Genomic DNA, 57,671 nt, shown 5'->3' on the forward strand with positions numbered 1-57,671 from the left:
CAGTCGAACACGCCTGGGTCGACCATCGGCAGACCCGGCCGTACGAGCGGTATGTGCTCGGGCCTGAATCGCACGACCTCGGGCAGGAAGTAGGCGAAGTTGAAGTCGACGAAGCCTTTCGACTCCGCCTGATACCAGAGCCCGTAGGCGTGATAGGTCCAGAGATTGTGGACGATATCGCTCTCGGGCGCGTAGATGAGGGAAAGCGCGCGCTGCCCCGGCTCAGCGGCGGCCAGCAGCGTCTCGAAGGGCGCATTCTCGACGGCAAACCTGTGCTCGCGCTGCGCGAGCACGCCAAAGTAGACCCAGCAAAAGAGCATGAGCAGCACTTCGATCAACCCGATGCGCGCCGCCTGAGTGGGCCGGCGCTGGGCGGCTTCCGGGGCGCGGAACAGCAGGACATACGCAGGCAGCAGGAAGATGGCGAAGCGTTGGTAAAGCAGATCGATGCCAAGCCCGTACGCCGGCGCGAGAAACCAGACGGCGAGAATCGCCAGCATGGGTAGCCACGCGCTCGGATCGCGGCGATTGAGCTTCGCACCCATGAGCCACGGCGCGGCTAGCAGGAATAGCGCGCCGAGCAGAAAGTACCAATCCCGCATCTCCGTCGCGAGTGTATAAAGCACGAAGTTATACACGCGATGCCAGCCGTAGGACCCCGACCAGTCCCAGACCAGCGCCTTCTCCGCGGGGCCTGAGCCTCCTGGCATCACGAGCGCGTTACGCTTGACGAACCACAGGTATCCCACGATCAGCAAACCGAGAAGCACATACGGCAACGCACTTCGCGCGATCGCGCCGGCCCGGCGCGTGAAGCACGGAATGAACGCTGCACCGACTGCGCATGCGAACAGAAACACGAGCCCGTGCGCAAAGAACAGCACCACGCCAGCGGTGAAGATGCCGAGCGCGCCGCGCGCCGTGGGCGCCGTCGCATAGCGGCGCGCGAAAATCAGAAACAGCAGACCGAGCGGCACGGCCACGATATACGTGTAAAAACCGTATTGCCACGCGAATCCAAAGAAGCCGGGCACGAAGAGCCAGTCGAGCCGCTCGTCTGCCTCGAATGTCGTGCGCAACGCTACGCCCGCCGCCACTGAGCTGAAGTACGCGAACATCATGATCAGCTTGATCGCGACCAGCACCGGCATCACAAACGAAAGCGTGAACGCGAGCCCATAAGGCAGCAGGTAAGGCGTGAAAGCGTTGATCCACACGATATCCGCCCACGGCGAAGTGCCGACAACGAGTTCGTGGAGCAGCGAGATCTGTGCGGCATGTTGCGCGAGATCCCCCATCGGAGGACGCGGAGCGATCCAGAACAGCGCGCCGCAAAGAAGTGTCGTCGCGACGAGCAGAATCAGCCTCAAGCGCGCGGCTGCGCTGGCCGCACGGTTCGCGCCAAGTGGGGGATTGAGCATGATATTCATGAGGGATCAGCCTCCGGGCCGGCAGGTCATTTCGAACGATCGAACGGCTCAGCCACGGGTCATGTTGGGCGAGTAAAGCAGGAACATCGCCACGATCAGGAAAGCAGCTCCCGTCATCGAGCGGCCAGTTGCCATTTCGTTGTTTAGGATGCCGAACGCGAAGATTTCGAGAATCGTGATGCCAACCATCAATGGGTAGGCGATGCTGAGTTCGATCTTCTTGAGTGAGATGGCGTAGCAAACGAAACCGACGCCGTATGCGCAGATCGCGCCGAGACGAAACAGCATCGGGCGGTCGAAGAGCGCATTCGTCAGATGAGTGAAGTTCTCGGGCGAGCGCCCGGCCATACGCAGCAGGATGCTGGCGATCGCGCTAAACGTCCCACTTAGTAGGAGAAAGATGATGTACATGTTGGCTCAGCGTTGGGAACGTAATTATTGATAGGCAACGTTACGTCCAGTGAAAGCTAAAGCGCATAGAACTGGAAGTATGTTCGGCGGCCCACGCTGCTGGAGACGCTCGTGTATGCCGTAATGTGCGGTAATCGAAGCGGCCCTTCGCAAACGTTTGTTGCGCGCGCAGTCAACCGGAACGCTTGCGCGCGAAACGATCCGATACAGAAAAGTCAGAGGAAAGACGGCTGCGCGCACATGAATTTATGCGGCTGGATGCGGCGGGGTTTGGGTTTGGGAGCGGCCGGGCGTGGACTGACTAGACCCAGTGGTCGCAAGTATTGTGCTGTGTGACTTCCCGGAAACCGTTCGCACTGGTTCGCAGGCACTCGTCCTTCCGAGACGACTACGTCTTCGCGCAGACGCCCGCCGAACGCGAAGAACGCTGAAGCACCTGTGAGGACGTTGCGCACCAATTCGTCCCGACGGCGCGGAAGGACGCCGGAGCTCATCCCTAGGACGGCAGTAAGGTCGCCCTCGAGCGCCCCCCCGAGGATAGCGTTGCCGGACCGCGAGTACACCAGTCACACGATGGCATAATAGCCCTTCGATCAAAGGATACGGATGTCGCGGGCAAGCTCATGCAGAGTGAAAAAAGGAACGTCGAACCAGTCCGTGGTTTTATAAATAAAAGCCTTCGCGTTCCTCATCCCGAAATTATTCAGGACGAGGTCGAGAATCTCTCCTTTTATAAGAAGATTTCGCTTCTGAAGAAGCAACTGCATAAATGGTCGATACTTTCATTTAACCGCCAACTCGGCCTGTACACAGAAGCCGCGGACTTGCGCGCTGGCGCCCGGATTCTATTGATGTATAGCGGCGTCAACAACATCGGCGACGCGTTGATGGATCTTTCCGGCCGGGCGTTGATTGGCGGCACCTCGTACACGCTGGATGTACTGCTCGATCCGTCCCTGGCGGAGCTCTTTCGGCATGACCGATTCTTTTCGAAAATCTACACAGATTTTCGTGAGATCGATTTCGGCGAATACGATTTCGTCATACTGAACAAGCTTGGAATTCGCGTAATAAAAGAGAAAGTCGGGCATGCGCGTCAATCCAGATTTACGAGCCTGATCGGATGGTACGCAGGGCGTAACTACAATCACATACAGTTCAGCTACTACTCGTTCAACAAGATCCTGAAATGCGGGATCGACGATGTGGATCTGTATAAAAATTCGCGCCTGGTTCTCGACGCGCCGAAGTGTGATGATTTTCCATCGGAAGGCTATGCCGGTAGAGTCGCCATTTCTGTCGGCGGCAGGGAATCCCACCGAATCTACGGTAAGTGGGCAGACGTTCTTGCTCAGCTTGACGACGATGAGGGGTTATCGCGTTATGAGTATGTCCTGCTCGGATCAGATAATGGACTCAAGGAAGCAAACGATCTGACCGGTATGAAATTCAGGAATTTGAAGCTGACCTCGTTGGTTGGCAAACTGAAGATTCATGAATGCTTTTCCCTGTTAGGGCAAAGCAGATTGTTTGTAGGAGCGGACGGCGGGCTTCTGCATATTGCGCACGCGGCCGGCACGCCGACCATCGCTTTGTTTAGCGATGACATTGATCCAAGAACCCGATACGTCGAGAACGATTTTTTCAAATGCTCTCCACTGACGGGGGCTAGTGATGTGACGAGCATCGAGCCCAAAGATGTGGTGAATGTCATGAGAGATGTTCTGCCAGGGTGAATTGTGCGATTCGCAGACATCGTTTCACTTACTTGACGGCCGTCTCCTTGGCGCGTCGATCTACACGCTGTCCACCGCCTCCGCGAGCGATGTGATTTCGCCCGGTTCCGCAACACGATCGGCAGGCGTCTTGCCACCGAGTGAGCCGCGTGGCCGTTGCCAATTGTCGTCGAACTGCCACTCTCCGATTCGCAGGCCGATTGCCTGCTCAGCCGGAGCACGGCGGAGCCAGAACACGTTCAGATCGGTAAGCGGTGACCATTAAACCTTGCCGTCGATGTGCGGCGAGCGCGATGGAATTGAGCGAAGTACGCGCCACCGCGCACGAAGTCATACATCTGAGACGAGAGCCTGTATAACGTCCACCGTGCGCGCCGTCGCGCCGCGGTGGCGCGACGCGAACGCAGCCGCAGCCGCGCCCATGGCGACCCGGCGCGGTTTATCGTTGAAGAGTTCGCGCAAGGCGCGCGCGAGATCGGCGGGGTCCTGAACCTGCAGGGCCGCGCCTGCGGCCGTAGCGTCGGCGGTGGCCTGCGTGAAGTTGAACACGTGCGGGCCGATCAGCACCGGCACGCCCACAGCGCACGCTTCGATCAGGTTCTGCCCCCCGAGCGGCAAGAGACTGCCGCCGATAAACGCGAGGTCGGCGGCAGCGTAGTAAGCGCCCATTTCCCCCATCGAATCGCCGAGCAGAACGCTCACGTCCTGCGGCAACACTCGCACGCCCTCATGCGCGGAAGCCGCAGCAGCCGCGGCCGGCGCCCAGCGCGAGCGCCGCTCGAGCTTGAAGTTCTTGCGCTCCACGAGCGCGGCCACTTCATCGAAGCGCTGAGGGTGACGCGGCACGAGGATCAACAGCGCATCCGGCACATTCAAGGCAGCGAAGGCCTGCAGCACGAGTTCCTCTTCGCCTTCACGCGTGCTCGCCGCGACCCACACCGGTCGCTCGCCGATCGCGCGCCGCCAGTCGCGCCCACGTGCGATCAGCGCCGGCGGGCTCGCCATGTCGAACTTGAGGTTGCCGAGCACTGCCACGTTGCGCGCGCCGAGCGCGGTGAGGCGCTCCGCGTCGGAGGGGCTTTGGGCGAGCACGCGCGTGAAGCCGCCGAACACCTCGCGCGCGCCCGCACCGAACTTCGCCGCACGCTTGAACGAGCGCGCCGACATGCGCGCGTTGGTGAGCACGAGCGGCACGTCGGCGTGCTTGCATTCGTCGATGAGCGTGGGCCAGACCTCGGTTTCCATCACGAGACCGAGTGACGGCCGCCATGCGCGCAGGAAGCGCCGCACCGCGTGCGGCATGTCGTACGGCACGTAGCAGCGCAGCACGCGATCGCCGAAGAGCTGCTCGCCGGTGGCGCGTCCGCCCGGCGTCATATGCGTGAGCAGCACGCGCGCGTCGGGGCGCGCCGCCAGTAACGCGTCGACGAGCGGCTGCGCCGCGCGGGTCTCGCCCACCGAGACGGCATGCACCCAGATGAGCGGCGCGTCGTCCTCGGGCAAGCGGCCCGCCGAATAGCCGAAACGTTCGCCGATATGCTCGCGATAGCCACGCTCGCGGCGCGATCGGATGAATAGCCGCAGCACCGCAAGCGGTGCAATGAGCCACCAGGCCGCGCGATAGATCGCTCTTAGCATCGTGCCTCCGCGACGGCCAGGGTCATACGAAACGCCGCGGCCGCGCGGCAGGAGGTGTCGGTCGGCGCGTTGATCGGCAGGCTCATCTCGCGTGGGTTCAAACCAGTTCCTTGCCCTTGAGGCGTTCGAGGATGCCGAGCGGCGCCCAGTCGGGATGGACCATGTCCTTCACCGGCAGGAAAAAAGTCTGCTCCATCATGAACTGACCGGACATCACCGCATGCGAGGTGTGATCGGAGAAGCACACCCACACGCTGCCCGGCGGAAAGCCGATGGTCTCCTGCGGGCACGCCTTCTGATAGTCGAGATCGGCTTTCATGCCGTCGTGGAGGTTGAGCATCAGATGGTCGTACTCGCTGCGCGGCGACTTCGTGATATGCAGCAGGTTCTGCAGCCAAGCCGAACCCGGAAACTGCGGCTTGATGTTCGGCAGGAAGCGCTTGGCCATATTCTCGAACGGCTCGCCCACGCGCCACACGCGCGCCACGCCGTTCGGGTTGACGTTGGTGAACACGCGCAGAATGCGCTCACCGTAGTTCGGACGCGAGGGAAACGCATCGACGTGCAGGCGCGAATCGTCCTTGCGCCACGAGGTCTCACGCGTTTCCACCTGATGCAGACGCAGGCTCGTGGGCGCCACACGCAGCTTGTCGGTGTACTCGGGAAAGAGGCCGTCCACGAGCGTGCGAGCGCACGTCTGGTAACGCGCGATCAACGCGCGCACAGCCGACTGCGTGACAGTGTCGCCAAGCACGCCGTGCAGCGCGCCGCCGTTCGGGTCGAGGCTGATGTTCTTGCGGTTGGGATCGGCGATCGCGGGGTCGAGCAGTGCCCGCTCGCCACCTTCGATCGCAAAGGCCAGGTTCGGAAAATACAGCACCTTGCCCTGCTCGACGGCGTCGAGCAGCGTCTCGCGCGGTTGCGAGAGCTGCTGGCCGCGCCAATCGCCGGACGTGATTTCGATGATCTGGGATTCGTTCATGGTCGCCCCTGGAAGCGATGGATCTGATTGCCCGCCGATGTGGCGCGGTGGGAGCGTGGCGTGGCTTGTTGCCCGCTTTTTTTGCCCGCCTCTTTCGCGCGGCTCATGCCGGCCAAGCCCTGACGCTCGCTTGTGCACGTCCGTGCACCCTCGTGCGCGCCGATTCTTATACCCGCAGCCTGCGGGGCGCGCCTTGACGCGCCGCAGCCCGTTCGGCGCCGGCCCTGCGGCGGCGCGCCGCTACAGCAACCCGAAGCCCGCCAGCGCGCTCTTCACCTGCGCAAGCGTTGGCGGCTGGCCTGCCGTGCCCAGATTGACGACGTTCGGCGACCAGTAGCCGCCTGTGCGCCAGGCGGTCGCGAAATTGTACAACTCGACGGTTGGGCGCTTCAGCGCCGCCGCGATATGCACGAGACCCGTGTCCACGCCCACCGTGGCCGCCGCGCCGTCGATCAGGCCGACCACGGCAGGCAGCGAGAGCTTGGGCGGCACGATCGCCGCTTCGCCGAATTCGCGCGCAAGGCGCTCGCTGGTGGCGCGCTCGGCCTCGCTGCCCCAGGGCAGCACGAGCGACGCGCCGCGCCGCACGAGCGCCTGACCCAGCTCAATCCAGTGCTGGTCCGGCCACTGCTTGTCGGCGCGCGACGTGGCGTGCACGAACACGACGTAGGGCACCGGCAGGTTCAGCCCCACGCCCGCGAGCGCCTGGGCGGCGCGGTAGGTATCGAGGCCGAAGTCGATGTCGTCGGTGACCAAAGGCGGTGCGAGATCGAGCGCGCCCGCAACCAGTTGGCGCGTGCGCTCGACCACATGGGTGCGCGGCTCGATGCGGATCGAGCGGTCGTAGAAGAAGCGCACGGGCCATTCGTAGCCCGCGCCATCGGTGCGGTTGCCGAGACCGACGAGCGGCCCGCGCGCCCAACTCCCCACCCACGCCGTCTTGATGAGCCCCTGGCAGTCGATCACGAGGTCGTACTTCTCGGCCGCGAGCGCGCGCCGGAACGCGCCGATCTCGCGCCAGTTGGCGCTCGAGAAGAGGCCCTTGCGCCAGCGGCGCAGCGAAAACGGAATCGCCCGGCGCACGCCCTCCACCAGCTCGACGAGCGACTGGAAGCTCTCTTCGACGAGCCAGTCGATCTGCGCGTCGGGGTACCGCCGACGGATATCGGCAATGACGGGCATGTTATGGACGACGTCGCCAAGCGACGACACGCGCACGATGAGGATCTTTTGCACGCTCAAGGCTCTTGGGCCAGACAGATTAAAAAGGTGGGCAATTTTAGCGCGCCGCACGCAAATGCGAAGAAAAACCGGGGAAATGCGCGGAAAGGAATGCAAACGGCGCCGCGCCGTGGCTGGCGCGGCGCCGTTGGGCGCGTCATGTGGCCGCAAGGGGCACAAGGCCCCCGGGGCTTAGAACGGCAGCTTCGCGTCCGGCTTCTCAGCGAGAATCACGCGCTTGAAGTCGGCCTGGATGCGCGCGAGCGCAGCATCGTTGTCGGCTTCGAAGCGCATCACGACCACGGGCGTAGTGTTCGACGAGCGCGCGAGGCCAAAGCCGTCCGGATACTCCACGCGCAGGCCGTCGATGGTGATGACCTCGTCGGCGCCCGTGAACTTCGCATTCTTCTGCAGCTTCGCGATCAGCTCGAAGTTCTCGCCTTCCTCGAGCTTCAGTTGCAGCTCGGGCGTGGCGTGCGAGTTCGGCAGGTCGTTGAGCAGCTTGCTCGGATCGGCCACGCGCGAGAGGATCTCGAGCAAACGCGCGCCCGTGTACAGGCCGTCGTCGAAGCCGTACCAGCGATCCTTGAAGAACACGTGGCCGCTCATTTCACCCGCGAGGGGCGCGCCGGTTTCGCGCAGCTTCGCCTTCACGAGCGAGTGGCCCGTCTTCCACATGAGCGGCTCGCCGCCCTTGGCCTTCACCCACTTCGCGAGATTGCGCGTGCACTTCACGTCGTAGATGATCTGCTTGCCCGGATTGCGCGAGAGCACTTCCTCGGCGAACAGCATGAGCTGGCGATCGGGGTAGATGATCTCACCGTCCTTGGTCACGACGCCCAGACGGTCGCCGTCGCCGTCGAACGCGAAGCCGATCTCCGCATCCGTTTCCTTGAGCGCGCGAATCACGTCCTGCAGATTCTCGGGGTGCGCCGGGTCCGGATGGTGGTTCGGGAACGTGCCGTCGATTTGCGTGAACAGCTCGACCAGCTCGCAGCCCATTGCCTTGAACAGACGTGGCGCGAGTTCCCCTGCCACGCCGTTGCCGGTATCGACGACGATCTTGAGCGGGCGCGCGAGCTTGACGTCGCTCACGATGCGCGCCACATATTCGTCAGCGATGTCGTACTTCGTATAGCTGCCCTCGCCCGCATCGAAACGGTCCGCAACGATACGCTCGTAGAGGCCGAGGATCTGGTCGCCGTAAATCGCCTTGCCGCGCAGGACCATCTTGAAGCCGTTGTAGTCGGGCGGATTGTGGCTGCCCGTCACGACGATGCAGGAGTCCACGTTGCGCTCGCCGCCCACCAGCTGGAGTGGCACGTTCGCGGCGAAGTAGCCCACGGGCGTGGGCACCATGCCGACGTCGACCACGTCAACGCCCGCTTCGCACAGGCCGTCGGCCAGCGCACGCGAGAGATCGGGACCTGAGAGCCGGCCATCGCGCGCGATCACCACGGAGTCGCCGCCCTGTGCACGCACTTCGCTGCCGAAGGCGCGGCCGATGGCGCGCGCGGTGTCGGTGTCGAGGGTCTTGCCGATCACGCCGCGAATGTCATATGCCTTGAAAATCGATTTCGAAATCATGTTGGGCTCACGTCCAGATGGGAATTCGGGTCTATTCGTAACACGGACAGCCAGTTGAAAGCCTCTGGCGTTACGAAAAGTGGGATCCGTTACAAACTATAATTGCCGTTTTTCGGCAGTGGTATGCACCCATTTTAATGCTTCGCCGTTTCCTTTTATCGCCAAAATATTCGTCAAAAATGGCGGAGAGATTGCGCATGCCGCGTGCCTGCCCCTTTTTTAACGCGTGCCGCCGTGGCGAGGCGCGATGCTGAGCCTCAAGCGATTTGGGAACCCCGACGTCGCACGCGCGTTTGCAAACATCGTGTGGCTTGGCCTCGAGCGCGTCACGCAGATCGCGGTCGCCATCGTCATCAGCGGCGTGCTCGCGCGCTATTTCGGCCCCGACGTATTCGGCAAGTGGCAGTACGCCAATACGCTTTTGCTCGTGCTCGCGCCCATCACGTGGGTCTGTGGCGCCGAGATTCTCGTGCCCACCATCGTCAACCGGCCGCCGGAGCAGCTCGGCACTGTGCTCGGGAGCGCGTTCGCGCTGCGCATTGGCGTGTCGGCGGCGGCGCTGTTCCTCACGTGGGCCGGCATTGCGCTCGGCGTGACCGATCCGCTCGTCGGCGCGATGCTCGCCGGGCTCGCCGTGACGATGCTGTTTCGCGAGCCGTTCGTGGGCGTGATCAACGCGTGGCTGCAGAGCATGACGTATAGCAAGCCGCAGTTGCTCGCGAGCATGACGACGGCCGTGATCAAGGCGCTGCTCGTGTACCTGCTCGCGCGCGCGGCGTTCGCGCCCGCTACCTTCGGCTGGCTCTGGGCGCTCGAATCGGCGGCGATTGGTGCTGCGCTCGTGCTTTACTTCCGGCGCCGCCACGGCGGCAAGCTCGGCTGGCACGTGGATCGCTCGCTCTTCAAGCATTTCGCGAGCGCGGGCACGGTGTTCTGGCTCGGCCTCATCTGCATGTATCTGTTCCTGAAACTCGACCGCTTGATGCTCGAGCGCACGATCTCGTTCGCCGACCTTGGCCGCTATTCCGCCGCGCAGCAGCTCAACGAGAACTGGATCACACTCGCGCTCATGCTCTCGCAAACCATCGCGCCCGCCTTCGTCTACCGCGTCCAGCAGACCGCGCAACTGCGCCGCAATCTCGTGCGCCTCTTCGCCATGACCGCCTTGCTGATGGTGGCAGGCGCACTCGTGCTCGACGCGCTCGCGGGCTTTATCATCGGCCGCGTGTTCGGGCCTGACTATGAAGGCGCGATCGGCATTTTCCGCTGGGCTGTCTGGCTTTCGGTGCCGGCGGGGCTCGAAGCCATTGGCAACCTCGTCGTGCTCAAATATCAGGCGAAGTTCGTGCTGCTCGCGAAATGGCTGCTCGCGCTCGCCGTGGCGTTCGCCGTGAATCTCGTGGCGATTTCGCGACTTGGTTCGTACGGAGCGTTGTGCGGCCTCGCGGCTGGCTATCTCGCGGCTGCCTGCGTGAATCTCTACTACATCCGCTTCAAGCTAGTTTCATGATGAATTCCGCCGCGCTCCCTGCGAGCGACGCACGCGAGGGCGCGCTTGCCGACGTCGCCGTGCTCATGCCCGCGTACAACGGCCAGGACGACGTTGCGCGCACGCTCGCTTCGTTCGATGAAGATGCAACGATTTACGCACTCGTGGTCGATGACGGCAGCACGCCGCCTATCGTCGCGCCTGATGTACCTGGCATGCGCGTGGAAGTCTTGCGCATGCCGAAGAACGGCGGCATTGAGCGAGCGTTGCAGGCGGGTGTCGAGGCGCTCGCGGCCCGCGGTTTTCGCTACGCGGCGCGAATCGACGCGGGCGATCTCGCCGCGCCCCAGCGCCTCGCGAAGCAACGCGCGCGCATGCAAGCCGAGCCCGCGATCGCGGCGCTTGGCACGTGGACCCAGGTGATCAATCGCGCGGGTGAACCGCTTTTCATGCTGCGCCCGAGCGCCGATGCACGCACGCTGCGCCGCACTCGCCTGTTGCGCTCGCCGCTCGTGCATCCGTCGGTCATGCTGCGTATCGATGCCGTGCTTGCTGTGGGCAACTATCGCGTGCAATATCCGGCCGCTGAGGACCTCGACCTGTTCCTGCGACTGATGGAGCGCTATGAGTGCGCGAATTTGCCGGAGCTTGGTCTGTACTATGAGCTGAACGAAGGCGGTATTAGTGCGACAAAGCGGCGGCGGCAGATCGTCTCCACGCTACGTCTTCAACTGCACTATCTGAACGTGCTGAACTGGCGCGACTGGGCGGGCGTTGCGAAGAGCATGCTGCACTTCGTAACGCCATATCGCACCTTGCAGAAGATGAAACGGGCACTGTTCGCGAACAGCTCAACCTAAATCCAACGCAGCAGCACGGGCAACAGCACCGGCACAACGAAGGCGGTAAACACACCGTTCAGGCCCATGCCGAGCCCCGAAAATGCGCCCATCTCCTCGCTCACCTGAAACGCGCGCGCAGTACCGATGCCGTGTGACGCGACGCCGATCGCAAACCCACGCACCTCTACCTCGCGCACACGAATGAGGTTGAGAATCCAGCGTGCGGTCACCGCGCCAAACACACCCGTCGATATCACGAGCACAGCAGTGAGCGACGGAATGCCACCGATCTTGTCCGCAACGGCCATGGCGATCGGTGTGGTGACAGACTTCGGCGCGAGCGACGCAATGGTCTGATGCGAAGCGCCGAATAGCTTCGCGACGCCGACCGCAGACACAATCGCTGTGAGCGAGCCCGCAACAAGGCCGCCGAGCAATGGCAGCGCGCCGCGCTTGAGCTTGTCCCACTGACGATAGAGCGGTAGTGCGAGCGCGACCGTGGCGGGGCCGAGCAGGAAGTGCACGAATTGGGCGCCTTCGAAATACGTGCGATACGGCGTATCCGTGATCTTGAGCGCCGTGACGACGAGCGCCACGGCGATGAGCACCGGATTCGCGAGCGGATTGTGCTTCGCGCGCGCGTAGATATTGATGGCGATGAGATAGGCGACGAGCGTGACCGTTAAGCCGAGGAGCGGCGTGGCGGCGAGGTAGACCCAGATCGCATCGAGCTTGGTGATGGGCAGGTGGCTGTTCACGATGCGCCCTCCCCGGCCGACGTGTTTCGCCGCTGGCGACGCAACAATGCGCGCGTGACAAGCGCAGTCACGGCGATGCCAAGCGTCGTGCTCACGACGAGGCTCGCGATCACGGCGAGCGCCTCGCCGCGCACAGCCTGCGCGGACACCATGATGCCCACGCCTGCCGGAATGAAGAGCAGCGAAAGATGGCGCAGCAATTCGAGCGCGGTCGGCTCGATGGCCTCGGCGGCGGCGGGCCGCATCAGCGCGAAGGCGAACAAGAGCAACATGCCGATCACGGGACCGGGCACGGGCAGCGAGAACACGTAGGACACGCTCTCGCCGAGACACTGGAAGATCAGGAGGGCGGCAAGGGAACGAAGCATGGCTGAGGATCGGGCGAGACTGGAAACGTGCGCGGCGCGCGCAGTGTAGCCGAACGGTGCGCGAGGCGCAGCGAATCGTCATACCAGTGGGCGGCGCGCGCCCTGTGCTCTTACGCAACGGCCTCGCGTGCGCCTGCAACCTACACAGGTTCCGTTTGCTCCCGATTTTCACCGAGTCCGTGGCAATCACCAACGTAGTGCACAGATTTTTAGGCGCGGTCTCGAGCGAGGAAAATGTATGCGTACAATAGCGCGTTTCTCGTCATGCTTCGCACCCACAAAGCTGCGTAGTGAGGACGTAACACGGGGATGCAGTGCAAACCAACCCGCCCTTGCAGACAACAGCAGTGTAGCGATGCCGACAGCAGTTACGATTGATTCCCGACGCTCCGTGCCCGGCGACTGGCTGACCGCGGCCTTCTTGCTCGCCTTTCCCTCTATCGCCATGCTCGTGCAGGGCGCTGCGAGCGCCGTATCGATTGGCGCGGGTGTTGTTTCACTGGCGGCCCTGTGCTGGCGGCCGGCAGGCGCGTCATATGGCTATGCGCCGCCCGGGCGCCAAGGACTGGCGTTCTGCATCGCGCTATGTGGCCCCGTTGCCGCGGTGGCGCTCAGCACGCTCTCGCATGGGCATCCTTTGTTCCGGACCTGGGACTCGCCGTCGCGGTTCCTGCTCGCGATCCCGATCTTCCTCGCCCTGCGGCGCGCGCCGCTGCGGATCTTCGTCTGGGCGGACCTTTCCTTTACGCTGGGAGCCGTGTCCGCGCTCGCCCTGGCCCTTTTCATGCCGCGCGATTGGGGCGACGGCCGCATCGGCAGCGCGTTCCTGAACCCAATCCATTTTGGTGATCTCGCGCTCGCGCTCGGCGTTCTGTCGGCGATCGCGCTGAACTGGTGGCGCAAGGATTCGGCGCTCTGGCGCGCGCTGAAGATTGCGGGACTGCTCGCAGGCCTCGCTGCTTCGCTGTTGTCTGGCGCGCGCGGCGGCTGGGCGGCGATTCCGCTCGTTGCCGTGCTAATCGTGTGGGAACTCGGCCGCAACAAGCCTTTTCACTGGAGGGTGCTGATGCCGGTGACGGTTGCGATACTGCTCGGGCTCGTGTACGGGCTCTCGGGGACGGTGCGCGACCGCGTCGACCAAGTGTCGTCCGACCTGACGCAATACACACTTGGTCACCGCGATACGTCGGTCGGCATCCGTCTCCAGCTCTATGAGGCAGCTTCCACGTTGATTGCCGAACATCCGGTGCTGGGCCTTGGTGGCGACGGATTTCGCGACAAGATGACCTCGATGGCGAAGCAAGGTGCGATCACTCCTACTGCGGCGTCGTTCGGCGAGGGCGAAGTGCACAACCAGCTGCTCGCCTACATGGCCAACTACGGCCTTGTGGGCGGTCTCGCGCTGCTCGCGATCTACATCGTGCCTGCGGTCTTTTTCGCAGCGAAACTGAAGTCCACATCCAGGACGGCACGGCGTACGGCGCTCATGGGCCTGTCCTTCGTCCTGATGTTTTTCGTCTTCGGGCTGACGGTCGAGACTTTCGATCTGAAGAGCACTGTGTCTTTCTACGCGACCATGCTGGCCGTGCTGGCGGCGATTGCACAGCGCACCGATATCAAATCCGAGCCTTTCTAGCGCGGCTTCATGGATCGCTGACGGCTGGGCGCGTCTCTACGCCCGTCGGCTAAAATGTGCGCCCCGGCCCCTGCCGCCATTGCCTCCCAACGACGCCCCGCTTTCGTGAACCCCTCGCCTGCCCCGACCGCTGCCGCCGCGAGCGCGCCCCAGTCCGCCGCGCGCCGGCATCCACTGCATGTCGCCCTTGTCTGCAACACGGCCTGGGCGATCTATACGTATCGGCGCGGCCTTTTGCGTGCGCTCGCTGAGGCGGGCGCGCAAGTCACCGTGATCGCGCCGCGCGACCGCACCTTCGAACCGCTCGTCGCCATGGGCTGCCGCTGCGTCGAACTGCCGGTGGCCTCGAAGGGAACGAACCCGCTCGACGACCTGCGTACGCTCCTCGCGCTCTATCGCCACTATCGCGCGCTCAAGCCGGACGTCGTGTTCCACTACACGATCAAGCCGAATATCTACGGATCGATTGCCGCCTGGCTCGCACGCACGCCCTCGGTGGCGGTCACCACAGGCCTTGGGTACGTTTTCATCCAGAAGAGCCGCGCTGCGCAGGTCGCCAAGCGTTTGTATCGCTTTGCGTTCCGCTTCCCGCGCGAAGTGTGGTTCCTCAATCGCGACGATGAAGCCGCTTTCAAAGATGGCAATCTCCTCGCGCATCCCGAACGCGCGAGGCTGTTGCACGGTGAAGGCGTCGATCTCGAAGATTTCCCTCTCACGCCGCTGCCCGAGCTCGCGGAGTTTGCCTTCGTTCTGATTGGCCGGCTGCTCTGGGACAAAGGCGTGGGCGAGTACGTCGAGGCCGCGCGCACGCTGCGCGCGCGCTATCCTCACGCGCGCTTCAGGTTGCTTGGCCCGGTGGGCGTGGACAATCCGAGCGCGATCTCGCGCGAAGAAGTGGCGATGTGGGAGCGCGAAGGCGTGATCGAATATCTGGGCGAAACGGCCGATGTGCGCCCGTTTATTGCCGATGCGGACTGCGTCGTGCTGCCCTCGTACCGTGAAGGCGTGCCGCGCACGCTGATGGAAGCGAGCGCGATGGGCCGCCCGATCGTGGCCACTAACGTGCCCGGCTGCCGCGAAGTGGTTGCCGACGGCGTGAACGGCCTGCTGTGCGAAGCGCGCGACGCCGCCTCGCTAGCCGCTGGCCTCGCGCGCATGCTGGATCTCGACGGGCCGGCGCGCGCCGCCATGGCGGCACGCGGCCGGAAAAAAATCGAGAAAGAATTCGATGAGCGCGTTGTGGTACAACGCTACCGGGAACTGATCCGGGAAATTACCGGGTCGACTTTTTGATCGAGTCTGGATTTCACGGGAACGAACACGCATGACTGCGACGAACTCAAAGGGCACCATCCTCGTCACTGGCGGCGCCGGCTACATTGGCTCGCATACCTGCGTCGAGTTGCTCAATGGCGGCTATGACGTGGTCGCCGTCGACAATCTCGTGAACAGCAGCAGCGAATCGCTCAAGCAAGTCGAGCAGATCACAGGCAAGCCCGTGGCGTTTTACGAAACCGACGTGCGCGACGCCGCTGCCCTCTCGCGCGTTTTCGAAGCGCACCGCATCACCGGAGTGATCCATTTCGCGGCGCTCAAGGCCGTGGGCGAATCGGTGGCGAAGCCCATCGAGTATTACCGCAACAATGTTGACGGGCTGCTAGTGGTGCTCGACGTGATGCGCCAGCACGATGTGAAGCAGTTCGTGTTCAGCTCTTCGGCTACGGTGTACGGCATGCCCGAACGCTCGCCGATCGACGAATCGTTTCCGCTCTCGGCTACGAATCCCTACGGGCAGTCGAAGCTCATCGCTGAGCAGATCCTGCGCGACGTCACGATCTCGGACCCGGAGTGGCGCATTGCCGTGCTGCGCTATTTCAATCCGGTGGGCGCGCATGAAAGCGGGCTGATCGGCGAGGATCCGGCGGGCATTCCAAACAACCTCATGCCTTATGTCGCGCAAGTGGCGGTGGGCAAACTCGAAAAGCTACGCGTGTTCGGTGGTGATTACCCGACCCCGGACGGCACGGGTGTGCGCGACTACATTCACGTGGTCGATCTCGCGAAAGGCCACCTCAAGGCGCTCGATGCGCTTGCTTCGCGTGGTGAAGGCTTTGTCGTGAATCTCGGTACCGGCCGCGGCTACAGCGTGCTGGAAGTCGTGAAGGCGTTCGAACAGGCGTCAGGCAAGCCGGTGCCCTATGAGATCGTGGCGCGGCGGCCGGGCGACATAGCCGAATGCTATGCGAATCCGGTTGCAGCGGAAACGCTCATCGGCTGGAAGGCGGAGTTTGGGATCGAGCGCATGTGCGTGGATCACTGGCGCTGGCAGGAGAAGAATCCGCGGGGTTTTAAGTAAGAGGGGGCGTGGTTCCTCAAGGCGGCGTCCTCTCTTCGCAGCAGGTAACGGCCCACCATCGCCAGCGTCCCGCATCGTGCACGCAAGAAAATGAGAGTCGGCGCGCCACGATTGACCCGCTGTTGAGTAGTAAACATCGGCCAGCGGTGAATGCGCTCAACGTGGGTGCACACTGCATGCGGGCCTACAGTTCCATCCCGGCGAGAGCTTCTGCGTAAGCAAATTGTGCATCTGGATGACCAGCCGGTTGACTCTCGCGTCGGGTGTCCCCGTCTTAGACGGCCAGTGTTGACTCTAGCGCGGGCATAAGGCCTTCCGTAACGGGCGCCGTTCGCCCCGAAAATAGTGGAATCGGCGGCAGTATGGACCTCGCCGAAGCTCGGCACGCCGCACATTCTGCTCACCTGGTTTTGCAAATAGAGAAATCGCCCGAGGACGGTTAGTAGCCGCGCCACGCTCTCAGTCACCGCGCATTCGGGAACGGGAAGTTACGGTGTCTAACTATTTCTTTCCTGGCTGTTAGAATCGTCGCCTCGGCATCAACCTATCAACGGGGACGCAGGAGCGAAGATGGAACGCAATATCCGCATTGCCGGCAGAAATTGGCCAATTAATGGCGACGACAAGTATGCAGAGGGCATGAGCGACGAATTCGAACCGGATCTAATCTCACTGCTTGCGGTGATGTGCGATGGCGGTGCGCAGGCACTGGATATTGGCGCCAACATCGGCTGCACGGCACTCGCGTTGTCGCAGATCGTAGGCGATGGCAAGGTGGTAGCCGTCGAGCCTGTGCCACGCACCTTTGCACTTCTCACAAAGAATGTTGGTGCCGTCGCGAATATCACGCGTCAGAATTTTGCATTTGGCAGTCAGGCGGGAACACTCCCCATGCAAGGCAGCGAGACGAACCTCTCTGGTGCCTTCATCGCGAACGAGTTTCATACAGGGCGTGCGGGGCACTTTACGGTCGATGTCGCCGTGCGAACGGTTGACGAGGCCTTTTCTTCCTTGGGGCTCGAAAAGGTCGATTTCATGAAAATCGACGTTGAAGGTTTCGAGCTCGACGTACTCGAAGGGGCGACCGAGACGCTTCGTAAATGCAAACCTCGCGTCGTACTGGAGATGAATCATTTTTGTTTGAACCAGTTCAGACGCATAACGCTGCCGGAGTTTCGCGAGCGCCTGCTGAAAATCTTCCCGTACGCATACGCGATCGACGGATCCGAATACCTGGATTTTACCGACGAAAATGAAGCGTACGGCGTGACCTACGAGCATCTCACGAGCATGAGATTTGCCAATATCGTCGCGGGTTTCGATAAATCAGATCTGCTCACCCGGCTAAGCAGTCTCAATCGAACGCGCCATCTTCTTCGCACGGCAGACGTTGACGCGCAGTACTTAGCCAATCTCACGCGGGAGAAGGAAGACCTGCAACGGCAAGTCGATATGCTGCGCGAACAACTTGCGCAAGGCAGCGAGCGTCTTACGGCTGTAGAAAGTCACAATCGGGCTATTCTTGATTCATCAAGTTGGCGCATTACAAGGCCGATACGGGCGATCAAGAGGATGCTCTCGTAGCCCGCGCGCGCTCTTGACGGCAGATGCCGCGTCCTCATAAGTCGCCGATGGCGGGAAAATGTTTCCCGCCATTTTTTCGAAGCCCCCAACAATACGCAGGCTGCAGCGAGATCGATGTGACGTCGGTCGGCTCCACGACCAGGTCGGGTGCATGTCGATGCGGATCAACCCATCCGTGCTGTCGCTCTGTCGCCCCCTGACGTGCCATCTTCCGTAGTGGCATCGCCCCTGTTTGTCTCTGCAATTCAGATGCGATCACCGTCTGACAACAACCACTGCAGCGTTTCGTCGAGAGTCGGCGCGTCGAACTGACCAATGGCGCTCATCAGCTTCCTGTTATCCCCGCATTGCGATTTCACCTCGTGCGGACGCACAAAGTTGGGATTGGTCCGTGCCTCGATATCGTGGCCGGTGATCGTGGACATCGTCTGCAGCACGTGCGTGAGCGTGACCGCATGGCCCGAGCACACGTTGAATACTTCGCCGACTGGCGCCTTTTCTAGCAGACGGCAATATACGTCGGCCACCCAGCGCACGTCGGAGAAGTCGCGAGCCACATCGCGATTGCCCAGTTCGATGACCGGCGCGCGCCGACGGAAATGATCCGCCATTTTCGCAACAAGAAAACTCAGCGATTGGCCAACGCCGATGTAGTTGAACGGCCGCACCGTGATGATCGGCAAGCGGTCTGTCCAGAGCTGCGCCATGTACTCAAGCGCGACCTTGCTTACAGCGTAGTCATTCGCGGGATGATACGGCGCCGTTTCGGGAATCGGCAGGCCTAGCGGGCCCGCGCCGTAAATGTTCGCACTGCTTGCGAGCAGCACCGCCGTGGGCTTCTTTTCGCCCGCTGCGAGCGCCTCGAGCAGATTTCGAGATCCCGCGACGTTGGTTGCGTAAATTTCGCCCGGATTCCCATGCCCGACGAACGAGATGGCGGCCAGATGCACAACCCAGTCGGCTCGCGCACGCGCCACCACCTCCGCGAGCCCTGCACGGTCCTGCAAGTCACACGCGTATACGTCGGGGGCGGGCACATCACAGCGTCGCACGAGACTCGAAACCTCATGGCCGCGAGCCCGCAATGCTTCAGCAACATAACGCCCCGTGAAGCCCTCGGCTCCTGTAATCAGCACTGAAGCCATTAGACCGACGTCTCCTTCTTGTTGCGCGCAACGTCCGCTTCGATCATCATCCGGCATAGTGTTTCAAGTGACGTTTTCGGCGCCCAGCCGAGCTCTTCGCGGGCCTTCTGTGCATCCCCGATGAGCAGATCGACCTCGGCCGGACGGTAGAACCTGGGATTCACGCGTACGATCGTCTTGCCACTTCTGGAATCACGCCCGATTTCGTTCTCTGCGCTGCCTTGCCATTCGATGTCGATGCCAAGACACTTTGCCGCCGCGTTGGCAAAATTACGCACGGTCTCCGTGCGGTTCGTTGCAAGCACATAGGTATCGGGGCGCTCGGCCTGCAACATGCGCCACATGCCGTCCACGTATTCCTTCGCGTAACCCCAGTCCCGCTGCGCGTCGAGGTTTCCGAGCTCGAGCACGTCGAGCTGGCCCAGGCTGATCTTCGCAAGCGAGTCAGTAATCTTGCGCGTGACGAATTCGCGGCCGCGCAGCGGCGACTCGTGATTGAAGAGAACGCCGCTGGACGCAAACATGTCGTAGCTTTCGCGATAGTTCACCGTGATCCAGTGCGCGTAGAGCTTGGCGACACCGTACGGGCTGCGCGGATAGAACGGCGTGGACTCCTTCTGAGGGATAGCCTGCACCTTGCCGAACATCTCTGAAGTGCTGGCTTGATAGAAGCGCGCCTTCGGATTGATAATACGCAGCGCCTCGAGGAGATTCAGAGCGCCGACGCCGGTCACCTGCGCGGTAAGCGCCGGCTGCTCGAAAGACACGCCCACAAAGCTCTGGGCGGCGAGGTTGTAGACCTCGTCGGGCTGAGCACGCTCCATCAAGCGAATACAGCTGCCCGCATCCAGCAGGTCGTGCTCGACGAGACGCAAATTCTGGTGGCCGGCGACGCCGAGCTCTTCCAGGCGCCAAAAGTTTACGGAACTCGTCCGGCGGTAGGTGCCGTAGACGATATAGCCTTTTTCAAGGAGCTGCTGCGCAAGGTATGCGCCGTCCTGACCGGTAATGCCAGTAATGATTGCCGATTTCACAATGTTCTTCCCCTCAAGAATATGAATGATGCCATGGGGAGACTTTTCGCGAGCCGTATCGAAACATTCACTGGTTTGAGATACCGATTACGGTCGCACAACTTGGCTGTGCCTTTCACGCGCTCGGCGCACGCCGGGTGTCTTTTTGGTCCAAGGCCGAAACTTGCCGATACGAAGGGACTTCGTATTTGCTGCATTAGAGCCTGCGCGCGCCATCGCGATCCTTGGGTTGCTCGCCGACGCGGACGGGCAGATCCTGGAGCGCAAGCATGGCTATGTCAAGGTGAGCGATACATTGGTCCGAACGGTAATTCAGGAGGTCCGGTTATGGAAACTGCCGGCCATCCGGAAGTTCGCGAACCTCCCACGCTCAAACGACACCGTCCACGATCAGCCGCAATAATCGAATCGACCCCGTTTCTTCAAGCGCGCCGACCCATGACTGCCCGGTCCAGGTCTTCATGCACGGGGATTGTTGCTGCCAGCGGATGATCGGCCCGGGAGCGAGTCTAATTTCTCCGCAAGTTTCGAGCGCGAAAACAGGTATGCGTACAATGGAGGATTTCCCGTCATGCTTCACACCCGTCATGCTGCGGAGTGAGGACATACTGAGCAACCTCCCTAATTGAAAAGCAGTCCAGCGATGCCGACAGCAGTTACGATTGATTCCCGACGCACCGCACCAGGCGACTGGCTGACGGCGGCCTTTCTCCTGGCTTTTCCCGCTATCGCCATGCTCGTGCAGGGCGCCTCGAGCGCCGTGTCGATCGGCGCGGGTGTCATTGCGGTCGGCGCGCTGGGCTGGCGCCCCGCGGGCGCCACTTATGGTTACGCGTCTCCCGGCCGTCACGGGCTGGCGTTCTGCGTGGCGCTTTGCGCCCCCGTGGCTGCCGTCGCCCTCAGCACGCTCTCGCACGGCCATCCCCTGTTCCGGACCTGGGACTCGCCTTCGCGGTTCCTGCTCGCGATCCCGATCTTTCTCGCCCTGCGCCGCGCGCCGCAGCGGATCTTCATCTGGGCGGACATCTCCTTTACGCTGGGCGCTTTCGCCGCGCTCGCGATTGCGCTCTTCCTGCCGCGTGACTGGGGCGATGGCCGCATCGGCAGTGCGTTCCTGAACCCGATCCATTTCGGCGATCTCGCGCTCGCGCTCGGCGTGATCTCGGCGATTACGCTGAACTGGTGGCGCAAGGATTCGGCCTTCGCGCGCGCGCTTAAGATCGCAGGCCTCTTTGCCGGGCTCGCAGCTTCGCTGCTCTCCGGCTCGCGCGGGGGCTGGGCGGCGCTGCCGTTCGTGGCGATCCTAATCGTGTGGGAGCTCGGCCGCAACAAGCCGCTACAGTGGAAAGTGCTCATGCCGATGGCCGTCGCGCTGCTGCTCGCGCTCGTGTACGGGCTGTCGGGGACGGTACGCGATCGCCTCGGCGATGTATCGTCCGACCTGGCACAGTACACGCAGGGCCACCGCGACACGTCGGTCGGCATCCGCCTGCAGCTCTACGAGGCGGCATCGACGCTGATCGCCGAACATCCGGTGCTGGGGCTCGGTGCCGACGGGTTTCGCGACAAAATGACATCGATGGCGAAGCAAGGTGCGCTTACGCCCAAGGCGGCGGCATTCGGCGAGGGCGAAGTGCACAACCAGCTGCTTGCCTACATGGCCAACTACGGCATGGTGGGCGGTCTCGCGCTGCTCGCAATCTACGTCGTGCCCGCGGCCTTTTTCGCGGCGAAGCTGAAGTCCGCGTCGAGGACGACGCGTCGCACGGCGCTAATGGGCCTGTCCTTCGCGCTGATGTTTTTCATATTCGGGTTGACGGTCGAGACCTTCGACCTGAAGAGCACGGTATCTTTCTATGCGACCGTACTGGCCGTTCTCGCGGCGATCGCGGAACGCGTGGATTCTGAACGCCCGAGTTCACCAATACTGGAAATACGCGTGTAACCCGACTCCGACTGCAAGCCACTCTTCCTGGCCTCTGGCCATGCAAGGGACGATTGCGATCACCGCGCGTCCTCGTACGTTCCGACAGGTCCCTTACCCAAGTCACCGACTAACCGGCCTGAACACTACGACTCCCTGCTCTCCGCTTATTCCATTGAGTTATACGCTTAAGAATTTGTTGCGGCATATTACATACACGTTACAGCAATAGTTTCGACAGTTAAAATGTTGTCTCTGGCAAATAGGGTTTGCGTTGAGCGAGGCAGCAAGCAGTGGATACAACAACGTCGGCAGGAATTGTCATCTGGCTCACCGGCATGTCCGGCGCAGGCAAATCCACCATTGCGCGCGCATTGGTCAGTCGACTGCAAACCTTTGAGCGTCGAGCAACGATGCTCGACGGCGACGTGCTGCGCACGGGTCTCAACGCGGACCTAGGCTTTAGCGATGCCGAGCGCACGGAAAATCTCCGACGTGTCGCCCATGTAGCGGCACTCTTTTGCAATGAGGGGTTTGTGGCCGTCACGGCGACCATTTCGCCTGAACCCGAGCATCGAGAAAATGCACGGCGCATTATCGGGGAAGGGGCGTTCGTCGAAGTGTTCGTCGATGCGCCGCTCGATGTATGCGAAAAGCGAGACCCCAAGGGTCTATATCAACGCGCTCGCCGCGGCGAGATCGCGCAGTTCACCGGTATCGGCTCGCCCTATCACCCACCGGCTCACCCGGATCTCACGATTCGTACTCAAGGCAACACGGTCGACCATTGCGTCGATCATGTCATTGATTACCTTGTGCGTGGCCACCGTTTCGCAATTGGCAGTAGCGGATCGCTCACCGGGGCACGTCTTCGCGCGGCGACCGCTGGGAAATAATCTACATACGGCGAAGCGCTCCAACCACTGCGTACCTGAATCAGCCAGTTGCTCTTATCGACGTTCCGCCGACACTCTGCAGCTTCGACACACTCGCTGGCTGATATTCTGGCACCCAACGGCGAAGGTCCCGACGCACTTCGTCGTCACCTGGAACACGGTGCTGCATTAGCCACGGCAACAACTCGTCCAGCAGATTGACCGGAACCTCGCGAGCTCGCGCGATGCGCAGTTTGGGGTGCGCGGTGCGCGTGGTCATCTCGTCATCGGCCAGCAACTCCTCGTAAAGTTTCTCGCCGGGGCGCAAGCCGCTGAACTCGATACGAATCTGATCTTCAGCGAAGCCATAAAGGCGGATCAAATCACGGGCCAGATCGACAATCTTGACGGGTTTGCCCATGTCGAGAATGAAGATCTCACCGCCCTGCCCCATACTGGATGCCTGAAGCACAAGCTGCGCCGCCTCGGGGATCGTCATGAAAAAGCGGGTGATCTCGGGATGCGTAACAGTGACAGGACCGCCTCTGGCGATCTGCTGCTGGAACTTCGGGATCACGCTTCCCGCACTGCCTAGTACGTTGCCGAAGCGGACAGTCTCGAACTGGGTGCGTTCGCTTGTCTGCTGCAGCGCCTGGCACGCCATCTCGGCGAGGCGCTTGCTCGCACCCATTACGTTAGTCGGATTCACGGCCTTGTCGGTCGAGATCAGCACGAAATGGCGTACGCCGTTGCGAATCGCCGCGGTCGCGACGCGGTACGTACCAAGCACGTTATTGCGCAGTGCTTGCCATGCGTTGAGTTCCTCCATCAATGGCACGTGCTTATAGGCGGCCGCATGGAAGACGATATGCGGAGCGTAACGCGACATGACGTGGTCGAGCAGCAGCGAGTCCTTCGCATCGCCGATGAACGAAATAATCGCCTGCTCAGGGAATCGCTCGCGGATCTCCTCGGTGAGCCGGTAGATCGCATACTCGGACAAGTCGAATGCGATGAGTTGCGCGGGCTTGAACTTCAGAATCTGACGGCAAAGTTCCGAACCGATCGAGCCGCCCGCGCCGGTAACCATCACTACCCGATCTCGCAGCAGCGCCTCCACGTGAGCGGTGTCGATGCTGACCGCCTCACGGCCGAGAAGGTCCTCAAGATCGATCTGTCGAATCTGCGACAGGAACCCCTGGCTAGGCATCAGCGCAGTGAGCGAAGGCAAAACCATCGCCTTGACGCCAAGGCGCACGCACAGCGTGGCGAGGCGTCGCTGCGTCTCCACTGCCGCGGACGGGATCGCGATGATTACATGCTCGACTTTGAGCGTCTCTGTCCAGCGCGCTATCTCATCTATCCGGCCGAGTACCTTATAGCCATAGATCTCGCGCCCCCGCTTCGCGACGTCGTCGTCCAGAAGACCAACGAGGCGCCATTCGCCCGAGCGCGACAGTTCACGGGCGAGGCTCGCGCCTGCTCCTCCCGCCCCGAGGATCAGCACGGGCTTTCCTCGACCAACGAGGCCGCCGTACAGATAAAACTCCTTGCTGGCTCGGTAGATGGCTCGCGCACCGCCCATCGCGAGGAACAGCACCATCGGCGTGAGCAGGAGAACCGAGCGTGGAATGATCGGTTTCGGCTGGAACATGACTGCGCCAATCATTACAACGAGCGCACCGACCATGATCGCCTTCGCGATACGCATTAGATCGGGCAGACTCGCGAATACCCACAAACCGCGATACAAGCCAAAGGTACGGAACATCGCCCCATATACGGGGAGGACCCATAGGAGCGCTGCGCAAGCGCCCCTGAAAAAGGGAGCCGGAATTTCACCGTTGAAGCGAACAACGTACGCGACGAGCCACGCGGCCGCTGCGGCCAGCATGTCAAAGAAAAAAACACTGAACGACAACCAAGACGCCTTGGATCGCAACATTGGCGGCAAACCTCGAAATTATTTCGCGTCAGATTCTGGAGAGCATTTTGGGGGGCATATCGATGGTGATCCCCGGAGGTCAATCTCCATACTACGTACGCAGCAAAACCAGGCCATTGCTGCCACTAGGACTCCATGCCCGCGACGCCGCAGCAGATATTATGCCCGCAAGCCCGGCAGCATACCAACCGACCGGCAGCGCCGCGTCCTGATCTTAATGGTTGCAGTGCACCGCAAGAATTTCGTCCGCGAAACAAACGTCTCGGCGATGTTACAGATGCATCCGCAAGCAAGGCAACAAATAGGGGCGCCGTCGATTCGTCGGCCTGGAGGGCCGGCGTGCCAGCAGGTGCGGGCGCGACTACTTGGTGTGAGCTGCCTGAAATGTTCGCCACCGCGCATCGATGATCAGGCCGCAGCACCCAAGTACGCCGTACCACACCGCAAAAATCAGCCATTGCTCCCAGGCTGGCCGACTCAATGCCCAAAACGCGAGGATGACGGCCGCGAGCATCGTGGCATACCAGTAGATGGCGGTGCGACGATGACCAACACCCGAGCGAACCATGCGCTGATAGTAATGCTCGCGGTGCGCTTGCCAGAATTTCTCACCTCGGCACAGGCGCCTTAGTAAGGTGATGGAGGCATCCGCAATAAAAGTGGAAAAAACAATGGCTGGAAACCAAAGCGGCCAGACGTCGCCGCGCCAGCCCCAATAGCCAAGCGCGCCAGCCAAAAAGCCGAGCGTGATCGAACCGGCATCGCCCAGAAACAATTTGGCCGGGTGGAAGTTGAGAAACAGGAAGCCGAGGGCCGCGCCGGCGATGGCAGCGCAAACCACGGCTAACGCGGGCGATGGGCTCCCTCCAGCCAAGGCCGCGGCCCCATAGGCCGCGAAACCGAACAACGCCATGCCGCCTGCCAGGCCATCGGCACCGTCCATGAAGTTGTACAGGTTGATCATCCATAGCATCAGGAAGCCAATCCCTGCGAGCAGCCACCAAGGAGCGTCCGCCGGCCGGAAGACGATCAGAGCAACAACTGCGGCGAAATGCGCGGCAAACCTCACGCGCGCCGGCAAATCACGGCGATCGTCGATCTGCGAGACCATCGCTAACGCCGCCGCTGCGGCCGCGATCAGCCACATCTGCGACGCGTGCCATAAAAGCGCAGCGAGGGAAACCGGTACGATCCCCCAGCCGCCGACTCGTGGAATTGGCGTGGCGTGCAGTGAGCGATGATTCGGCACATCTGTTGCGATCCGCCATGCGAGACCGGTTGAGAGCAGGCATCGAAGGATGAGAAAGCATGCCAGGGCTGATGCCCCCGCCACAAGCAGCACAATCCATCCCGATGTTGCGAGTATGTCGAAAGCCCCCCTCATGCCAACCCTTGCTCCTTGCGCCAAGCGCGATACCACTCGGCCGTCGCCCGTAATCCATCATCCAGCGTATAAGGCGGTTGCCACCCGGACAGTTGTCGCCGAATCTCCGATGAATCGAGAACCAGTCCTTCTGTAAGGCGCTCAATCTGTGCCGATTTTCCCGTGAGGTGGCCAGCGAGTTTAAGCAGCGGCACGGGCACGGGTATGAGGCGCGCCGGGCGGCCTAGATGCGTCCCGATGGCGCGCAACAGATCTGCGACAGAGGGCGCGACCTCGTCAGCGACGTGAAAGCAGGCGTTTGCCGCTCGCGCATCAAATGCGCAATGCATAAGCGCGTCGGCCAGATTGTCGACGAACAGCAAGCTGCGCCGGGCGACCACCGCCCCAAACGGCAGAGGGACTCCGCTCCAAACCGCATCGAGCATCTTCCGAAAGTTGGCGCCGACGTCCTGACCGTACACGAGCGGAGGTCGCACGATCACGACATCGAGCCCCGTTTCGTGGCGCAGATCGGCCAGTGACCGCTCCGCTGCAAGCTTTGAGCGGCCGTAGGCGTCGTCGGGGAGCGCAACCGCGTCTTCGCGCAATGGCTCACGCGTGCTCCCGCTTCCCGCTATGGCTTTGATGCTGCTCACGTAGACGAAGCGCCGCACGCCATTGCGCTGCGCACTACGCGCTACGCGTAGTGCGCCTTCTACATTGGTCGCATCGAATGCTCGCTGCGTCTCGTCACTCTCTGATTCGTTCATGACGTGCACACGAGCCGCGAGATGCACGACACAATCGACATTGCCTGGACTTGCCGGCCATTGCGTAGCGATATCGGCAAATTCTGGAGCTGCATGGACCGATTCCACGACGCCTGCCGGCGCTGTGCCGACACGGCGGACGATACCGGTGACCCGATGTCCGTTACTGACCAGGGTACGGCATAGGGCACGGCCCACGAAGCCATTCGCGCCCGTGACCACGACGTGCATTTGCGTTGGTTCCAGGTGAAGCAGTTAAAAAACGAGGCCCATGATGAGGCGCTCGACGAGCGAAGTCGATAGTTTAACGCGTGGCTCCGTTATATCCCGGTAGCCAGCAGTTCTAGACATTCAACAGCCACGGGCTGGCGGCGTCCCAGTACAAACTTTGGCGCTCCCCTTCAACGTTTCGCCGTGCACGTTCAGTGGCTTACCCCCGGTGCAGGAACGCTATCGTTCGCCCTGGAGGCCGGCGATCTCAACACAAATATCGGAGCGCTCGAAATATATTGATCTAAGTATGGCTCTGCCCAAGGCTGGTAAAGCGAAGATTCGACATCGATGTCCGGGCGGCGGGTGAAGCCTCGTGCGATCTCCCCGGCTGCTGCCGGCAACCCAATCAAGAGAGAAACAGCGATTGCTATCTTCAAGTAGTTGCCAGAATGGCAAATTGCATCCGCGAGAAGTATCGGAAGAACGCTGAGGGCTGGAATGGAGGCGCGCATTCCGAAGTCATTCGTGACGCCTATTTTATATAACGGGATGACGCAGAGAGATGCAATTGCCACCCAAAAATATTCTCGATACTTCTCGCTCGTAAAAAACAGAACCGTGGCCGGGACGCCAATTCCGACCAGGAGAAAGCGCAGGTACGATGCCCATGAGAAGCACGGTCCATCATCCATCGTGCAGGGTAATGTCCATATGAATCCGTGCGGAACCGAACCAGAGCCAGCGACGAGATAGGTGGCAATTGGCAGCGCGACCAGGAGCGTCGATCCAATCTGCTTCCAAACGAGGATCAGTGAGTTGACCCACTGCCGTCTGGGCACCAGCAACAAAAACGGTGCGAGGCCCATCACCGAGAATGGCGACCATAGCAGGATCGCGGAGAAAACGAGTCCCAGGTAGGGAATCAAGTGCGCGTTTTGCCGCTGCGTCAAAAGCAATCCGATTCCAATCCACGAAGAAATTGCGTGCTGTGGGGTCCAAAAGGCCGATGTCGTACTGGCCGGATATGAAATCCATCCCGCCCACCATTGCAGGTGATATATTGGACCGTGCCGGTACCCTGTGAAGGCGTATCCGATTAGGTCAGCCCCACCGAATACGAAAAAAACAACGGAGCGACGAAAGCACCGATCCGGCTTCCAACGACCGCGGCGATGATCCTAAAGAAGATAAAAATTCCGGTAACGGACCATAAAGATAATGCGACATTCTGAGCGTGAGGCGTCACAGCTTTTAAAATGAGCGCCAGGATCAAATACCAACCGAGCGAATAACGAAGCACTCCAGTCTGACCCGCCATTTCCACTGGCCAATGATTCTGAGCAAGTGCATTGAGGATTGCGTAATGTTTTATCCAATCGGTATTTTGATGCAGCGGCCCACCCCCGCCAGAAAGCCAAATCCAGACGCATGCGATGGCCAACAGATAGACGCTCACTAGTGACCCACCCATCTGATCACGCCATCGTGTTCGGCGTATCAGGCTATATGCGCCGACTGCGATGAATGTGCAACCGGGAATTGCCACGACGATACGAATGAAGGTAGCGAAGAACAGAAACACTGGCGCTACCAGATAAAGGATTGCGGACGTCTCAAACCACTCGAAATGCATTTCTGAGTTGTGCATTGTAGAGGTAGCGGCGAGCGAAACGCATATCATGCCACAAGATATACCGGCCACCTGACACGACACTCGAATGTGTTTTTCGAGAGATTTTCGCTGCCGAAGCTCTCTCGTGACGGTGGGCGATGAGCATCCAGCATCCTCCGCCGTCACAGTAACGCATTCGCTCCGCTCGTAGTGCGCAACACACTTGTGCGAGTGCGGTGCCGTCACAGTGACCTTCCCTGCCCTGCCAGTGAAGCAACCGGCCGGCGGCAGCAAACCCAACGGCTTATGTTTGCCTCGCTGACGGCAGATATGAATGCATGCCCGGATCGCTCAAAGGAGAAAGAAGGTCGAAGTTTGCGTCGGACCTTCCCCGCGCCTGCAATTTAAGTCTGCGGAAGCAAATTGTGACGCCTCTCCCTTTCACTTAGCAAATTCGATCTTCTGAATGCCAATACCGAGTTTCCGGAAGTCTTCGCTGACACCGGCCTCCTTAGGAGAAATCGCGTCCGGAAGATCAAAGCGCAATGTTATCTCCCCGTCCGCGGAAGAAGGCAACGGGATACTAAGCGTGCGCTGCGTGCTGTCAAGCGTGAACAGTCGAGGGTCGGCGCCGTTCGCAGAAATGAGGACATTTTGACGACGGTTGCCCGGCGAAAAGGCCGTCAGGCTAACAAGCGCCGAAGTCGCATTTGAACCCTTACACGCCAAAGTGGCATGCGCGCCGTCGCTCCAACGCCCCCAATCTTCGGCGAAACCAAAACCTGAAAGCGCTGAATCGGACAAGTTACCCTGCTTGCTGAAATCGATGATTCGAGGGCACCGAAATTTTACCCCGTTCGCTTCGGCATCAGTGAGATGAAGATAGCCCCCGCTTTGTGTCCCAACGGCTTCGGCGTGCGCCTTGACGGTCGCCACGAGCAAATGCGTTGAGAATGCACAGCCTGCCCCCCCATATATTGGGCCATCGCCACCGAGTAGCAAAACCTTTCTGCAGTCGGGACCCAATATGGCATATGCCTGCTGCAATGCGGGACTCTCTCCAATCCCACCATATCTCTTCGAAAAGATTTCAGCAGGAGGGTTATACACGCGCGGCATATAGGTCTGGACAAGACGTGACGCTGGTGACGGGAACATAGAGCCCGCCTCACTCAACTCTGGCCGTTGGTACGTGAAGGTGAATACGGCACATAGTGCTCCAAGTATCACGACGAGCGCCTTTTGCACCGTGGGCATCCGCGAAAAAGTTCCGACAAGCGAAACCGCAAGCGGATAAAACAGTGGGATGTACCACGTCGCATAGCGCGCGAGGTCGGGAGTCGCTCCGGCATTGAGCTTTTCAGTTGATGACTGCGCCGGCAGATTGATGGCGAGAAAGCCGACGCAAAAGAACACATGGTTCCATAGTCTTTCCCTGTGTGCGCCCGATTTCCCCAGTGCAATCAAACCGTAGATGATAAGGACAATACCGAATGGCCAGTTTGGAAAGAGTCCAATATCTGGATCGAAAAGCCAGACGTAGGCAACCCTGAGATTGCCGCCGATCTTTGCGCCACCGGCTAGCAGTTGTGGATCAAAAACTCCGTAGCGAAAAAAATAGTAAGCAGGGTGCAAAAACACTAAAAGCGCAGAAAGCGCAAGCGCAATCAATTCAAAGAATGAATACACGCGATGCTTGCGCCGATACAAATCGATCAACAGCGGTATGAATGCCACCACCGCAAAGCTAACGTTCTGCGTTGACGCCGCCGCCAGCAGTAGTGTGGCCAGAAAAAATCGCGAGGCCCCACACGCGATAACCCCCCCGAGAACAAGGCAGAACGTGAAGAACTCCGTATGTACCTTGTCAGCGAACCAGATCATGGGTGAGAAAAAAGTCACCAGCAGCAGGCCCCCGAGCCCCTTGCCCCCCTCAAGCCTGAGGGCCATTACCGATACCAATGCAAACAGCACCGCATGGGTGAGCAAAAAGGCACTGTGTGGAGCCAATTTGATGCTCACGACAGCCGGTAACGCGCTTAGCAACGCCGCAAGCCCGCTATATGCCCAAAAATGGTTCACATCTGCTGTCGCGCCTAGCCTGAGAGCGGGAAATTGATTCACCAATTGCCGCAATGGGACCATTGAGTCGATCGCCCCCGTCTTAACCAGCGCGTCATATTGCGCCCAACTGGCCGGAGTCATAAAGGGCCGCAAAGTGTCCTTCCACGCAAGGTACAGCGCGTAATACTCAGACCCGTCGCCTACCCGTGTAGGAGGCAACCGTGTAAGGGCGAATACAAATATGAGCGCCGGAATGAGAAGCGCAATCGCATATTTCCACTTGCGCGTCGCGGGAAGACCCTGCGGAGGTGTCGACACTTCTTGCATGATTTATGTGCTCAGAACTCGAATTCACTTAGACCGTATGCTCAACCGTCTTCCGTTTTAAAGCGGGGTGGTTAGCAAGCGCCGTCGCTCGCCCCGATGCCACACTTGAGAGGACACATCAAGGCCACAGCACTGTCACGTAGTTTTCTCACACCGCATAGACGAATTGCGAGCATTCGATCTGACTCGCGCCCTGATGCGATGAATAGGCCGATCAACGAGTTTCACCGTCACAATGCCGACGATTACTGAAATAACGTAACCGACAATGAAAGTCGGCCAGCTATGCGCAGGCGCATCTGTGCCAATCAGATGCCATGCAACAAACCCGCTTCCCCACTGCACCAAAAAAACTGGATAAGAAATGTCCCCGCACCAAGCAGTAAAATGCTCGTATTTTCCGCGCGCTCGAAGGCCGTGTAGCATGCCAACTGCTATGCAAGCCAACAAGATATTCAAATAATAAAACACACCGTAGTAGACGGATGGATCAATCCTGACCGCCAGAGACCAGTTGAGCAAAAATGTTGCAATGACCGCACAAAGAAGCACGATCTGCGTGAACGACGACGCACGCCTTTCAATTCGCGCAAGCGTGGGATGGCTAATTACGAAGTAAGAAATCGCACCACAACTAAACGGCAACAGCGCAGCGGAAACCGGAAAATAGTGCGCGCCTGCCTCTGCGCCAGTGCGAAAGAGATGTATCTGCCATAACACAGCACAGGCCATCGAAAGTACGGCTGTCCACGAACGGCGCGATACAAAGAGCCACAAAAAGAAGTAGCTCCAGATCTCCACCGCGATGGACCATGTGGCGGGTAGTATTCGAAAGTGCTGCTGCGGCAAAAAGGTCCAGGGAAAAATCAGCACGTTTCCGATCCAATCCTGCCATTGCGGGCTACCCCAAGCAGGATTGAATTCAATTGCCCTGGGAAGTATCCATATAAAGGGCAGCGAAATCGCGCAAAGTACGAGCTGTGCCGGGTACAGCCGCAATAACCGGTTAACGAAGAAGCTCCGTGTTTTGAAGCTATACGTTTCGTTGAGAACCAAGGTCATCAGATAGCCACTAATGACGTAGAAAAAATTCACGGCGAGTATGCCAATGGATGGCACATGACCACTCAGATGGTAAACAACTACGCAGCTGGCGAGAAAGAAACGCAGAATGCCGAGCACGATCAAAACCACCTGGAACGACGGAAGACATAGTTTAAGAAGGACGCCAACTCCAAAGTTACCTCCGTAAGCAAGCGTCCAGACGGGTGAGCGAGCCGGTTCTGGAGATGCTCCTCCAGAGCATCCTCCAGTTGCCTTTACACTTCGGTCACGCTCCGCACACACATTATGCCGTGCCGACTCCCAGCGACGAAGGGCGTGTAATCCAGCTCCTTTGGGACAGGAATAGCGTCCCTCGCAATACGGGAGGCCAACGATTCCGCGAAAGAGAAGCCAGCTACAACCCGGGTACCGCTCCCAGTGGCATCGGTGCCCGCTCGTGATCAAATGGGCTGGCCATCGCCTTTCAGAAGTTGAATCGACTTCACGTAGAAGCCAAGCTTCCGTGAGTCAGGCGAAAGCCCCATCTCACTGGGCGACACGGCGTTCGGCAGGAAGAATTTGATCTGAATGGTCGAGCCCCCTCCCTTCGGCACGGCAACCACGATCGATGTATCCGGCTTAAGGCTGTCGAAGACAAACTCCTTCGCTTCCGCCCCGTTCACAGAAACGCTCACGTGCTGGATGTGCGAGCCCGGGACAAACGCGAAACCAGAAATGCGAACCGATTCTGGATAGTCAGTGGCATGATCTGGCATCTGACAATGAAAAGCCGACTCCTTGCCGTCTGTCCAACTGCCCTGCTCCTCCGGCGAACTGAAGCCTTGTGTCAGTTCCGAATCTGTCAAATGCATTTCCCCGCGACAGAATTTACGCTCAGGAAAAGTCTTGACGTAGCATGTGCCGTCAATCAACGCAAATACGGGATCCGTCGAATGAAGACGGCACTCAGGCAAATCGTATCGCGACTTGTCCTTCGCGGTAACGATCAGTCCAATCCTGGTAGAAAGCGTCAAATCCTGGTTCTGCAAAATATTGATTGTATTAGCCGATCTGGCCGATTTGAAGACGCCGAGCGAAAACAGGTAATCGATCAGCGGCGGCTCGCCAGGTAACTGGATCGCGTAGGCAGACGTTCCTTCCGGAATAGCCGGCGCGCTGGCCTTGACTGACTCCAGTCGTCGCTCTGTCGACATGAGGTCCTGCAGTGAGAGATATTTCCGGCCGGGAAAGGTCGCGAAAGCGGCAACGACCACCAACAGACCAACAGCGCTGCAATCAAAAATGCGCGTTGTCACTTGCAAGCCGGACTTTGATTCATCCTTTGGCCGCGCTCCGCGTGCGAGCAACAAAGATACATTGACAAGTAAGACCGTCCAAAGCCCGAATGCATATTTGCGACATGCGTATTCGGAGCCACGCCCGATCTCAAGTGCGGCCATTTGTAGCAAACAGAGTGTCGAAATTGACAGGCCGAGGAGCGCGAAATACTTGATAGCAAGCAGTTCTCGCTGCCGCACTGGATCCTTCAGCCTGAGCCAGTACCAAATCCCGAAAACAGACGAAATAGCTGTTGCAAGTACAAGCGCCAGTAGTGCGAAGTGATTGGGAATGAAAGTCAAGCGCAATACGCCGTCGTTTTCGCTGATCGAGGCCATCGCCTTGAAAACGGGGTTTGCAACAACAGCGAGCAATGCGGCAACAAGGAAAGCGGCGCTTGCGGCCAAACCCCGGACCGCCCACCTTCGTGATTGCCAAAGCTGATCAAAAACGACTAACAGCCCCAGGAAACCGAGCAGTTCAACCGCTGGCAACAAGTGAATCAGTTCGATACCAAAGATTCCGGCGATCAACAATCCATAGACGACAAAGCGCGACCAACCCGCCTGCGCTAGTGTCAAAACTATAGCCAAAGCGAGCAGCGCTGCGGCCTGCGCAACAAACTGAGCATAGAAGTAATTGCCAACGATCTCCCGCCCCCATAAATCGAGACGCAGGAGATATCCACCGATGAACAAGGCGAGCAATATATTCAGTGTGGATCGGCGAGCCTGTCGCGACGGTTGAGACCAAAGCATCCAACCGATTGCGGCCCAAAGCACAACCATGGACACCAACACCACGATTTGCATACCGGCCAGAGGCGATCCCCAGAGGCGGCCCAACCCTGCTGCGAACCGGTGGCTGAGTCGCGGATAAACTCGCATCTCGCCGAGAGACGGATCAGTTGCGAAAGGCAGGTCACCAAACTCCGTCAGGCGTGTAACGAGTACGTAGTGATGAGCCAAGTCGACACTTTGAGTCCAGATGAAGTCCCAGAAGTGTAGGCAGAGAAGCGCTCCAAACACGAGCGCAATCAGAATTTGCAATGTACGCAGTCGATAGTTCATCGAATTCGCCGACCAACGGTTCAAGTGCACTCTCTTCCCTGTCGGCAGTAATGTATTTTGCCCAGCAACTATTCAGGCCAAACGCCTGACGAGATTCTTTGATCCGCTACGCTCCCCTGGCCGTCCAGGGGAGCCGATGATCAGCCCCCACACGTCAAGCGAGCAGTTCGTTGATCTTTACCGCCGCCGACTTACCCTCGCGGACCGCGTAATTCGTGCCGCGATCCTCCGGGTAAATCTGCGCCATTGTTGAGATCATCGCATTCGTGAACGGCGTTTCGGCGGGAGGAACATACTTCGAATAATCACGCTCCGTAACCGGTTGCGCATATTCCGCGCGCCAGACCTTGGCGTCCTGGACCCACGACTTCTTCATTTCCGGGAACATGCGCTGAAGATGTTTGACCGCAAAGTCCAAATATTCACCGTCGCTAAAACCCCAGACAGGATCTTGCGTTGCGAGGTAGCGTGACACGAAAACGAGGTGCTTGCCCTGGTAGTTCTCCGGCGGGTCGAAGTTCGTGTGCTCGATCACGCCGACGAACGGAAAGCCGGGATCGTTCACGTTGAGCCAGTACGTATCCGACAGGCTGCGGTCCAGTTGGAGCACCAGACACATATTGCCGAGGTACTTGACGCGTTGGAGCGACTGCAGCCAACCAGGGTTGGCCACGTCTTTCAGAATATCCGCAATGATGGGGAACGACGGCGTAAACAGGAATTGCTTCGCCGAGATTTCCCCTTCCGAAGTTTTAAGCGACAGAAGTTTCCCGTCCTTCACGTTGGCGCCAGATACATCAACGCCGTAGCGGATCTCGCCGCCAGCCTTGCTGATTGCCTCAGCCATGAATTGCGCCAACCGGCCAAATCCGCCACGGAAATAGGCCAATTGCTCGCCGCCCTGCTTGTCTCGCGTACTGCCTCTGAGCACCAGCTTTTTCCAGAACCAGACGGCGTTCACTGCGTCGGCGTAAACAGAGAACTTCGATTCAATCAGCGGTTGCCACACGATTCGAAAAACGTTCTTTCCACAAAGCGGCTCGAGCCATTCCCTGATGGAAAGGTGCTCGATTTCCTTCCAGTCGCGGATCTTGCGCACCTTGAAGACCAGAAGTCCGAGTCGGATGCGGTCGATAATCGAAAGCGGCTTGAACTTGAGCAGATCGAGCGGAGTCGACAAGCGCCACAAGCGGCCATTAAAGTACATCCCCGTACGAGACGGCTGCGTTACGATCAGGTCCTCCACTCCGAGTTCGCGCGCGATCTCCGGAATGTAGTCGTCGTTATTGAACCAATGATGGTAGAACTTCTCTACGGTGACGCCGTTGTCGAATTCAAAGGTTCCCGCAAGGCCACCTGCGCTATTGTCTTTCTCGAGCACCAGAACCTTGCGGCCCGCGCGCGCGAGATCCAGAGCGGCTGCCAAACCCGTAAATCCAGCGCCGACAATTACAACGTCGTATTGATCGTGCATTACCTGATCCAGTTCAAAAGGTGTTTTCTACGGCGTTATTACGTCGCTGAAAAAGCGACGGATTGAGCAGAATCGCAATTCCGCCAGCGACCGTCGTCGGTAACCAAAGTGAGAGATGCGCCAGAACCGCGAAACTGGCCGCTGCCGGAGCCGAACTCCCGAAGACGACCGCCATCGAATACGCAGCAAAATGGAACGGTCCGACATATCCCGGCGATGACGGCACCAACGTCGACAACGTCGTCACCGCCATGATCATGAGGGCTGCCGGAAATTCCACGTCGATATTCAAACCATGCAGGATCGACCAAAAAAGCCCGGTTTCACCAACCCAGATGCAAGCAGACAAGCCAGTCACGACGAGCAGCACGCTCAATCGTGACATCGCCCCAGTGCTGCCGACCAGGCCAGACAACGTGGCAATCACTTTCGCCAATTTCGCGCTTTTACTCGCGACGCGAGCCTCGACATACGCAAGTACTTTGATTGCGTAACCGCTGAGGACAGCAATCACGAAAAGCAGTGTGCAGCCGACGACCGCGAGCAAGAGCACGGTCCTCTCCAGCCACTCCGGAATGGTGGCAGACGAGCTTGCAAGTGCGCCGACACCCAGACACGCAAGCAACGTCAGCATATCGATCAGGCGCTCGAACAGGAGGCTCGCGGTCGCTGTTACTCGACTCACGCCAAGCGCTGCCGGAAAAACGAGCGCTCGGATGACATCGCCCGCCCGAAAGGGCAAAACGTTGTTCAGCGTAATCGAACCCAGGAATGGCGCAGCGCAACTCCTCGCTGAAATCACCGCCCCGCCGGCGCGCAGCATTACTGCCCAACGCACGATGCGAAAGGTGTAATCAAAAGCAAGCGCGATCATGCCAAGTGCAAAATAGTGCCAATGGAAATTCTCGACGGCAGTCTTGATCTCATCGATGTCCACCTTCCGAAAAACAAGCACCAGACAAACAATAGATATTCCTAGTCCTATTGCCTGTCGTGCATAGTTTTTCTTCGAACGGCCCACAGCGGGCGAATCTTTAAGCATATTCTTGCAATGAACCAGTTGTTACACGGTGATGAATGTGAACGTGTGCAAGACAAACAATCGACAGCACGGAGCAAAACGAACTGTTCCCACACCGACCTGTCCTCACCATCCACATTACGAACAGCCTCCGGCACGCGCACGCCCAACAGTTGCCCCGGATTCACCGGAGCCGACTGTCACGCGCCATCACCGCGTCACGGCGAGGTGCAATTCAAAGCCTAAGCTTTTGCCCAGACGCGCCACGGCGCGCCATCCGCCCACAGCGCTTCGAGTTCCCGCTTGTCACGCAGCGTATCGCAGGGCTGCCAGAACCCGGTATGTTGAAATGCGACGAGTTGCCCATCCTTCGCCAGATTCGAAAGCGGTGCTCGCTCCCAGGAGGTTTGGTCGTCGTCAATGTACGAAATCGCTCCGGGCTCCAAAACGAAGAAGCCACCGTTGATCCAGCCAATCTCGTCGTTGGGCTTCTCTTCGAAACTGGTCACATGCTTCGAGTTGGAGATGTTCAACACACCGAATCGTCCGGGAGGCTGCACGGCAGCTACGGTCGCGAGCTTTCCATGCGCGCGATGAAACTCAATTTCCGCGCCGATATCGATGTTCGACAGACCATCGCCATACGTGAGGCAGAACGTCTCCTGATCGACGTACGGCGCAACGCGTTTCAGACGGCCGCCCGTCATGGTCTCGGGGCCCGTGTCGACGAGCGTGATGCGCCAATCCTCTGCGTGGTTACTGAGAACTTGATGATCACCGGTCTTCAAATCGATGACCATATCCGACATATGCCGGTAGTAATTGAAGAAAAATTCCTTGATTACGTAACCCTTGTAACCAAGACAGATCACGAAATCCTTGATGCCGTGGTGAGCATACGTTTTCATGATGTGCCACAGCAAAGGCTTTCCACCGATTTCCACCATGGGCTTCGGCTTGGTATCGGACTCTTCGGCAATACGGGTCCCAAAACCACCAGCAAGAATAACCGCTTTCATAATATCCCTGTCAAAGCTTCAATTCAGTGGACTGCATGTTGAGACTCTGCTCAACAACAGCAACGGGATCGGCACGGAGCACCAGGTAAATTCGCAAAATATATTCGCCGATGATCCCCAGCAAAAATGCATTCAACCCGATTCCAAACAGCACAAGTATGTGGATGCTGGCGAGTCCCTGAGGCAACGACGGGTGCGAGAGCTTTAGAATAACGTAATAAAACGCACCCACCAGGCTGGCTAGCAGAATCAGCACACCGACGAACGATGCCGCCCGCAGAGGCACGGTTGAATGGTTGAATACTGCCGTCAGGCCGAGCCGCAGCAATCGCCCAACGTTGAACTTGCTCTTGCCTGCGGTTCGTGCGTCGCGATCGTAGGGAATGCCGGTCTGGTTGAAACCCAGCCCGGCGATCGTGCCGCGCAAGTAAGGACTCGCCGTCCTGACCTTGACAAGCAGATTAACGATTTTCCTGTCGATCAGACGAAAGTCACCAACATCCTTCGGTATCGGGTGCTCGCTGATTTTGTCGATGACCCAATAGCCGACTTTGCGAAATGCCCGAAGTAAAGCCCCTTCTGGCCTTGCTTTTCTCACCCCGTATACGACCTGATAGCCGCTACGCCACTTCTCGTAGAACTTCTCGAGCATCTCCGGCGGGTCCTGCAAGTCTGCGTCGACCTGCATTACCGCGTCGCCACGCGTATGCATGTAGTTGGCCAGAATCGAGCGCTGGAAACCAAAATTCTTGGAGAAGCGAATTGCCCTCACCCTGCTATCGCGTTCGGCAAGTCCCGACAACAAGGACCATGTCCGGTCGTCGGAATGATTGTCCGAGAACACAAATTCCAGATCACACCGGTCGGCCATCTTGTCGGCCAACGCGCAGAGGCGATCGTATAGCGTCTCGATATTGCCCTCTTCATTGAGCACCGGAATAGAGATAGAGATGAGGTGCCGCTTGTTCGTCATTGACCAAGCCCTTCCGTCAGATCGGGTTTTTCCGACAAGCATGATTTCATATATGCAACGATAGCTGGCAGTGCTTCGCGAAACTTGATGGCAGCGGGTAGGACCACCGGCTCAAAAGCTCTTTCAAAGTTCTCTTCAACTGGATCGGCAATGGCGCCGACTCTCAGCAGTTCGCTTTTTTCGAGCCCTTCGAATACCGCTACCGCAATGTCCCTCAGGGGAAGAGAATTACCATGACTCAACGCAACCGTTCCATGCGCCGCCGATTCAGCCAGCCACCGGATGGCTCGCGCCTCGTCCTCGAGATGGTGGTACTCGCGCAATTGCCGCCCCGAGGTCATGGGAAAAGGAGCAGAACGGCGAATGGCGTCCAGGATCTGGCCGAGAAACATAAACGGAGTGGGTGCACCCAATCCGTATAGCGTGTGAATCTGCAGATGCAGCGCTCCACGGCCGGTACGACCTGATGTGTTCACGTATTCGCTCAAGCTCCGCTTGCTCTCCACGTACGCATTTTGCGTTCCCGTGAAAGTTTCCATCACCGTGCCAAACGTGACCACGCGCATACCGAGCGGAGCTACCGCCGCGATCAGATTCTTTGGCAGGCGAAAATTGACGCCTTGGAGCGATTCAGCCGGCAAACGTGGATCAAGTAGTCCCGACGTCACAAAGACTAGCGACTCGCCCGCCTGACGCTCGAAATAGCGGGCGATCTCGCGTTCGGCACCCTCCTTCGACCACGCCTCGTAGATCGCACGGTCCGGCATGATGACGTCGCTGTCAGCGTATTCACGGGCGATAGCCTGTCCAAGCCGCCCTCGGCCGCCTATCAGATAAATCCGCTTCACTGGATTGCCGTCCGCCAAGCGTTGATCTGGTCTTCCGTAATCGCGCGAGCCGCGGCGGGATTCGCGTAGAAGTCGCTATACCATGCCGAGGTTTGGCGCACGGATTCCGCCGTATCCCAAACCGGACGCCAGCCCAACTGATTGCGTGCGAGGGCGCTGTCCAGCGCCAATGCTTGCGCCTCAGGCAACGGCTCGTTCAAATATTGCAACTCGGGCCGCTGCCAGCACTCGCTCATCAATTCGAGCACGTCGCGCACCGGGTATTGCGTGACGTCGTGCGGCCCGAGGTTCCAGGCCTGCGCGACCTTGCCAGGATCGTCGGAGGCCAGTCCGGCCAGGATCATGAAATAGCCGTGCACGAGCGCAAGGACGTGCTGCCACGGCCGCGTGGCGTTCGGATATCTGAGCGTGAGCTTTTCGTTGCCAACTACGGCGCGAACGAAGTCCGGAATTAGACGATCTTCGGACCAGTCACCGCCGCCGATGATATTGCCGCCGCGCGCCGTCGCAATGGCTGGCCCCTTGCCTTCGGACCATGGGTACGAGGCCGCGTAGCTCTGGATAGCCATTTCCGCCGCAGCTTTCGATGCGCTATAGGGATCCTTCCCGCCAAGCGGATCGTTCTCGCGATAGGACCATGCCCATTCGTTGTTCTTGTAGACCTTGTCCGTCGTAATGCACAAGACACCCTTCACGCTTTTCACTGAGCGCGCTGCCTCGAGCACGTTGACCGTTCCTTGTGCATTGACCAGGAACGTCCTTACTGGCTCGCGGTAGGAACGGCGCACCAATGGTTGTGCAGCAAGATGCAGGATCAGATCTGGCTCAAATGAGGTAACGGCTTCGAGCACACGGTTGTAGTTGACGACGTCGCCGTGCGTCGTTGCGATGTCCTTGTCGAGACCTGCCGCAGTGAACAAGGACGGAGACGTTTCCGGTGGCAACGAGTAGCCGGAGATCCTGGCGCCTATCATCTGCAACCACAGACACACCCAGCTTCCTGTGAACCCGGTGTGCCCCGTCACAAGAATTTTCTTGCCGGTCAACGCTGCTTCAAAAGTATTCGTTCCCATCGGTACTCGGCATATCCTAAAAATGATTTACGCGGCGCGTGCTCATCGCGCTGACAACGGTCAAGGTTGCGAGCTCACGAACTCACAATGCCACACCCAAGGCCGGGTCAATGAAGTCGGCCTGGTGGGGCCCCTGAATAGCGCATTCAACACAATCAATAGCGCCTTTGGCGCGATGCGGCCTGAGCCTGGTAGCCAGAATCAGCGCCCAGCCAAACCACGAATTCCGCAGGGTCAATCGCAGATTATACCGGCGCCTCACAGCACCAAATGGATCGAATCGTCCATCGCCCCGGTGCCGAGCACTTTTGCCGTCCGGCGTTCTACGCCCAACGCCTGTCATGTAAGCGCCTCCTGTAGCAAGCCTCCTGTGCTGCCACGTTCGGCACGGCTAGACCCTGTTCGGATTGCCTTGCTTTCTTTCAAATTGCCTTCAAATTCAGACTGTGAAAGCAGCCAACCCGCCTAGACGAAAAAACTTCATCACGAGAACTTGGCAAAACAAAAACTCAACCGAGCAACTGGTCCAACTTTCCAAGAAGCGGGGCGACCATCTGCCCCCACTCGTGTTCCTGCTCGACAAATGCCCTCGCCCGCCTCGCCATCTCCACTGCCAGAGCCTCATTGGCCGTCAGCCACTCAATGCGCTCAGCAAATTCCTGCGGCGTCTCCGCGATCAGAAGGTCGTGTTCGCTTTTTGCGCCCAAGCCCTCGTAGCCCAGCGACGTCGCCACAACCGGCAGCCCCAACGCCATGTACTCCAGAATCTTGTTTTGCACACCTGCCCCGATGCGCATCGGGCACACGCCGATCGCCCCCTCCATGGACGCATCCGCCACCGATGCCACTCTGCCCGTCACTTCGACACCGTCATAAGCCCTGAACCGCTCGGCGAGCGCGGGAGAAATCGAACCGACGATCTTGAACCGGTAATCCGCACGCTTGCGCAGCAAGGGCAACACCTCCTCCGCAAAGAAGTGACACATATCCTCGTTCTGAACCGTGCGCATGTCGCCGATGAAAATCAGCACGCGGCTTGCCATACTGCGCACCAAATACGTCAATCCAGACAGATCGACGCCGTTCGAACACACCATCACATTGTCAGCTCGCGAACGGGAAAACAGATAGTCCTTATCCGTCTGCGAAACCAGCACCGACAAATCGAAGTCATTGACGATCGTTCGCTCGTAGTCGCCCAGGCGTTTAGCTTCGAGACTGAGCACGCGCGACTTGAGCCCCCGTGCATTCTTAAGCTGCTTGACCCGGCTGTAGTTCAGCGAGATCGCGTCGGTCATTTCGAGAACGCGCGGCTTGTCCGAATTACGCACGTACTCGGCACAGCGCACAAGATGGACAACTACACCGTCACACGAAGGCAAGATCCGTTCAACTGCCGAGGCAAATGCCCGACTCCGGTAATAGGCAACCTGCAGCGGCGTCCGCGTTGGCAGCGCAAGCAGCGTGTTCAGATAGGAACGCACTTTCGACAGAAAGACGCGCTCGACCCGGTCGAACACGCCGTCGTCTGGCAACTCGCAGTCCGTCTCTTCGCGCGTCTCACACAGGCTTAGCAGCGTTAGCGAGTACTGGCGCGACAACGCCTTACACAGATGATAGATGCGCAGCTTGTCTCCACCGATCACCGGGTAAGGAAGCCTGGGTGTCAGCACCAGCAGTTTTTTCTTGTTTGTGCTCACGACAAACGTTCCCAGAATTGCTGTATCGACGGCGCAACGCTCGACTCCGAAAACCTGCGCGCGCGCTCCATACCGTCGCGGACTCTCGCCTCGAACGTTTCGCCGCCGCTCCATATCCCCCGGATCTGCTCAGCGATGTCGTCAACCGACCAAGGGTCGAAACTCAGACCGCACTCGCCGACGATCTCAGGGATCGACGTCGTCTTGCTGCACGCGACAGGCGTACCCGACGCCATCGCCTCCAGCACCGGAATGCCGAATCCTTCGAACAGCGAAGCGAAGATAAACGCCCGTGCCTGCCGGTAATGCAGCTTCAACTCCTGCTCGGAAACATACCCGAGCAATTCGACATGACCTAAGAGTCCCAGAGTGGCAGCCCGCCGCAGAAAATGTTCGTGATGCGCGGATTTGATCCCAGCGATGCGCAACCTGACGTCATCGCCCAGTGACGGCCTCGCCAATGCGAAGGCTTGCAGCAGGCGATCGACGTTTTTGCTGGGTACCTCCCCGGCCACCGTGAACAGGTACGGCTCGCGATCCGCCTGGCTCAGCGGACGAACGAACCAGTCGTCCGAAATCGAGTTCGGAATCACGTATACGTCCCGCTCCGACAGGCCGAATTGCTCAACCAGTTCCCGCTGGGTAAAGCGGGATACGGTCAGCAAGACGTCGGCACGACGAGCCAGCCGGGGCACCACGTGCCGTCTGTACACCCGCCCGAACGTCTGATACGGGGATCTGGCCGGAGGCAACACCCGCCACGGCTGCAGATAAATCAGATCGTGGATGACCGAGATCAGTCGCGTCTGCCCCGTCGGTCGCAATGGTCCTGTGTTGTAAGGACACAGCAGATAGTCCAGTTTCTGCGCCTCGCACAGCCGAGGCAACTCGACCTGCTCCCACCACGGAAAGAAACCGCGGCCGTCACTGATGGACGGCCATTCCGTCGTGGCGACACCGCTCGGTGCGAGACCCAGCACCGACGCGCGCACCGGTTCGATCAGCCGACGCGCGAATCGCCCCATGCCTCGGTAGTTGCCCACCATCCAGGTGATATCCACCCCCAGCTTCACGCTGCATTCTCCCGAATGGATCGAATCAAGAGCGACATGAACCGCCCAGGACAGATCGATAAACCGCCACGGTCTTCTGTGCGCACGCCTGCCAGGTCAGCTCGCGCGCTCTTGCCAGCCCTGCCTCGCGGAGTGTGTCGGCCTCACGTGTATGTTTGGTCACGTAGCGCATGGCTTCGGCAATGTCACCTGCGTTGCCTGGGTCGACCAGGATAGCGGCATCCGCAGCCACTTCGGGAACGGATGTCGTATTGGACGCGATGACCAGAAGGCCCGAAGCGAACGCCTCCACGACAGGCAGTCCAAATCCTTCGCACAGCGAGGCAAAGACCAGCGCGCTCGCCGATTGCATCAAGGCGCGCACGTCAAAATCCGGCAAATACTGCAGCCAGCGCGCACCGCCTTCGGTTTCACTCGCGCGCAAACGCGCGACGAGACTCTCACACCCCCAACCCGCCCGGCCAACGACGACCAGTGGTACTTCCCGGCGCAACCCGGCCGGCAGACTTGAGTGCGCGTCCAGGACACGCTCGATATTCTTCCGCGGCTGCAAGGTGCCCACGCACAAGAAGAACCGCCCAGGCAAGCCCAGTCGCTTCAGCACCTCGTCACGAGCCGCTTGGTCGATCTGATCAAAAAACCGTGGGTGCACACCCAGGGGAACGACGGAGATGCGTTCTGGAGCGATGCCGAAGTGCTCCACAATCGAGCGCTTCGAATACTCAGAGATCGTAACCACATGGTCTGCCCAGGCGCCCGAGCGCCGCAACAGCCAACGGCGCAGCGCGGCCAGCTTCACGGTCGTCCACTCGGGATTCGACAATGGAATGGCATCCATTAAGGTCGCGATGACGGGTATCGCAGACAGTTTTGGAATCAGGTGATCGGTCGCGTGGAACACGTCCACTTGCTCCGCGACCAGATCCTTTTCGGCGACGCACTTCCACGGACTGACCGCACCCAACGTCGCCATGACCGCATGTCGGCCGAGATTCACAGGCGACCCGGCACCCGGCAGCACCCCCTCGCCGACGAACGTACGATAACCAACGGGGACGAGCTCGACCTCGCCCCCGGCAAGCAGCGCTCGGCCCAGTTCCCGCGTGTACGAGCCAATGCCGTCCACCCCCCCGTGTGCGATGCTACGGGCCAATGCCGTCGTACCAAAACCAACCTTCACCCATGCCCCTCGATGTACATCCAGCGCGGTGTGTCTTCCCGCATTACTTTTGCGCGGTGCTCAGCGACGGGATCGCCCACTGGCGTACGCAACCGCGCGAAAACACGTCCCATGCGGCCTGTGAGCCCCGTCACCAGCGTCCAAAGTCCATCAGAACGAAAAACCGCGCTCGTTGCGGCGCAGGTCGGCCTCGACCATCATCGCGCACAGCTGCTCGAGCGTAGTCTTTGGCTCCCAGCCCAGCTGCCGCTTTGCCTTCTCCGGATTACCGATCAGCAAATCCACTTCGGCCGGACGGTAAAACTTCGGGTTGATCCTGACGAGCGTTTTGCCGGTCGCAACGTCGATCGCCGTCTCATTCTCGTCACGCCCCTTGAATTCGAGGTCGACGCCGGTTGCCTTGAATGCCATGCGCACGAAATCCCGCACCGTCTCGGTACGATTCGTGCCGAGCACATAGGTATCCGGTTCATCGGCCTGCAACATGCGCCACATGCCTTCGACGTATTCCTTCGCGAAGCCCCAATCACGCTTGGCGTCGATATTGCCCAGTTCGAGCACGTCGAGTTGGCCGAGCTTGATCTTCGCGACGGAATCCGTGATCTTTCGTGTGACGAATTCGCGGCCACGCAGGGGCGATTCGTGATTGAACAGAATGCCGCTGCAACCGAAGATGTCATAGCTTTCGCGATAGTTCACCGTGATCCAGTGCGCGTAGAGCTTCGCGACACCGTAGGGACTGCGCGGGTAGAACGGCGTCGATTCGATCTGTGGAATGGCCTGCACCTTGCCGAACATTTCGGACGTGCTCGCCTGGTAGAAGCGGATCTTCGGGTTGACGATGCGAATCGCCTCGAGCAGATTCAGGGGGCCGATGCCGGTAATCTCCGCCGTGGTGGCCGGCTGATCGAAGGACACGCCGACAAAGCTTTGCGCGGCAAGGTTATAGACCTCGGTCGCCCCCGTAGTTTGCAGCAGACGGATGTTCGACGACAGATCGGTCAAATCGTATTCGACCAGATGGAGGTTGGGATGTTTCGCAATACCCAGCTCTTCGATGCGCCAGAAATTGACCGAGCTGGTGCGTCGATACGTACCATAAACGGTATACCCCTTGTCGAGGAGAAGCTGGGCGAGATATGCGCCGTCCTGGCCGGTAATACCGGTAATGATAGATGTATTCAAAGGGTCACCAACGATGAAACCTGGCTATTAACGAATTTGCCGAGGTTGCTTGCACTCTGCTGCCAGGTCAAATAGGAAATTTTATTTGACTCAGGAACTTGCCTGCGTTCATGGAGAGCAAGCCACGCCTGCACTGCGGCGGCCAGTTCCTCGCCATTCGAGGAGGTGAAGTACACCGCATGTTCGCCGGCAACTTCGCGGAATACCGGAATATCGCGCAGCAGCAGCGGCATGGAGTGGTTCGCCGCCTCGATAAGGGGCAGGCCGAAGCCTTCTCCATAAGATCCCGAAATGAGGCATGCGCACGTTGCGTAAACGTCGTCCAGATATTCGTCGCTGATATCGGACAGCCAGAATAGACGCTTCCCTTTCTGCGGATGGTTTGCAAGGCGATCTGCGGTACCGGGAATATCGCGGCGCATGTCCTCCGGCAGGCCCTTCCATCCCTCGCGCCCCACCACCACGAGGTTCACGTCCACTCCCGAATTCCAAAGGTGTTCGAACGCGTCGAGCACCTGCGCGTATCCCTTACGGGGCTCCAGCGTGCCGACCATCAGAAAGCTCGGGTGTGCGCGGAAAGCCTTGAGCGTTTGCTCTGCATTTGCAGGCTTACCGAAACTTGGCGCCGAGCTCTGCACGTCGGCACCGTGATGAGAGACCGCGACCGCAAACGGGCGCTCACTCGTATCGAGCCCGTGTTCGGCGCGCCAGCGGATCAGATCGTCGGCCACGGCCTTCGATACGCAGACCGCACCGTCAAAGCGTGCAATGACGTTCAACCAACGCTCGAACCCTTCGCTCGCGCCCGGAGGGAAAACTTCGGGCATACGCACGGGGAGGATATCGTGAACGAGGAAATACAGCCCAACACCGCAATCACGATACTCATCGTACAGGCCTTGCTCAGCCGCCCTGACGAGGAGGTCACCAGAGAGGTCCAGCCCGAGTATCACGTCGCCGGCCTCGGGATTGATGACCTCTTCCTGCAATGCTCCCTTGCCAGAACCGAGCATCTCCAGAACGAACGAGGAAGCCGACCGGTAATGCCAACGTCCGCCAATGTCGCTGAGGTATATGGGCTCGACTCGCCAACCTTCGATTGGCGTTTCGAGCAATGCCAATAGCAAGGCCCGGACCACTCGCTCGATACCGGTCTTCAGATCGTTGCGGCAAGTTGCGGTAACGTCGAGCAACAGCCGGCGTGCAGGACGCATCAACGGAAGCGAAGCTGCAATTGCACCGGATACCTGGCATAGCTGTGCTTCGTCTGGGTTGAAATGCGGCAATCGCGCGACGGCCTCGACGAGCTCCGGTGCGCCCACGCGCGACGCAGCATAGAACCGCTCGATCGCATGCGCATATTGCTGCGCGCATGTTTGTGGCGCGTGGCGCTCGGCGATGACTCGACGCGCGCGCGAACCCAGCTCGGCGCGTTTTTGCTCGTCACGCCACAGCGTTTCCAGCGCCTGTGTCAATTCCGCATCCTCGAAGTGGTCGTCGAGCAACCAGACCGCGTCACGATCAAATTCGGCAAGCGCACCGTTTCCGTTGAGGATCAGAGGAAGGCCGTAGTTCATGCAGTCGAGCGCTGCGGCAGACGTTTCGCCCCGTGAATGCGTGCGCAACTGGACCGCGAGATCCGCGGCCGCAAGGTAGCGCTGAAAAGTCACCGCCGACGCGAAACCTGTGATGCGGATCCGGTCTTTTGCACCACTGCGCTGAATGGTGTTGACCAGTTGGGCGCCATACTCACCGCCGTGATTCTCTCCGACGAATACCAGCAAGCAGTTGCGGTCCGAAGCGAGAGCACTCGCCAGCCAGCTCCTCAGCAGCCGATCATTCTGCTTCGTGGCGTCGAGAAAGCCGAAGCTACAGATCACGAACGCGTCGTTGGCGAGTCCCAGTTCAGCGCGGGCCGCTTCACGGTCTGCATGCTTCGCGGGTTCGCGCAGCAATGGAATAACCTCGGTCGAAGCGGCAGCACGCGGACCATACCACTTACGCGCGAGGGATCGCGAATAATCCGAGTGGAAAATCACCCCTTGAGCCGCCCTCAGCACGCTGAGCGAAACTGGATAGTGGCGACGCGCCTCGTCGGGGTCACGAAAACGATTGCGCACAGCCAGATAGCCATGCCCGTCATGGAGTGCCTGCGTCCAGACCGGCCCTGCCCCAGCGTGCATCTCGAGCCAGGCAAACAGCGAACTCAAGTAAAAATCATGCAGCACGACAGTACCCGGCACCTCGCGCATCAGCGATAGCATGTGCTGATGAAACGGCGAGTTACCCATCTGATAGAGCACACGATCAACCTCTCGGGCGTGCTCGCGCAGCCAGGCAACATCTCGCACCGGCCCGTGATTGCGAAGCCACGGCAGATCGACTTGGTCCTGAGCAACCACGACCTCGATGTCGTAGTGCTCGGCGAGCGCCGGCAGCAGCTCTGCACTGTAGTCGGCTATACCTGTGCGTTCTGGGGGCAACGGCGAGACAAACGCGAGTCGCGGCTTGCGGCCGACCACGCGCGGCCCTGACGCCGACGCGGGGTGCATCACGATCTCTTCCCAGGCCGCGATGGCCCGGCGCGCCGTTGCGTCCCAGGAAAATAGCTGTGCACGTTCGAGACCATGGGCGTGCAGCTTCGCACGAAACGTGTCGTCTTCGAGTGCGTGCGCCAACTTTGCCGAGATCGCATCGACGTCCAACGGATCGAACATCGCTTCGTCAAGCCCAATCACCTCCGGCAGACTACTAGCATTCGCGCCGATGACCGCTGCGCCACACGCCATCGCCTCAAGCGGAGGCAAGCCGAAGCCTTCGTGCCACGAAGGAAATACGAAGAGCTTGCAAAGGTTGTATAGCTGGATCAGTTCGTCATCACTGACGTAGCCCGTAAATGCAACTTCGTTTGGCGCAAGACCGTGATTAGCTGCGTCCTGGCGCAGAGCATTCACGCATTCCTCGGGCATTTGGCCTGCGAGCAGCAATTGGTGACGACCGCGCAACGCGGCAGGCAGCTTACTGTATGCGTGCACAAGACGCGGCAGATTCTTGCGCTCATCCGAACCGCCGGTATAGAGCACGAACTCGCGAGCAAGACCGAACCGCGCACGAAGTTGCGCTGCGGCTTCAATGTCCACCTCGCGGGGCTGAAACGACGGCCCGATCGCGGACGAAATGTTGTAGACGCGCTCATCCGGCACGCTCAGATACTGTTGCGCCTCTTTCTGCGAAGACTCCGAGATGGCGAGAAAGCACTTGGCATGTTCGACGTACTTGACCTTGCGCTGGTAGTAATCCTCATAGCGTGGATGCGGCTTGAGATATTGATCCGGATTGAGCAGCGGAATCAGGTCGTAAAGGCAAATGCTGACCGGTGTCGCGTGGTCAAAGCGGCCGATACTCGTCACGGCGTTATCGACATACCCTTCGAACATGCTCGTGACGTGGATAAGATCGGGCTTGAGACTTGCAAGGAAGGCCTCACGAACCAGTTCGGCGACTTCGCGCGCCACGTCGTTGCCACCGAACTCCGCAGTCGGGCCGGGCGCGTACCATACGCGGATGTTCTCGCTGGGTAGCAACCCGCGAAATGCAACGCGTATCGAGTCGATGGACTCCGGAAGCAGGCCGTTCAGCGCAAGAAAGATCTCATGGTCCCCGCGATTGCGCACGACGTGCTGCACGAACCCGAGGGTATACCGACCAATTCCCCGGAAACGGCTCGCGCTCTGCGCTCCCTGCATGTCGATGACAATGCGCATCAACCCTCCTCTTTTTGACGTCGTGCAACGGCGATCTTTAAATCCGAGTAGATCTCGCGGGCGTGCGGTGTGAGATGAACGGCGTCGCTCGGGATGACGGCAGCGGGTTGCGCAGGCTGCACTTCGAACCCGGTTGCGATCAGCGTAAGCCGCTGCTTCAGACGGGGAAATCGCTTGAGGAGGCTTAGCGCTGGTCCGGCAAGCCACGGTTGACGACGAACGTACAGCGTGGCGCGACCGAGTGCCCGCTTCGCGTTCGATTTGACTGTATTGCGCTGCAACGCGTGCACGACGATGCCGACTCCGCGCAATGGCGCCGTCACGCGCCACGAGGTACTCGCATGAACAGCTTCGAGCTGCAGGGAGTATTCGTGTGCGAGTGCTTCTGCGCGCAGCACACGCGCTTCCAGGACCTCTCTGGCTTCGCGGCCTTCGCGTTGTGCCTCGTGAGCGTCTCTTTGTGCCTCGTGAGCTTCGCGTTGCGCCTCATGCGCGTCCCGTTGTGCCTCGTGAGCTTCCCGTTGTGCCTCCTGAGCCTCCCGCTGGGCCTCGTGAGCTTCGCGTTGTGCATCCTGGGCTTCGTTTCGCACTTGCCCGACCATGTCCTCGGCTTGCGTCGTACGAGCCAGGGCATCTCTCACATTAGCCTCGATTTGCTGGAGGCGTGCTTGAGCGTGCTCCGTATGCCGTATTGCGAGCGCTGGCAGCGTAAGGCCATATTCCTTTTCGAATGCTGGCGCCGTGTCTGCGAGCAAATCCTCGTCGCCACCCTTTTGCGCGACCACGGAATAATCTGGGCTCACGCCCTCGAGCACGTTCAAAAGACTGATAGCGGCTGCCGGATTATGTAGCGATTGCGGTTCTTGCAGGCGCAGTATTTTCACGCGCTCAAAACCCGCATATTCGGCGGCAAAACTGAGCAATGGCGGTGGAAGCGGCTGCCGATGGGTCGGATCCATATAGAAGAGCGAACCCGCCACAACGATGTTTTCCGGATTCGGCGTCTCCATGATGAGCACGCCGCCCGGCACGAGTACGCGCATCGTTTCGGTAATCAGTTCGCGCACGTCACCGAAACTGATGTGCTCGACGACGTGAAACGCGGAGACGACGCTAACGCTCGCATCCGGCAGCGAGCGCAACATGTCGAGCGCATCGCGCTGCTGCACATCCATGCCCCGCTCATGACACGCCACAAGCATGCCCTCATCGAGATCGACTCCTTGAGCGTGAAAACCCTCGGCCGACGTGAGGTCAAGCCATTCACCACGCCCGCAGCCAAGATCGAGCGCAATCGCGTTCCCGCGCTCCGTCACCAATGGGCGAATGAAGGGCAGGTAGACCTGCAATCGTGTCGCGATGAGTTCCCTTGAGCCCCGATGGCGATCTTCAAATGCACTATAAAAACTATCCACTACGACATGCTCCTCACCGTAGTCGGCAGCCAGGCCACTCCGACGAAGGGTTGCGTCTTTATGTTGATGACGTCGAAGACCAACGCGCGGTCACGCCATTGATAGTTGTTAGCCACATGCGCGACGCCCGTGTGCAGCGCCACGGAAACCGAATAGCTGCCCACGCCAATATTCGCCATGAATTCGAAATCCAGCTCGAGCGACTGACCCGCGGCCAAATCGACCAACACCTGCTTCAGGTGATAAGTGTTTGTTCCGAATACCGTCTGTCCGAGCCGGTCCTTGATCATGTACCCGATCACGAGTTCAGGGATCGCCCGGACGCATTTGACCTTGACACGCAGCGCGACAGGTTGCCCAACACTGACAACCTCGGCCGGCTGCGCTGACTCGTCAAGCAGCACGACCTCCTCGATCACGGCTTCGCCGGTTCCCGAAACAGTTTGTACCGTCCCGTCAGTCAACGCTTCCTGTTTGACCTCATGATTCTTGCGATCGGCCAACAGTGCATTGTAGTAGTCCATGACCGCCTCGGGAGGGCCTTCCATCTCCAAACGCCCCGCGTTCAGCAGAATGGCGCGATCGCAAATGGCTTGAATCGCTGCTTTGTCATGCGCCACGATGAGTAGCGTCGTGCCCTGCTTGCGAAACTCTCGAATGCGGTCAAAGCTTTTGTGCTGGAAATAGGCGTCTCCGACCGAGAGCGCCTCATCGACGATCAGCACGTCGGGCCGACGAGCCGTCGCCACACTGAATGCGAGGCGTACCTGCATGCCGCTCGAATACACGCGCACGGGCTGATCGATATATTCACCGATCTCCGCGAACGCCTCGATTTCCGGCATCAACGAGACAATCTCTTCCACACTGTAGCCAAGCAGTTGCCCCGCCATCATGACATTCTGGCGTCCAGTGAAATCGGGATGGAACCCCATCCCCAGTTCCAGCAACGCGGCCACACGCCCCGTCATGCTCACGCTGCCAACCGTTGGCTGCGTGGTCCCGACGATCATTTTCAACAATGTGCTCTTTCCCGCACCGTTGATGCCGATGATGCCCAGCGCTTCGCCGGCACTAACGGTGAAGTTCACGTCCTGTAGCACCCAGTGCGGGGTGTGATGTGCCCGACCACGCGGATCCATCCACTCCACAAGACGCGACCAGCGTGTAGGGTACTGCTTGAAGGCTTTCCCGAGATTGGTAACGGTAATGGTGCCCATCAAAGTTCATCCACCATTTCGCCCGCATGTTTACGGAACAAGCTGAAGCCGGCGAGACACAGCCCCACACCCAACACGGTAACGAACCAAAGCTGGGACCAATCCGGCCAACTGGCTTGCATCATCACGACCTGGAAGGACTCAATCAGCGGCGCCATCGGGTTGAACCTCATTCCGGACTGAATCGCCTTCGGCAAAATGTCGACTGAGTAGACAATCGGCGTCAACCAGAACCAGAAGTTCAGCACGATGCCGAAGAATTGCCCGACATCACGGAAGAACACGTTCAACACACCTAGCGTGATGCCAAGGCCGATACCGAACAACGTCAGCAGGATCAACAAGGGAATGACGGCGAGAAACACGACGCCGGGGAAATTGCCCGTAATGATCAGGAACGCCGTGAACAGTCCGAACACGATGACAAAATTGACAAGCGCGTTGACAACCACGATCACGGGCAAGCACAACCGCGGAAAGCTGAGCTTCTTGATCATGTTCGCGTTTTCGATGAACGCGTTCTGCGCTCGACTGACGATTTCGACGAACATACCCCAAGGCAGGACGCCGGCGCACAAGTGAATGCTGTACGCAAAACTGCTGTCCACGCCAGGCAGCCGGGCATGCATGACCCGAGCGAAGATCACCGTATAGACAACGATCATTGCCAGCGGATTAAGCACAGTCCACGCCGCGCCCAATAGGGAATTGCGGTATTTAGACTGAAACTCCCGCTTCACACTGCCTAAAATGAAGCCGCGATAGGCCCAAAGGGCTCTCAGCATTCCTAACATCAAGCCCGCCCGTAAGCGTCCTGGAAGCGAACGATGTCGTCTTCCCCCAAATACTCGCCGCTCTGAACCTCGATCATCACGAGGTCCAGCACGCCCGGGTTTTCAAGGCGATGCTTATGCCCAGCAGGAATGTATGTTGACTCGTTGGTACGAACGAAGATTTCCTTTTCCCCGTTGACGACCTTGGCCATTCCGCACACGACGATCCAGTGTTCGCTGCGGTGATGGTGCATCTGCAGACTCAAGCTGGCTCCGGGCTTCACCTCGATGCGCTTGATCTTGAAACGGGGCCCTTCTTCCAGCACCGTGTAGGTCCCCCAAGGACGGCTCACGGTGCGATGCAGTTTGTAGGCGTCGTGATTCTCTTTCTTCAGGCGTGCGACGACCTGCTTCACGTCCTGCGCACGATCGGGATGCGCAACCAGCAAGGCATCCGGGGTATCGATGATCATCAAGTCAGCGACGCCCACCGCCGCCACCAGTCGATTCGGACTTTGCACATAGGTGTTGCGACTATCGACAAAGATCGCGTCGCCAACGGCGCGATTGCTGTCCTGGTCCGGAGCGACGAGATCGCGAATGGCGCCCCACGAGCCGATGTCGCTCCAACCAAACGAGGAGGGCACCACAGCTACGTTCGACGAACGTTCCATCACCGCGTAGTCAATCGAGATGTCGGGCACCGTCTGGAACGACTCAGCTGGAATTTCGAGCATCTGCGCCGACGGCCTACTTGCCTGCAACGCCGCCCAGCATGCCTCTGTTGCCGCGGTGACGTCCGGGGCAGAACGGGCCATTTCGTCCAGAATGACGCCGGCTTTGAAACAGAACATGCCCGAGTTCCACAGGTAGTTGCCCGTGGCGACATACTCCGCGGCCTTCACCGCGTCCGGCTTCTCGACAAAGCGCAGCGCAGTACGGCCGTCACCAATTTTTTCTCCCGCTTCGATGTAGCCAAAACCGGTGTCCGGACTCGTCGGCACGATGCCGAATGTCACCAGCTTGCCTCGATTCGCCAATTCGACCGCACTCGCGACGGCGCCGGCGAATCCCTCCTCGTCCTGAATCAGATGATCTGCCGCGAGAACAAGCATCAACGCATCGCGCCCGTACTTTTCTGCCACGTAGCGCGCCGCCATTGCCGCTGCGGGTGCCGTGTTTCGGCCCATAGGCTCAAGCATGAACGTGCCAGACTGAAGTTCGCCGAGCTGCGCGCTCGCGAACTCATCCTTGCTCATGAAGTAGTAGTCACGGTTGGTGACTGTCAGGATCTCTCCGCGTTGCGATTCATCGCCGCCAACCTCCGCCGCCCTACGGTACGTCTTCAAGAGCAAGCTCTCGCCATCCGAAAGCTTCATGAACGGTTTGGGGTGCCCTTCACGGGAAACTGGCCAAAGTCGCGTGCCAGCACCACCGGACAAGATGACGGGGATTAACATCACATTCACTCCAAATTTAGTATCCGTCGACGAAGGAAAGCCTTCGCCACGTATATTGCTGCGTCGCCTAAGTAGTGTCCGCCGATCAGGCCAAACCGGGCCGGGCCAGAATTATAGCTGGCGAACTACTGCCCCTCGCAACACACGGTAATAATGGCACTCCAATCAAACCCGATCAAAAGATACCTGTCTAACCTGAAAGAAAGACCTTACCTGACAGCAACTTCAACTTCGCCGAGTGCACTTGGATCGCCGTTGTCGAACCAGGCGATACCTTCCTGAACCAGGGTCAACTGCAGAATGTACTGCCCAGGGATGGATGGCGCCACGACGCGTGCCTGCATTTCCCTTTCCTCGCCCGGCATCAACGATGCCTGCAGCCTTGTCCGCTCGCCGTCGAACACCACTAGCTTCGAACGCGTGGCGTCAATCCAGTGATATGACACGTGCACGGGATTCGGCGCTCGGCTGGAGATTTGGTAGCGGGACCGATTGGACAACCGCAGGCGAACGGAGAATGACTGACTAGCAGCGACTTCTGACGGTGCGTCTCGCGCTGCGACCTCGACCTGCGTCCGCGCCTGCTCGCCCATGGGTAAGTGCCAGGACTTCTTGACCAGTGTTTCCGACTGCCAATAATGCCCTGTCAATAACGAACCCATCATCTCGCCCATGCGCTCGTCAAAGAGCTCACAAGCCCATGCATACAACTCTTGATCGAGCGTAGTCAGTTCGCGAATCGCATCAATTTCCGCCGCAGACAACTCACCATTTCCGTTCCTATTCGACGAAACATTCAATCGACGTGCGGAAAAGTTCGGGAAATATCCGAGATCGTGCGCAAGAAGACTCATTGAGTCGCGCATTCGCTCGGTAATGCCAAAAAATGCAAACGATTCCAACCGCTTTTTGGCAAGGCCCAGCAATTCCTGATCGTGTCGACGAGCCGCATATTCCTTGACGACTGCATGTCCGTATCCGACCGGATCGCGAGACAACTTTTGATAGTCGAGGTCCACCGCCAGAAACAGCGTCTGCGTATTGACGAGATCCCAATTCGTTTCCGTATCCCGAACAAAATCGAGCAACGACCAGCTTTCACTGTGCATTTGCTGGTGCCGGTATGCATTTGCGTCGCGCTTCGCGTGCAAATACCACGAAACGGTACGTTGCACCGGATCACGCAGCATCGTGATATACGTCAGGCTTCGCCTAACATAGGTGTCCAACCCGTGCCAGAGATGCCCGCGAAACAACCTGTATCGCGACGTTGACCCCTCTGGGAGGGCAAACAGCTCCGGGAGCAATTGCGCCGGGCAGATATCTTCCGGATCGAATTGATCATCCAGAAATGAGATAAGCGAAGTCCCCCCCGTTTTCGGGATATGGAGGTAGTAAACAGGATTCGTCATTCAGTTAATCATCTTTACAGGATTACGACGTTGAGGACGCAACAGCCCTCGCAGACAGCCATCTGAGCTAATCGCTCAAGCACAGCTGCAGCGCTTCGCCCCAAGGCGGCATCCGCAAACCGAACACCTCTGTCAACTTGTCCAGCGACAGTCTCGAGTTGGCCGGCCGCTTCGCAGGCGTCGGATAGTCGCTCGCGGGAATCGGCATCACCGTAGGCGCATCCGCGCCCATCGTGGTCGCAAATATCGCTTCGGCAAAGCCATGCCAGGACGTCGCGCCAGCCGAGGACAAATGGTAGACACCGGAACGACGCACCCACCAATCGATGTCGTTCGCCGCCGCACCTTGCGCCACGATATGCGACGTTGCAGCGGCAATCGTCTTCGCCCAAGTTGGCGCGCCGACCTGATCCGCGACGACTCGCAATTCCTTCCGCTCGGCGCCCAGCCTCAACATCGTCTGCAGGAAATTCTTGCCGCGTCGGCCATACACCCAACTCGTACGCAGGATCAAATGCGCGCAGCCCGTCGCAGCAATCGCGCGTTCGCCATCGAGCTTCGTTTCCCCATATACGTTCTGAGGATTCGTTGCGTCGGCTTCCAGGTACGCGCTCGATTTCACACCGTCGTACACATAGTCGGTCGAATAGTGAATCAGCGCGCCACCAGCACGCGCAGCCTCTTCGGCAAATACGCGTGGTACGTCTACGTTCAAGCATCGTGCGGCTTCGATGTCAGTCTCAGCCTTGTCCACCGCCGTATAAGCAGCCGGATTCACAATGAGCGACGGCTTCGCGTCCCGCACGAAGGCTCGCACGCGATCGAGATCGGAGAGATCGAGCGTCGAACGGTCACACGGCACCACGCGGCCAAGCCCCTGCAACGACCGCAGCAGCTCGAATCCAACCTGGCCGTTCACGCCCGTCACAAGGATCGTCAATTCCCGACTCATATTCGCCTCAAGCGTAGAGTTCAGCTTCGGCCAGACGCACACCCGCCGCATCCTTCGCCGCCAGCACCGGCTCGCCCTCGATCGGCCATTCGATTCCGATTTCCGCATCGTTCCAGATGATGCTGCGCTCGTGCTCCGGGTACCAGTAATCGGTCGTCTTGTACAGAAACTGCGCGGACTCCGACAACACGACAAAGCCGTGCGCAAACCCAGGCGGCACCCACAATTGCCGATGATTGTCGACCGACAGATTCACGCCGACCCACTTACCGAAGCGCGGCGAGCCTTTTCGGATGTCGACCACCACGTCGAACACTTCACCCTCGACCACGCGCACGAGCTTCCCCTGCGCATGCTCGATCTGATA

General features: G+C 59.4%; 45 protein-coding genes and 1 pseudogene (2 of these 46 only partly in view). 9 read left to right on the forward strand and 37 right to left on the reverse strand.

Going from position 1 to position 57,671, the window contains the following annotated elements:
• Both JMY28_RS01290 and JMY28_RS01295 read right to left on the reverse strand, forming a co-directional pair.
• Positions 1-1,430, reverse strand: partial view of a hypothetical protein gene (locus tag JMY28_RS01290; RefSeq protein WP_201693809.1) — the 5' portion only. It extends 151 nt beyond the left edge of the window; 1,430 of the gene's 1,581 nt are visible here — the first part of the coding sequence; it begins with the start codon at positions 1,428-1,430; its stop codon lies off the left edge, out of view.
• A gap of 48 nt (positions 1,431-1,478) precedes the next feature.
• Entirely contained in the window at positions 1,479-1,841 is a 363-nt protein-coding gene (locus JMY28_RS01295; RefSeq protein WP_201693810.1) for a DMT family transporter, read from the reverse strand.
• 623 nt (positions 1,842-2,464) lie between these two features.
• Here JMY28_RS01295 and JMY28_RS01300 point away from each other — a divergent pair.
• On the forward strand, positions 2,465-3,577 hold the full coding sequence (locus JMY28_RS01300; RefSeq protein WP_201693812.1) for a glycosyltransferase family 9 protein: 1,113 nt from the start codon (positions 2,465-2,467) through the stop codon (positions 3,575-3,577).
• 69 nt (positions 3,578-3,646) lie between these two features.
• Here the strand turns inward: JMY28_RS01300 and JMY28_RS01305 are convergent.
• From JMY28_RS01305 to JMY28_RS01325, 5 genes and pseudogenes are all read right to left on the reverse strand, one after another.
• Positions 3,647-3,883 (reverse strand): annotated as a pseudogene (locus JMY28_RS01305) (IS481 family transposase); the annotation flags it as partial.
• 24 nt (positions 3,884-3,907) lie between these two features.
• Entirely contained in the window at positions 3,908-5,215 is a 1,308-nt protein-coding gene (gene waaA / locus JMY28_RS01310) for a lipid IV(A) 3-deoxy-D-manno-octulosonic acid transferase (RefSeq protein WP_201693814.1), read from the reverse strand.
• Between the two features lie 97 nt (positions 5,216-5,312).
• Positions 5,313-6,197 (reverse strand): Kdo hydroxylase family protein, encoded by an 885-nt coding sequence (locus JMY28_RS01315; protein WP_201693816.1) that lies wholly within the window; start codon positions 6,195-6,197, stop codon positions 5,313-5,315.
• A 240-nt stretch (positions 6,198-6,437) separates the two neighbouring features.
• Positions 6,438-7,433 (reverse strand): lipopolysaccharide heptosyltransferase I, encoded by a 996-nt coding sequence (gene waaC / locus JMY28_RS01320; protein ID WP_201693818.1) that lies wholly within the window; start codon positions 7,431-7,433, stop codon positions 6,438-6,440.
• Between the two features lie 177 nt (positions 7,434-7,610).
• On the reverse strand, positions 7,611-9,005 hold the full coding sequence (locus JMY28_RS01325; protein ID WP_201693820.1) for a phosphomannomutase/phosphoglucomutase: 1,395 nt from the start codon (positions 9,003-9,005) through the stop codon (positions 7,611-7,613).
• A gap of 247 nt (positions 9,006-9,252) precedes the next feature.
• Between JMY28_RS01325 and JMY28_RS01330 the strand changes: the two genes are divergently transcribed.
• Complete coding sequence (locus JMY28_RS01330; RefSeq protein ID WP_201693822.1) at positions 9,253-10,515, forward strand: oligosaccharide flippase family protein; 1,263 nt, start codon at positions 9,253-9,255, stop codon at positions 10,513-10,515.
• Positions 10,515-11,354: a glycosyltransferase gene (locus JMY28_RS01335; protein WP_201694584.1), complete on the forward strand. Its 840-nt coding sequence runs from the start codon at positions 10,515-10,517 to the stop codon at positions 11,352-11,354. Before JMY28_RS01330 ends, JMY28_RS01335 begins: the two co-directional genes overlap by 1 nt.
• On the opposite strand, the gene JMY28_RS01340 is transcribed toward JMY28_RS01335, so the two are convergent.
• On the reverse strand, positions 11,351-12,094 hold the full coding sequence (locus JMY28_RS01340) for an LrgB family protein (protein WP_236596648.1): 744 nt from the start codon (positions 12,092-12,094) through the stop codon (positions 11,351-11,353). The two genes, JMY28_RS01335 and JMY28_RS01340, sit on opposite strands and share 4 nt — an antisense overlap.
• Positions 12,091-12,462 (reverse strand): CidA/LrgA family protein, encoded by a 372-nt coding sequence (locus tag JMY28_RS01345; RefSeq protein ID WP_201693824.1) that lies wholly within the window; start codon positions 12,460-12,462, stop codon positions 12,091-12,093. Before JMY28_RS01345 ends, JMY28_RS01340 begins: the two co-directional genes overlap by 4 nt.
• A 604-nt stretch (positions 12,463-13,066) precedes the next feature.
• Between JMY28_RS01345 and JMY28_RS01350 the strand changes: the two genes are divergently transcribed.
• From JMY28_RS01350 to JMY28_RS01365, 4 genes are all read left to right on the forward strand, one after another.
• On the forward strand, positions 13,067-14,098 hold the full coding sequence (locus tag JMY28_RS01350; protein WP_328809360.1) for an O-antigen ligase family protein: 1,032 nt from the start codon (positions 13,067-13,069) through the stop codon (positions 14,096-14,098).
• Between the two features lie 174 nt (positions 14,099-14,272).
• Positions 14,273-15,391, forward strand: coding sequence for a glycosyltransferase family 4 protein (locus JMY28_RS01355; RefSeq protein WP_236596673.1), 1,119 nt, complete (start codon positions 14,273-14,275; stop codon positions 15,389-15,391).
• Positions 15,392-15,422: 31 nt separating this feature from the next.
• A complete protein-coding gene (gene galE, locus JMY28_RS01360) occupies positions 15,423-16,454 on the forward strand; it encodes a UDP-glucose 4-epimerase GalE (RefSeq protein ID WP_201693827.1) in 1,032 nt (343 codons plus the stop codon).
• A gap of 570 nt (positions 16,455-17,024) precedes the next feature.
• A complete protein-coding gene (locus JMY28_RS01365) occupies positions 17,025-18,038 on the forward strand; it encodes an FkbM family methyltransferase (protein WP_201693829.1) in 1,014 nt (337 codons plus the stop codon).
• 245 nt (positions 18,039-18,283) lie between these two features.
• Here JMY28_RS01365 and JMY28_RS01370 read toward each other — a convergent pair whose 3' ends face one another.
• Together JMY28_RS01370 and gmd (JMY28_RS01375) are read right to left on the reverse strand one after the other, a co-directional pair.
• On the reverse strand, positions 18,284-19,183 hold the full coding sequence (locus JMY28_RS01370; protein ID WP_201693831.1) for an NAD-dependent epimerase/dehydratase family protein: 900 nt from the start codon (positions 19,181-19,183) through the stop codon (positions 18,284-18,286).
• On the reverse strand, positions 19,183-20,217 hold the full coding sequence (gmd, locus tag JMY28_RS01375) for a GDP-mannose 4,6-dehydratase (protein ID WP_201693833.1): 1,035 nt from the start codon (positions 20,215-20,217) through the stop codon (positions 19,183-19,185). The genes JMY28_RS01370 and gmd (JMY28_RS01375) overlap by 1 nt, the downstream gene beginning before the upstream one ends.
• Before the next feature lie 643 nt (positions 20,218-20,860).
• On the opposite strand from gmd (JMY28_RS01375), the gene JMY28_RS01380 reads away from it, so the two are divergent.
• Positions 20,861-22,162, forward strand: a complete 1,302-nt coding sequence (locus JMY28_RS01380; protein ID WP_201693835.1) for an O-antigen ligase family protein — start codon at positions 20,861-20,863, stop codon at positions 22,160-22,162.
• 272 nt (positions 22,163-22,434) lie between these two features.
• Positions 22,435-23,037: an adenylyl-sulfate kinase gene (gene cysC, locus JMY28_RS01385; protein ID WP_236596649.1), complete on the forward strand. Its 603-nt coding sequence runs from the start codon at positions 22,435-22,437 to the stop codon at positions 23,035-23,037.
• A gap of 40 nt (positions 23,038-23,077) precedes the next feature.
• Here the strand turns inward: cysC and JMY28_RS01390 are convergent, their stop codons facing one another.
• From JMY28_RS01390 to rfbC, 26 genes are all read right to left on the reverse strand, one after another.
• On the reverse strand, positions 23,078-24,961 hold the full coding sequence (locus JMY28_RS01390; protein ID WP_201693837.1) for a polysaccharide biosynthesis protein: 1,884 nt from the start codon (positions 24,959-24,961) through the stop codon (positions 23,078-23,080).
• Positions 24,962-25,322: 361 nt separating this feature from the next.
• Complete coding sequence (locus tag JMY28_RS01395) at positions 25,323-26,345, reverse strand: MraY family glycosyltransferase (RefSeq protein ID WP_201693839.1); 1,023 nt, start codon at positions 26,343-26,345, stop codon at positions 25,323-25,325.
• A complete protein-coding gene (locus JMY28_RS01400) occupies positions 26,342-27,325 on the reverse strand; it encodes an NAD-dependent epimerase/dehydratase family protein (protein WP_201693841.1) in 984 nt (327 codons plus the stop codon). Before JMY28_RS01400 ends, JMY28_RS01395 begins: the two co-directional genes overlap by 4 nt.
• A 191-nt stretch (positions 27,326-27,516) precedes the next feature.
• Positions 27,517-28,263, reverse strand: coding sequence for a hypothetical protein (locus JMY28_RS01405; RefSeq protein WP_201693843.1), 747 nt, complete (start codon positions 28,261-28,263; stop codon positions 27,517-27,519).
• A 140-nt stretch (positions 28,264-28,403) separates the two neighbouring features.
• Entirely contained in the window at positions 28,404-28,763 is a 360-nt protein-coding gene (locus JMY28_RS01410) for a hypothetical protein (RefSeq protein WP_201693845.1), read from the reverse strand.
• A 597-nt stretch (positions 28,764-29,360) separates the two neighbouring features.
• A complete protein-coding gene (locus tag JMY28_RS01415) occupies positions 29,361-31,310 on the reverse strand; it encodes a DUF7024 domain-containing protein (RefSeq protein ID WP_201693847.1) in 1,950 nt (649 codons plus the stop codon).
• A 135-nt stretch (positions 31,311-31,445) separates the two neighbouring features.
• Positions 31,446-32,492 carry an acyltransferase family protein gene (locus JMY28_RS01420; protein WP_201693849.1) on the reverse strand — a complete coding sequence of 349 codons (1,047 nt, stop codon included), beginning with the start codon at positions 32,490-32,492 and terminating at the stop codon, positions 31,446-31,448.
• A 323-nt stretch (positions 32,493-32,815) separates the two neighbouring features.
• Positions 32,816-34,762, reverse strand: coding sequence for a hypothetical protein (locus tag JMY28_RS01425; RefSeq protein WP_201693851.1), 1,947 nt, complete (start codon positions 34,760-34,762; stop codon positions 32,816-32,818).
• A gap of 154 nt (positions 34,763-34,916) precedes the next feature.
• The gene (locus JMY28_RS01430) at positions 34,917-36,236 is read right to left on the reverse strand and encodes an NAD(P)/FAD-dependent oxidoreductase (protein WP_201693853.1); all 1,320 of its coding nucleotides are present in this window, start codon (positions 36,234-36,236) and stop codon (positions 34,917-34,919) included.
• A 13-nt stretch (positions 36,237-36,249) separates the two neighbouring features.
• A complete protein-coding gene (locus tag JMY28_RS01435; RefSeq protein ID WP_201693854.1) occupies positions 36,250-37,278 on the reverse strand; it encodes a lysylphosphatidylglycerol synthase transmembrane domain-containing protein in 1,029 nt (342 codons plus the stop codon).
• A gap of 221 nt (positions 37,279-37,499) precedes the next feature.
• Entirely contained in the window at positions 37,500-38,276 is a 777-nt protein-coding gene (rfbF, locus tag JMY28_RS01440) for a glucose-1-phosphate cytidylyltransferase (RefSeq protein WP_201693856.1), read from the reverse strand.
• A 10-nt stretch (positions 38,277-38,286) separates the two neighbouring features.
• A complete protein-coding gene (locus JMY28_RS01445; protein ID WP_201693858.1) occupies positions 38,287-39,249 on the reverse strand; it encodes a glycosyltransferase family 2 protein in 963 nt (320 codons plus the stop codon).
• The gene (locus JMY28_RS01450) at positions 39,246-40,115 is read right to left on the reverse strand and encodes an NAD-dependent epimerase/dehydratase family protein (RefSeq protein WP_201693860.1); all 870 of its coding nucleotides are present in this window, start codon (positions 40,113-40,115) and stop codon (positions 39,246-39,248) included. Before JMY28_RS01450 ends, JMY28_RS01445 begins: the two co-directional genes overlap by 4 nt.
• Complete coding sequence (gene rfbG, locus JMY28_RS01455; protein WP_201693867.1) at positions 40,094-41,170, reverse strand: CDP-glucose 4,6-dehydratase; 1,077 nt, start codon at positions 41,168-41,170, stop codon at positions 40,094-40,096. Before rfbG ends, JMY28_RS01450 begins: the two co-directional genes overlap by 22 nt.
• Positions 41,171-41,679: 509 nt before the next feature.
• Positions 41,680-42,870 (reverse strand): glycosyltransferase, encoded by a 1,191-nt coding sequence (locus tag JMY28_RS01460; protein WP_201693869.1) that lies wholly within the window; start codon positions 42,868-42,870, stop codon positions 41,680-41,682.
• Complete coding sequence (locus JMY28_RS01465) at positions 42,867-43,943, reverse strand: glycosyltransferase family 4 protein (protein WP_201693871.1); 1,077 nt, start codon at positions 43,941-43,943, stop codon at positions 42,867-42,869. Before JMY28_RS01465 ends, JMY28_RS01460 begins: the two co-directional genes overlap by 4 nt.
• Positions 43,944-43,968: 25 nt before the next feature.
• Positions 43,969-45,123 carry a glycosyltransferase family 4 protein gene (locus JMY28_RS01470; RefSeq protein WP_201693873.1) on the reverse strand — a complete coding sequence of 385 codons (1,155 nt, stop codon included), beginning with the start codon at positions 45,121-45,123 and terminating at the stop codon, positions 43,969-43,971.
• A 150-nt stretch (positions 45,124-45,273) separates the two neighbouring features.
• Positions 45,274-46,308, reverse strand: coding sequence for a GDP-mannose 4,6-dehydratase (gmd, locus tag JMY28_RS01475; protein WP_201693875.1), 1,035 nt, complete (start codon positions 46,306-46,308; stop codon positions 45,274-45,276).
• The gene (locus tag JMY28_RS01480; protein ID WP_201693877.1) at positions 46,305-50,072 is read right to left on the reverse strand and encodes a glycosyltransferase; all 3,768 of its coding nucleotides are present in this window, start codon (positions 50,070-50,072) and stop codon (positions 46,305-46,307) included. The genes gmd (JMY28_RS01475) and JMY28_RS01480 overlap by 4 nt, the downstream gene beginning before the upstream one ends.
• Positions 50,072-51,487, reverse strand: a complete 1,416-nt coding sequence (locus JMY28_RS01485; protein ID WP_201693879.1) for a class I SAM-dependent methyltransferase — start codon at positions 51,485-51,487, stop codon at positions 50,072-50,074. The genes JMY28_RS01480 and JMY28_RS01485 overlap by 1 nt, the downstream gene beginning before the upstream one ends.
• Complete coding sequence (locus JMY28_RS01490; protein WP_201693881.1) at positions 51,487-52,707, reverse strand: ABC transporter ATP-binding protein; 1,221 nt, start codon at positions 52,705-52,707, stop codon at positions 51,487-51,489. The genes JMY28_RS01485 and JMY28_RS01490 overlap by 1 nt, the downstream gene beginning before the upstream one ends.
• Positions 52,707-53,501: an ABC transporter permease gene (locus JMY28_RS01495; RefSeq protein WP_201693883.1), complete on the reverse strand. Its 795-nt coding sequence runs from the start codon at positions 53,499-53,501 to the stop codon at positions 52,707-52,709. The genes JMY28_RS01490 and JMY28_RS01495 overlap by 1 nt, the downstream gene beginning before the upstream one ends.
• On the reverse strand, positions 53,501-54,940 hold the full coding sequence (locus JMY28_RS01500) for a mannose-1-phosphate guanylyltransferase/mannose-6-phosphate isomerase (RefSeq protein ID WP_201693885.1): 1,440 nt from the start codon (positions 54,938-54,940) through the stop codon (positions 53,501-53,503). Before JMY28_RS01500 ends, JMY28_RS01495 begins: the two co-directional genes overlap by 1 nt.
• 209 nt (positions 54,941-55,149) lie before the next feature.
• Complete coding sequence (locus JMY28_RS01505; protein ID WP_201693892.1) at positions 55,150-56,352, reverse strand: sulfotransferase family 2 domain-containing protein; 1,203 nt, start codon at positions 56,350-56,352, stop codon at positions 55,150-55,152.
• Between the two features lie 67 nt (positions 56,353-56,419).
• Positions 56,420-57,304, reverse strand: coding sequence for a dTDP-4-dehydrorhamnose reductase (gene rfbD / locus JMY28_RS01510; RefSeq protein ID WP_201693893.1), 885 nt, complete (start codon positions 57,302-57,304; stop codon positions 56,420-56,422).
• Between the two features lie 7 nt (positions 57,305-57,311).
• Positions 57,312-57,671 carry the 3' portion of a dTDP-4-dehydrorhamnose 3,5-epimerase gene (rfbC, locus tag JMY28_RS01515; RefSeq protein WP_201693895.1) on the reverse strand. Its footprint extends 192 nt past the window's final position, so the window shows 360 of its 552 coding nt (coding positions 193-552); the start codon falls outside the window, past its right edge; the stop codon is at positions 57,312-57,314.

The organism is Paraburkholderia hiiakae (assembly GCF_904848665.1).
GTDB lineage: Bacteria > Pseudomonadota > Gammaproteobacteria > Burkholderiales > Burkholderiaceae > Paraburkholderia > Paraburkholderia hiiakae.

Coding starts and splice junctions, on each gene's coding strand:
- JMY28_RS01315 (WP_201693816.1), bottom strand. CDS start 6,197: ATGAACGAATCCCAGATCATCGAAATCACGTCCGGCGATTGGCGCGGC.
- JMY28_RS01380 (WP_201693835.1), top strand. CDS start 20,861: ATGCCGACAGCAGTTACGATTGATTCCCGACGCACCGCACCAGGCGAC.
- JMY28_RS01335 (WP_201694584.1), top strand. CDS start 10,515: ATGAATTCCGCCGCGCTCCCTGCGAGCGACGCACGCGAGGGCGCGCTT.
- rfbF (WP_201693856.1), bottom strand. CDS start 38,276: ATGAAAGCGGTTATTCTTGCTGGTGGTTTTGGGACCCGTATTGCCGAA.
- JMY28_RS01480 (WP_201693877.1), bottom strand. CDS start 50,072: ATGCGCATTGTCATCGACATGCAGGGAGCGCAGAGCGCGAGCCGTTTC.
- JMY28_RS01505 (WP_201693892.1), bottom strand. CDS start 56,352: ATGACGAATCCTGTTTACTACCTCCATATCCCGAAAACGGGGGGGACT.
- JMY28_RS01490 (WP_201693881.1), bottom strand. CDS start 52,707: ATGGGCACCATTACCGTTACCAATCTCGGGAAAGCCTTCAAGCAGTAC.
- JMY28_RS01425 (WP_201693851.1), bottom strand. CDS start 34,762: ATGAACTATCGACTGCGTACATTGCAAATTCTGATTGCGCTCGTGTTT.
- waaA (WP_201693814.1), bottom strand. CDS start 5,215: ATGCTAAGAGCGATCTATCGCGCGGCCTGGTGGCTCATTGCACCGCTT.
- rfbG (WP_201693867.1), bottom strand. CDS start 41,170: ATGGGAACGAATACTTTTGAAGCAGCGTTGACCGGCAAGAAAATTCTT.
- JMY28_RS01295 (WP_201693810.1), bottom strand. CDS start 1,841: ATGTACATCATCTTTCTCCTACTAAGTGGGACGTTTAGCGCGATCGCC.
- JMY28_RS01390 (WP_201693837.1), bottom strand. CDS start 24,961: ATGTTGCGATCCAAGGCGTCTTGGTTGTCGTTCAGTGTTTTTTTCTTT.
- JMY28_RS01495 (WP_201693883.1), bottom strand. CDS start 53,501: ATGTTAGGAATGCTGAGAGCCCTTTGGGCCTATCGCGGCTTCATTTTA.
- JMY28_RS01300 (WP_201693812.1), top strand. CDS start 2,465: ATGCAGAGTGAAAAAAGGAACGTCGAACCAGTCCGTGGTTTTATAAAT.
- JMY28_RS01370 (WP_201693831.1), bottom strand. CDS start 19,183: ATGGCTTCAGTGCTGATTACAGGAGCCGAGGGCTTCACGGGGCGTTAT.
- JMY28_RS01400 (WP_201693841.1), bottom strand. CDS start 27,325: ATGCACGTCGTGGTCACGGGCGCGAATGGCTTCGTGGGCCGTGCCCTA.
- JMY28_RS01445 (WP_201693858.1), bottom strand. CDS start 39,249: ATGACGAACAAGCGGCACCTCATCTCTATCTCTATTCCGGTGCTCAAT.
- JMY28_RS01345 (WP_201693824.1), bottom strand. CDS start 12,462: ATGCTTCGTTCCCTTGCCGCCCTCCTGATCTTCCAGTGTCTCGGCGAG.
- JMY28_RS01430 (WP_201693853.1), bottom strand. CDS start 36,236: ATGCACGATCAATACGACGTTGTAATTGTCGGCGCTGGATTTACGGGT.
- galE (WP_201693827.1), top strand. CDS start 15,423: ATGACTGCGACGAACTCAAAGGGCACCATCCTCGTCACTGGCGGCGCC.
- JMY28_RS01435 (WP_201693854.1), bottom strand. CDS start 37,278: ATGCTTAAAGATTCGCCCGCTGTGGGCCGTTCGAAGAAAAACTATGCA.
- JMY28_RS01365 (WP_201693829.1), top strand. CDS start 17,025: ATGGAACGCAATATCCGCATTGCCGGCAGAAATTGGCCAATTAATGGC.
- JMY28_RS01325 (WP_201693820.1), bottom strand. CDS start 9,005: ATGATTTCGAAATCGATTTTCAAGGCATATGACATTCGCGGCGTGATC.
- JMY28_RS01330 (WP_201693822.1), top strand. CDS start 9,253: ATGCTGAGCCTCAAGCGATTTGGGAACCCCGACGTCGCACGCGCGTTT.
- JMY28_RS01395 (WP_201693839.1), bottom strand. CDS start 26,345: ATGAGGGGGGCTTTCGACATACTCGCAACATCGGGATGGATTGTGCTG.
- JMY28_RS01415 (WP_201693847.1), bottom strand. CDS start 31,310: ATGCAAGAAGTGTCGACACCTCCGCAGGGTCTTCCCGCGACGCGCAAG.
- rfbD (WP_201693893.1), bottom strand. CDS start 57,304: ATGAGTCGGGAATTGACGATCCTTGTGACGGGCGTGAACGGCCAGGTT.
- JMY28_RS01500 (WP_201693885.1), bottom strand. CDS start 54,940: ATGTTAATCCCCGTCATCTTGTCCGGTGGTGCTGGCACGCGACTTTGG.